The sequence below is a fragment of the Lapidilactobacillus mulanensis genome (genome assembly GCF_003946215.1).
GTDB classification, from domain to species: Bacteria; Bacillota; Bacilli; order Lactobacillales; family Lactobacillaceae; genus Lapidilactobacillus; species Lapidilactobacillus mulanensis.
Map to the genome: position 1 here is coordinate 1 of NZ_RHOW01000016.1, position 56077 is coordinate 56077.

55 protein-coding genes are annotated in these 56077 nt (G+C 43.6%); 16 read left to right on the forward strand and 39 right to left on the reverse strand.

From position 1 onward, the window contains the following. Window positions 1-378: 378 nt before the first annotated feature. The 4 genes from mvk to fni are packed head-to-tail and all read left to right on the forward strand — an operon-like array spanning window position 379 to window position 4520. Complete coding sequence (gene mvk / locus EKM67_RS05450; protein ID WP_125578017.1) at window positions 379-1365, forward strand: mevalonate kinase; 987 nt, start codon at window positions 379-381, stop codon at window positions 1363-1365. After that, on the forward strand, window positions 1358-2320 hold the full coding sequence (gene mvaD / locus EKM67_RS05455; protein WP_125578018.1) for a diphosphomevalonate decarboxylase: 963 nt from the start codon (window positions 1358-1360) through the stop codon (window positions 2318-2320). Before mvk ends, mvaD begins: the two co-directional genes overlap by 8 nt. Window positions 2321-2343: 23 nt before the next feature. Next, complete coding sequence (locus EKM67_RS05460) at window positions 2344-3426, forward strand: phosphomevalonate kinase (RefSeq protein ID WP_125578019.1); 1083 nt, start codon at window positions 2344-2346, stop codon at window positions 3424-3426. Continuing rightward, entirely contained in the window at window positions 3423-4520 is a 1098-nt protein-coding gene (gene fni / locus EKM67_RS05465) for a type 2 isopentenyl-diphosphate Delta-isomerase (protein WP_125578020.1), read from the forward strand. The genes EKM67_RS05460 and fni overlap by 4 nt, the downstream gene beginning before the upstream one ends. 59 nt (window positions 4521-4579) lie before the next feature. Here the strand turns inward: fni and EKM67_RS05470 are convergent, their stop codons facing one another. From EKM67_RS05470 to EKM67_RS05510, 9 genes are all read right to left on the reverse strand, one after another. Continuing rightward, window positions 4580-6748 (reverse strand): HAD-IC family P-type ATPase, encoded by a 2169-nt coding sequence (locus tag EKM67_RS05470; RefSeq protein WP_164506577.1) that lies wholly within the window; start codon window positions 6746-6748, stop codon window positions 4580-4582. A gap of 15 nt (window positions 6749-6763) precedes the next feature. Beyond that, complete coding sequence (locus EKM67_RS05475; protein WP_164506578.1) at window positions 6764-6928, reverse strand: cation-transporting P-type ATPase; 165 nt, start codon at window positions 6926-6928, stop codon at window positions 6764-6766. A gap of 124 nt (window positions 6929-7052) precedes the next feature. Further along, a complete protein-coding gene (eno, locus tag EKM67_RS05480; RefSeq protein ID WP_125578023.1) occupies window positions 7053-8336 on the reverse strand; it encodes a phosphopyruvate hydratase in 1284 nt (427 codons plus the stop codon). A gap of 405 nt (window positions 8337-8741) precedes the next feature. Then, window positions 8742-8954, reverse strand: coding sequence for a helix-turn-helix domain-containing protein (locus tag EKM67_RS05485; RefSeq protein ID WP_125578024.1), 213 nt, complete (start codon window positions 8952-8954; stop codon window positions 8742-8744). 11 nt (window positions 8955-8965) lie between these two features. Then, a complete protein-coding gene (locus EKM67_RS05490) occupies window positions 8966-9433 on the reverse strand; it encodes a DUF2975 domain-containing protein (RefSeq protein ID WP_125578025.1) in 468 nt (155 codons plus the stop codon). 151 nt (window positions 9434-9584) lie between these two features. After that, the gene (locus EKM67_RS05495) at window positions 9585-10991 is read right to left on the reverse strand and encodes an RsmF rRNA methyltransferase first C-terminal domain-containing protein (RefSeq protein WP_125578026.1); all 1407 of its coding nucleotides are present in this window, start codon (window positions 10989-10991) and stop codon (window positions 9585-9587) included. A gap of 10 nt (window positions 10992-11001) precedes the next feature. Further along, window positions 11002-12012, reverse strand: coding sequence for a hypothetical protein (locus tag EKM67_RS05500; protein ID WP_125578027.1), 1011 nt, complete (start codon window positions 12010-12012; stop codon window positions 11002-11004). Between the two features lie 21 nt (window positions 12013-12033). Beyond that, window positions 12034-12798 (reverse strand): SAM-dependent methyltransferase, encoded by a 765-nt coding sequence (locus tag EKM67_RS05505; protein WP_125578028.1) that lies wholly within the window; start codon window positions 12796-12798, stop codon window positions 12034-12036. A gap of 123 nt (window positions 12799-12921) precedes the next feature. Further along, on the reverse strand, window positions 12922-13368 hold the full coding sequence (locus EKM67_RS05510; protein WP_125578029.1) for a DUF305 domain-containing protein: 447 nt from the start codon (window positions 13366-13368) through the stop codon (window positions 12922-12924). A gap of 200 nt (window positions 13369-13568) precedes the next feature. Here EKM67_RS05510 and EKM67_RS05515 point away from each other — a divergent pair, with 200 nt between their 5' ends. Then, window positions 13569-14846, forward strand: a complete 1278-nt coding sequence (locus EKM67_RS05515; protein ID WP_125578030.1) for a hypothetical protein — start codon at window positions 13569-13571, stop codon at window positions 14844-14846. Here EKM67_RS05515 and EKM67_RS05520 read toward each other — a convergent pair. Then, the gene (locus tag EKM67_RS05520; RefSeq protein ID WP_125578031.1) at window positions 14843-15163 is read right to left on the reverse strand and encodes a hypothetical protein; all 321 of its coding nucleotides are present in this window, start codon (window positions 15161-15163) and stop codon (window positions 14843-14845) included. The genes EKM67_RS05515 and EKM67_RS05520 overlap by 4 nt on opposite strands. Before the next feature lie 77 nt (window positions 15164-15240). Here EKM67_RS05520 and EKM67_RS05525 point away from each other — a divergent pair, with 77 nt between their 5' ends. Then, window positions 15241-15426 carry an LBP_cg2779 family protein gene (locus tag EKM67_RS05525; RefSeq protein WP_125578032.1) on the forward strand — a complete coding sequence of 62 codons (186 nt, stop codon included), beginning with the start codon at window positions 15241-15243 and terminating at the stop codon, window positions 15424-15426. A 267-nt stretch (window positions 15427-15693) separates the two neighbouring features. Here the strand turns inward: EKM67_RS05525 and EKM67_RS05530 are convergent, their stop codons facing one another. Then, window positions 15694-16005, reverse strand: a complete 312-nt coding sequence (locus EKM67_RS05530; RefSeq protein ID WP_125578033.1) for a metal-sulfur cluster assembly factor — start codon at window positions 16003-16005, stop codon at window positions 15694-15696. 241 nt (window positions 16006-16246) lie between these two features. Between EKM67_RS05530 and EKM67_RS05535 the strand changes: the two genes are divergently transcribed. Then, the gene (locus EKM67_RS05535) at window positions 16247-17050 is read left to right on the forward strand and encodes a Cof-type HAD-IIB family hydrolase (RefSeq protein ID WP_125578034.1); all 804 of its coding nucleotides are present in this window, start codon (window positions 16247-16249) and stop codon (window positions 17048-17050) included. 116 nt (window positions 17051-17166) lie between these two features. Here the strand turns inward: EKM67_RS05535 and EKM67_RS05540 are convergent, their stop codons facing one another. After that, on the reverse strand, window positions 17167-17355 hold the full coding sequence (locus EKM67_RS05540; RefSeq protein WP_125578035.1) for a 2-hydroxymuconate tautomerase: 189 nt from the start codon (window positions 17353-17355) through the stop codon (window positions 17167-17169). A gap of 81 nt (window positions 17356-17436) precedes the next feature. On the opposite strand from EKM67_RS05540, the gene EKM67_RS05545 reads away from it, so the two are divergent. Then, window positions 17437-18858 (forward strand): C69 family dipeptidase, encoded by a 1422-nt coding sequence (locus EKM67_RS05545; protein WP_125578036.1) that lies wholly within the window; start codon window positions 17437-17439, stop codon window positions 18856-18858. On the opposite strand, the gene EKM67_RS05550 is transcribed toward EKM67_RS05545, so the two are convergent. From EKM67_RS05550 to EKM67_RS05605, 12 genes are all read right to left on the reverse strand, one after another. Continuing rightward, window positions 18848-19357: a shikimate kinase gene (locus EKM67_RS05550; protein ID WP_125578037.1), complete on the reverse strand. Its 510-nt coding sequence runs from the start codon at window positions 19355-19357 to the stop codon at window positions 18848-18850. The genes EKM67_RS05545 and EKM67_RS05550 overlap by 11 nt on opposite strands. A gap of 3 nt (window positions 19358-19360) precedes the next feature. Next, the gene (gene aroA / locus EKM67_RS05555) at window positions 19361-20710 is read right to left on the reverse strand and encodes a 3-phosphoshikimate 1-carboxyvinyltransferase (protein WP_125578038.1); all 1350 of its coding nucleotides are present in this window, start codon (window positions 20708-20710) and stop codon (window positions 19361-19363) included. Next, window positions 20703-21926: a chorismate synthase gene (gene aroC, locus EKM67_RS05560; RefSeq protein WP_125578039.1), complete on the reverse strand. Its 1224-nt coding sequence runs from the start codon at window positions 21924-21926 to the stop codon at window positions 20703-20705. The genes aroA and aroC overlap by 8 nt, the downstream gene beginning before the upstream one ends. Window position 21927: 1 nt before the next feature. Further along, complete coding sequence (gene aroB / locus EKM67_RS05565; RefSeq protein WP_125578040.1) at window positions 21928-23013, reverse strand: 3-dehydroquinate synthase; 1086 nt, start codon at window positions 23011-23013, stop codon at window positions 21928-21930. After that, window positions 23006-24064, reverse strand: coding sequence for a 3-deoxy-7-phosphoheptulonate synthase (gene aroF / locus EKM67_RS05570; protein WP_125578041.1), 1059 nt, complete (start codon window positions 24062-24064; stop codon window positions 23006-23008). Before aroF ends, aroB begins: the two co-directional genes overlap by 8 nt. An 11-nt stretch (window positions 24065-24075) precedes the next feature. Continuing rightward, entirely contained in the window at window positions 24076-24933 is an 858-nt protein-coding gene (locus tag EKM67_RS05575) for a shikimate dehydrogenase family protein (protein WP_125578042.1), read from the reverse strand. Next, window positions 24917-26158: a peptidase T gene (pepT, locus tag EKM67_RS05580; protein ID WP_125578043.1), complete on the reverse strand. Its 1242-nt coding sequence runs from the start codon at window positions 26156-26158 to the stop codon at window positions 24917-24919. The genes EKM67_RS05575 and pepT overlap by 17 nt, the downstream gene beginning before the upstream one ends. A 47-nt stretch (window positions 26159-26205) precedes the next feature. Next, window positions 26206-27018, reverse strand: coding sequence for a Nif3-like dinuclear metal center hexameric protein (locus tag EKM67_RS05585; protein WP_125578044.1), 813 nt, complete (start codon window positions 27016-27018; stop codon window positions 26206-26208). Next, window positions 26990-27718, reverse strand: coding sequence for a tRNA (adenine(22)-N(1))-methyltransferase (locus EKM67_RS05590; protein ID WP_125578045.1), 729 nt, complete (start codon window positions 27716-27718; stop codon window positions 26990-26992). Before EKM67_RS05590 ends, EKM67_RS05585 begins: the two co-directional genes overlap by 29 nt. A gap of 204 nt (window positions 27719-27922) precedes the next feature. Beyond that, a complete protein-coding gene (rpoD, locus tag EKM67_RS05595; RefSeq protein WP_125578046.1) occupies window positions 27923-29041 on the reverse strand; it encodes an RNA polymerase sigma factor RpoD in 1119 nt (372 codons plus the stop codon). Window positions 29042-29063: 22 nt separating this feature from the next. Continuing rightward, the gene (dnaG, locus tag EKM67_RS05600) at window positions 29064-30884 is read right to left on the reverse strand and encodes a DNA primase (protein WP_164506579.1); all 1821 of its coding nucleotides are present in this window, start codon (window positions 30882-30884) and stop codon (window positions 29064-29066) included. A 174-nt stretch (window positions 30885-31058) separates the two neighbouring features. Further along, entirely contained in the window at window positions 31059-32417 is a 1359-nt protein-coding gene (locus tag EKM67_RS05605) for an ATP-binding cassette domain-containing protein (RefSeq protein WP_125578048.1), read from the reverse strand. Between the two features lie 784 nt (window positions 32418-33201). On the opposite strand from EKM67_RS05605, the gene EKM67_RS05610 reads away from it, so the two are divergent. The 5 genes from EKM67_RS05610 to EKM67_RS05630 all read left to right on the forward strand — a co-directional run bounded on the left by EKM67_RS05610 (window position 33202) and on the right by EKM67_RS05630 (window position 37227). Further along, entirely contained in the window at window positions 33202-33615 is a 414-nt protein-coding gene (locus EKM67_RS05610) for a GNAT family N-acetyltransferase (protein ID WP_125578049.1), read from the forward strand. 81 nt (window positions 33616-33696) lie between these two features. After that, window positions 33697-34083, forward strand: a complete 387-nt coding sequence (locus tag EKM67_RS05615) for a GNAT family N-acetyltransferase (RefSeq protein ID WP_164506580.1) — start codon at window positions 33697-33699, stop codon at window positions 34081-34083. 474 nt (window positions 34084-34557) lie between these two features. Then, window positions 34558-35559, forward strand: a complete 1002-nt coding sequence (gene trpX, locus EKM67_RS05620) for a tryptophan ABC transporter substrate-binding protein (protein ID WP_164506581.1) — start codon at window positions 34558-34560, stop codon at window positions 35557-35559. After that, window positions 35556-36455 carry an ABC transporter permease gene (locus EKM67_RS05625; RefSeq protein ID WP_125578051.1) on the forward strand — a complete coding sequence of 300 codons (900 nt, stop codon included), beginning with the start codon at window positions 35556-35558 and terminating at the stop codon, window positions 36453-36455. The genes trpX and EKM67_RS05625 overlap by 4 nt, the downstream gene beginning before the upstream one ends. After that, window positions 36448-37227: an ABC transporter ATP-binding protein gene (locus EKM67_RS05630; RefSeq protein WP_125578052.1), complete on the forward strand. Its 780-nt coding sequence runs from the start codon at window positions 36448-36450 to the stop codon at window positions 37225-37227. The genes EKM67_RS05625 and EKM67_RS05630 overlap by 8 nt, the downstream gene beginning before the upstream one ends. 72 nt (window positions 37228-37299) lie before the next feature. Here EKM67_RS05630 and glyS read toward each other — a convergent pair whose 3' ends face one another. The 10 genes from glyS to rpsU form a co-directional block, all read right to left on the reverse strand. Then, window positions 37300-39378, reverse strand: a complete 2079-nt coding sequence (gene glyS, locus EKM67_RS05635; protein WP_125578053.1) for a glycine--tRNA ligase subunit beta — start codon at window positions 39376-39378, stop codon at window positions 37300-37302. After that, window positions 39378-40286: a glycine--tRNA ligase subunit alpha gene (gene glyQ / locus EKM67_RS05640; protein ID WP_125578054.1), complete on the reverse strand. Its 909-nt coding sequence runs from the start codon at window positions 40284-40286 to the stop codon at window positions 39378-39380. The genes glyS and glyQ overlap by 1 nt, the downstream gene beginning before the upstream one ends. Window positions 40287-40731: 445 nt before the next feature. Continuing rightward, entirely contained in the window at window positions 40732-41526 is a 795-nt protein-coding gene (gene recO, locus EKM67_RS05645; protein ID WP_125578055.1) for a DNA repair protein RecO, read from the reverse strand. Then, window positions 41526-42428 (reverse strand): GTPase Era, encoded by a 903-nt coding sequence (gene era, locus EKM67_RS05650; protein WP_125578056.1) that lies wholly within the window; start codon window positions 42426-42428, stop codon window positions 41526-41528. The genes recO and era overlap by 1 nt, the downstream gene beginning before the upstream one ends. Continuing rightward, window positions 42425-42835, reverse strand: coding sequence for a cytidine deaminase (locus EKM67_RS05655; RefSeq protein ID WP_125578057.1), 411 nt, complete (start codon window positions 42833-42835; stop codon window positions 42425-42427). The genes era and EKM67_RS05655 overlap by 4 nt, the downstream gene beginning before the upstream one ends. Continuing rightward, on the reverse strand, window positions 42835-43239 hold the full coding sequence (locus EKM67_RS05660; protein ID WP_125578058.1) for a diacylglycerol kinase family protein: 405 nt from the start codon (window positions 43237-43239) through the stop codon (window positions 42835-42837). Before EKM67_RS05660 ends, EKM67_RS05655 begins: the two co-directional genes overlap by 1 nt. Continuing rightward, complete coding sequence (gene ybeY / locus EKM67_RS05665) at window positions 43217-43696, reverse strand: rRNA maturation RNase YbeY (protein WP_125578059.1); 480 nt, start codon at window positions 43694-43696, stop codon at window positions 43217-43219. Before ybeY ends, EKM67_RS05660 begins: the two co-directional genes overlap by 23 nt. Beyond that, the gene (locus EKM67_RS05670; protein WP_379895027.1) at window positions 43677-44675 is read right to left on the reverse strand and encodes a PhoH family protein; all 999 of its coding nucleotides are present in this window, start codon (window positions 44673-44675) and stop codon (window positions 43677-43679) included. The genes ybeY and EKM67_RS05670 overlap by 20 nt, the downstream gene beginning before the upstream one ends. Window positions 44676-45598: 923 nt before the next feature. Continuing rightward, window positions 45599-46042: a GatB/YqeY domain-containing protein gene (locus EKM67_RS05675; RefSeq protein ID WP_125578060.1), complete on the reverse strand. Its 444-nt coding sequence runs from the start codon at window positions 46040-46042 to the stop codon at window positions 45599-45601. An 80-nt stretch (window positions 46043-46122) separates the two neighbouring features. Continuing rightward, window positions 46123-46302: a 30S ribosomal protein S21 gene (rpsU, locus tag EKM67_RS05680; protein WP_125578061.1), complete on the reverse strand. Its 180-nt coding sequence runs from the start codon at window positions 46300-46302 to the stop codon at window positions 46123-46125. A 186-nt stretch (window positions 46303-46488) separates the two neighbouring features. On the opposite strand from rpsU, the gene EKM67_RS05685 reads away from it, so the two are divergent. Together EKM67_RS05685 and EKM67_RS10770 are read left to right on the forward strand one after the other, a co-directional pair. Then, a complete protein-coding gene (locus EKM67_RS05685; protein WP_125578062.1) occupies window positions 46489-47307 on the forward strand; it encodes a pyruvate, water dikinase regulatory protein in 819 nt (272 codons plus the stop codon). 16 nt (window positions 47308-47323) lie between these two features. After that, window positions 47324-47614, forward strand: a complete 291-nt coding sequence (locus EKM67_RS10770; protein ID WP_164506582.1) for a hypothetical protein — start codon at window positions 47324-47326, stop codon at window positions 47612-47614. Between the two features lie 516 nt (window positions 47615-48130). Here EKM67_RS10770 and EKM67_RS05690 read toward each other — a convergent pair. The 5 genes from EKM67_RS05690 to hisS form a co-directional block, all read right to left on the reverse strand. Further along, window positions 48131-49042 carry a deoxyribonuclease IV gene (locus tag EKM67_RS05690; RefSeq protein WP_125578063.1) on the reverse strand — a complete coding sequence of 304 codons (912 nt, stop codon included), beginning with the start codon at window positions 49040-49042 and terminating at the stop codon, window positions 48131-48133. Window positions 49043-49054: 12 nt separating this feature from the next. Then, window positions 49055-49933, reverse strand: coding sequence for a YitT family protein (locus tag EKM67_RS05695; protein WP_125578064.1), 879 nt, complete (start codon window positions 49931-49933; stop codon window positions 49055-49057). Window positions 49934-50057: 124 nt separating this feature from the next. After that, window positions 50058-50579, reverse strand: a complete 522-nt coding sequence (gene msrA / locus EKM67_RS05700; protein ID WP_125578065.1) for a peptide-methionine (S)-S-oxide reductase MsrA — start codon at window positions 50577-50579, stop codon at window positions 50058-50060. Between the two features lie 125 nt (window positions 50580-50704). Next, window positions 50705-52477 carry an aspartate--tRNA ligase gene (aspS, locus tag EKM67_RS05705; protein ID WP_125578066.1) on the reverse strand — a complete coding sequence of 591 codons (1773 nt, stop codon included), beginning with the start codon at window positions 52475-52477 and terminating at the stop codon, window positions 50705-50707. Window positions 52478-52507: 30 nt separating this feature from the next. Beyond that, complete coding sequence (gene hisS, locus EKM67_RS05710) at window positions 52508-53791, reverse strand: histidine--tRNA ligase (RefSeq protein WP_125578067.1); 1284 nt, start codon at window positions 53789-53791, stop codon at window positions 52508-52510. A gap of 861 nt (window positions 53792-54652) precedes the next feature. Here hisS and EKM67_RS05715 point away from each other — a divergent pair. Next, the gene (locus tag EKM67_RS05715) at window positions 54653-55993 is read left to right on the forward strand and encodes an N-acetylmuramoyl-L-alanine amidase (RefSeq protein WP_125578068.1); all 1341 of its coding nucleotides are present in this window, start codon (window positions 54653-54655) and stop codon (window positions 55991-55993) included. Window positions 55994-56077: the final 84 nt, after the last annotated feature.

Below are 56077 nucleotides of genomic sequence, written 5' to 3' on the forward strand. Positions count from 1 at the left end.
AATGAAAAGGAAGAATTAGTCGCTTAAATTATACATAAACGTGTCCGGATTCTTGACTCAGATCCAGGAAATACAGTTGTAGCTGATAAGATTGCAACGGCAATCAATAAACTAAACTTTTTCATTTCTTAACTCCTCCATCCTATTGACATGAGTAAATTTTCGACATATTGTAACGGATTACACAAGCTCATCTTACCTTATTTAATTTTAAAAACAACTCTAACGTTAGAATGATGTAAACGCACGGAATGCAGACACGTTTTATTGCAGATTCATTAATAATTTCTAATTTTCAAAGCGGTGTTCGTCGAAAATTACGACAACTCACCTGAGTTACGGTATGATATGACTAGAACAATTCGAGGAATGAGATAAATGGAAAAAGTTGGTTATGGAAATAGCCATGCAAAATTAATTCTAGTTGGTGAGCACGCGGTTGTTTATGGGGTGCCCGCCATCGCGATTCCCTTAAAGGATATCGAAGTGAATGTCACGACGCGTGGGACAGGATCGAGCAATTACGACTTGCCTACTGTGCAAATAGAATCTGAATTATTTACCGGTTCGCTACAAACCGCGCCAGAAAACTTGCAAAATATCGAAGCACTGGTCGCAAAATTCATGGCAGATTTTGCGGCAGATTTTAACTGGCCACAAGAGTTGCAGCTGACCATTGATAGCCAGATCCCGTTTGAACGCGGCATGGGTTCATCAGCCGCTATTGCCACGGCGGTTTTAAAAAGCTTGCTTGATTTTACTAGCATGCGATTGACTGACGACCAATTCAATCAATTGATCACCTTAGAAGAAACCATTCAGCATGGCAATCCCAGTGGCTTGGATGCGTTGGTCGTGAACGCGGATCAGGGTTATTTTTTCCAGCGCGGGCATGCATTTCTCCCCTTGCAATTAAATTTACCAGGCTATTTATTGATCGTCGACAGTGGCATCACCGGCCGCACCAGCGAAGCTATTCAGAAGGTCGCGGCATTGCATCGTGATCAGCCACAACTCTGGCAAGCACAAATGGATCGAATTGCCCAGCTAGCGCCTCAAGTCAAAACATTACTGGCCACTGACACCACCATAGCTCAGCAACAACTAGGCCAGCTCCTGACCGAAAATCAAGCGGCACTCGAGTCCTTGCAGGTCAGCACTCCTGAACTCGACACGTTGATCCACCGATTAATTATCGCAGGCGCGTCAGGTGCGAAATTAACCGGAGGTGGCCTTGGTGGTTGTGTCTTCGGTTATTTTACCGACCAAGCCACCGCAAAAAAAGCACAAGAACAGTTTACCGAAAAAACATGGTTAACCGAATTGGCGGCCGATCATCACGAGTTGGAGAAAAATCATGAGTAAAGCACGTGCCTATACAAATATCGCGCTGATCAAATACTGGGGCAAACGCGATGTTGCGGAAATGTTACCCTACAATAGTTCATTATCATTGACGTTAGATCAGTTTTATACTGAAACTAGCGTCGATTTTGTTGATCAAAAAGAAGACCAGTTCTTTTTCGGCAGTGAAGCACAACCTGTCTCACCAAAAGTCAAACGCGTGCTTGATCGGGTGCGTTCGCTGAGTGGTCGCGACCAAGCCGCCGTTGTTAAGACCGTCAATCATGTGCCGACCTCTGCTGGCCTCGCCTCGTCTGCCTCGGCTTTCGCAGCCTTAGCAGTCGCTGCCAGTGCGGCAGCAGATTTGCAGCTGTCGCAACGAGAGCTCTCGATCTTGGCGCGTCACGGTTCCGGTTCAGCGAGCCGTTCTATTTTTGGCGGCTTCGTCGTTTGGCATGCCGGTGTGGATGATCAGTCTTCATTTGCGGAGCCGATCACAGAAACCGTCGATTTTCCCATTGCGGTCTTGGCAATTCTAGTCGATCAAGGTCGCAAGAAAGTTTTGTCGGGTGCAGGGATGCAAGCCAGTGTGGAGACGTCCCCGTTTTTCTCAGCTTGGGCACAAACCGCCGAGCAAGCCATTCCCAAGATGGAAAAAGCCATTGCCAACCAAGATATCGCGGAAATCGGCGCGCTCGCCGAAACCAACGCCATGCAGATGCACGCCACCACATTGAGCGCGGATCCACCGTTCACTTATTTTGCCCCTGAAACTTTAAAAATCTGGGAAATTGTACGTGAAATTCGTACGAAAGGTTTAAATTGTTACCTAACGCTTGACGCTGGACCCAATCCTAAATTAATATGTCAACTGCAGGATATCGAAACAATCACCAATTATTTACAAAACCGCATACCTGATTTAACATATACACTCTGTCGACCGGGGTCGGGTGCCCAATTGGTCGCTAAATAAATTTGAAGGGTCGAATCGATTAAATGATTACTGTCAAAGCTCCTGGTAAATTGTATATTGCCGGCGAATATGCCGTACTGGAGCCAGGACATCCAGCAATTTTAGTTGCATTGGATCGTTTTATTACCGTGACTGTTTCTGAGGCGGAAGTTCAAGGTACGATCAATTCACAACAATACGCGGAAACGGATTTTCATTGGCGTCGTCAAGGCGACCAAATGGTTTTCGATAATCGCGATAATCCCTTTCACTATATTCTTGAAGGCATTCGCGTTGTCGAAACATTAGCGTTAGAGCTGGGCAAACCATTGCGGATCTACGACCTGAATATCAATAGTCAGTTAGAAGATAATGGTGGCCGTAAATTTGGTCTGGGCAGTTCAGCGGCCGTGACGGTTGCAACCGTCAAAGCCCTAAGTGAATTCTATCAATTGAATCTTTCACGCTTGGATATTTTCAAGTTGGCCGCAATTGCCCACTTTAATATTCAAGGCAACGGTTCATTGGGCGATATTGCCGCGAGCGTCTTCGGTGGTTGGCTGGCTTTTAGCACCTTTGATAAAGATTGGCTACGTACAGTGCTCAAGAACGATACGCTCGGTGAAGTTTTAGCCAGCGATTGGCCAGGATTGAAGATCGAGATCTTACATGTGCCCGATGAATTGGAATTATTGATCGGTTGGACCGGTTCCCCCGCTTCAACGAGTCGTTTAGTCGATAAAATTACAATCGCGAAATTTGCTAAGAAAAATCAGTACCAAGAATTCCTCCTTCAAAGTCAAAAATGTGTTCAGAGTATTATCGCCGGAATTCGTGCTCAAAATTTGGCCGTTGTTAAAAGTGGCATTCGTGAAAATCGTGTGATCTTGCGACAACTTGGCGCTTTTTCTGGGGTCAACATTGAAACACCCGCGCTCAAAGAATTGTGTCAAATCGCCGAAAATTGTGGCGGTGCGGCCAAGTTTTCCGGTGCTGGTGGCGGCGATTGCGGTATCGTGATCACCGACCGCTATGTCGATCAAGCCCGGCTAATTTCGGAATGGGGTCAACATCAAATCACGACATTGCCACTATCCGTCTATGATCTTTCCGAGGCAATCGTATGACACCACGATCACAACAAGAACAACGCAAAAAAGAACATCTCGCCATTGCAGAGCGTTTATATCGACAGCCAGAATTTGACCGTGATCAATTCGCACAGGTTCGGCTGATGCACCCTGTCTTGCCAGAAACAAATATGGCAGCTGTTCATCTTGAACAGCTGCTCTTTCATAAACCAATAAACTATCCAATATACATTAACGCCATGACTGGCGGCACAGCAGAAGCCATGCCGATCAATGAAAAACTTGCTGAATTGGCCGCGCATTTCAAAATTCCGATGGCCGTTGGTTCCATGAGTATTCTCAAGAGCCAACCTGAACTAGCAGACAGTTTTATTGCTGCGCGTCGGTTGAATCCCGAATGTGTGGTTTTCGCCAATTTAGGTGCAGACAAGTCACCTCAGTTTGCCCAGGAAATGATCGATTTATTGCAGGCGGATGCCCTCCAGATCCATCTCAATGCCGCCCAAGAATTTGCGATGCCCGAAGGTGACCAAGATTTCCATTGGACGGATTCATTAAATGAATTGCAAAAAACGATCGGCACGCAAACCCCGATCATCGCCAAAGAAGTCGGATTTGGCATGAGTGCTGCTAGTCAAGATTCACTACTGAAACTAGGCCTTGAAAATCTTGATCTCTCCGGAATTAGCCGAACGAATTTCATCACCATTGAAAATAGACGGCGGTCACAGGCGCTAGTGTCTGATTACAGCGACTTTGGACTGACCCTAGTAGAAAGTCTCCTATCACGGTTAGCATTGCAACAAGCGACTAGCAGGACGTCAAAAATCACTTTCGCCAGCGGTGGCATTTCCACACCTTGGCAAGCCATCAAGGCCTTCGCATTAGGCGCCGATTTCGTCGGCATGTCCGCCTATTTCTTGCACCTGGCTCTACACCACCCGCTCACCGAAATGATCGCTATTTTCGGAGCGTGGTTAACTGAATTCGAGCAGATGTTGCCGGTATTAGGCTGTCAAACGATTAAAGACTTGCAACACATAGAATTGATCTTGAGTCCCGAATTGATAAGCTTTACAGAACAAATTGGTTTAGATCCGCATCAAATTCGGTTCAATCGCGAAACATAAAATAATAGCGTCTCGACAATTAGAAAAATCAATTGTTGAGACGCTGTTTTTTTATGAGGTTATTTTTGACGGCGATAATATTGAATCTTAACCCCATCAAGTACCAGTGTGGCAATCGCAACGCTGGCGATGATCAGCAGAATCCATGACCAAGAAATCATCGTGGTCAATATCCCGGTTGCAACTAATAAGGTGGCCAGGACCACATTCAAGCCGACCATGAATGAGACCCATCGACTTGGTCTTGAACGCCAGAAAGCCCCTTCTGTTCGCGTCATGAGAATGGTCGTCATCGCTGAATAAATCAGATAAAGAAACATTGCCGAACTGATTTCACCCTGCGACAGTGTCGTTTGGGTCACAAAAAACCAGAGTAACCCTAAACCGAGTGCTAACCAACCAATCGTGAAAATCGCGGCGATTTTGCTTAATTTCGGCAAATCCCAATGCACCGGTTGCTGCGCCGGAACCGCATGATCGGTTCCTAAAACCAATGTCACCAAATCATTCATGACCACAATAAACACAATCAAACTTAATGACACCGGAAAGAAACCGGTGAAAATAAACCCGAAAGTTAATAATGCTGCTAATTCGGCAGTTCTAGCCAATTTCGTGATCGTCCAGGTCATCATCCGTCGATACACACGATGACCACTGTCGATTACTTGCATCATGTCCAATAAACGATCATGCGTCAGCACAACTTTGGCTGCACGTTTAGCCACATCCGTTGCAGTTGAAACGGCAATCCCTACATCGGCCTGCTTCAATGCCGGCGCGTCATTGATACCATCACCAGTCATACCAACGACTTGCCCACGATCCTGTAAAGACTTGACGATATCATATTTATCTTTCGGAAAGACGTTAGCGAAACCATCGTAAGCAAGTGGATCTTGGCCAGCAGCGTTGACATCGGCAATGTGATCACCAATACCGACTGATTTAGCAATCACACGTGCTGTTTCCGGCGTATCACCCGTCAGCATCATGACTTTGATCCCACGCCGTTGCAATTTTTGAACGGCCGTTTTGGCATCTTGTTTCGGCTGATCCGTTAACGCCATCAAACCGATCAGTTGAAAATCCTCAGCCGGACCATTTTGCAAACCAATTGCTAAGATTCGCGCGCCGATTGCACTCAGATCATGGAGATCGTGATCCATATTTGCTGGAGCAGTTCCCATTGTCTGCAAGGTCGTCGGTGAACCCATGATGACGGTTTGTTTCTGCTTGTTGAGGATAATTGTCGCAGTCGAATACTTCACCGCGGGATCAAACGTTTTGAAATCAACGCGGTTTAGTCGCTCAAGTTGCCGATGAGAAAATTCCTTCAAAAGCGCCCTGTTGATGGTATCGTGAGATGATTCATCGGCAGCTGCCGCGGCAAACTGGAGCAAATTATTCTCAGTATATTGACGGTCATAGCTAATCATTTTCGCAATTTGTGACCTGTTTTTAGTCAAGGTGCCAGTTTTATCGATCAATAACACATCTAAACTGGCCGCTTCTTGAATACCAGTCAATCCCGTCACTAATATTTGTTGCTGAGCTAATTTTTTGGCTTCTAGCGAATTGGCAACGGTAAAACTGGATGGCATTGAAATCGGAATGGTCGCAATAAATAAAATAACCAAGAATGGTAACAGTTCTTGCCATGAGTTGCCTTTGACCAGCGCGCTGATCACTAGGATAATGGCCAAAATAATATCCAAATAAGCAAGATAACGAACAATATTGAAAAGTAAGGTTTGTAGTCGACCAGGCGCTTCGGAGTTTTGCGAAAGTTCAACCGTTTGCCCATAACTACTTTGTGAGCCGATCGCACTCACTTCAGCGATAACTTCACCATGAGTCACGGTTGAACCAGACTTTATTTGTTCCCCATTCTGCAATGTCACATCCGCAGATTCACCGGTCAAAGCCGCTTGATCCACGCTGATCACACCACGCAGAATTTTCAGATCGGCAGCGACGATATCGCCGGCTTTCAAATGAACAATATCACCAGGCACTAATTCTTTGGCGACGACGCTTTGCCAAATGCCATCACGCAGAATACGAGTGGAAGCCTGCAACTTCTGATGCAAGAATCCGATTGCTTTTTTGGCACGCTGTTCTTGAATTTCGCCATCGATTGCTGAAAAGAGTAATAACAGAATGACGACGGCTGCCTGGAATTGTTTGCCTAGAATAAATTCGAAAATAATTGCCGCCTCAAGCAACCACGAAATTGGATTTCATAGGCGTTTAAGCGTCCCCATCAATGGATTATCTTCATGAACGGGTATTTCGTTGACACCAAACTGTGCTCTTTTTTGTTGAACCTGTTCTTGGGTTAACCCAGATTTTTCAGCGAATTGTGCTTCGAAGTTTGAACGACCACTGATTTTTTCACTCACCATCAGATCATGCCCCTTACTCACTGTTTTTCCCAAACGATTAAAAACGTCCACTGAAACTTCAACCAAATGAATTCTCAGTGGACGCATCAATCATTCGCAGACAAACATCTTTATATTTGAGCTTTTAATCAAAATCAATATTGTTTGGGAAACGAGCTAAACGCGCATTGTCACCCAATTCTTCTTCGATCCGCAATAATTGATTGTATTTCTCAACTCGTTCAGAACGTGCAGGCGCACCAGATTTCAACTGTGCCGCATTCGTTGCAACCGTAAAGTCGGCGATAAAGGTATCCCCAGTTTCGCCTGAACGATGTGACATCATTGTCGTATAACCATTTTTACGCGCAAGACGAATGGCTTCAAGTGTTTCGGTGACTGTGCCAATTTGGTTCAACTTGATCAAAATTGAGTTAGCCATTCCATTCTTGATTGCCTTAGTGATTAATTCAGGATTGGTGCAGACCGGATCATCAGCCACAATTTGGACTTTATCACCCATCTTGGCAGTAACCTTCTCGAAGTTATCCCAGTCATCTTCACTGAATGGATCTTCAATCGAGATAATCTCAGGGAATTGATTCAGTAAATCTTCGTAATATTGACTCATTTCATCCGCGGATTTATGAGTGCCTTCAAAATCGTATTGTTTTGTTTCTGTGTTATAGAAATACGAAGCAGCCGCATCAAAGGCAATAGCAATTTCTTTGCCAGGTGTGTAGCCGGCTTTTTCAATGGCTTCGTGTAACATTTGCAAGGCTTCTTCAGAAGACTTCAAATCTGGTGCGAAACCACCCTCATCACCGAGTCCAGATTGATAACCGGCCGCTTCGATGACTTTTTTCAAGGTATGATAAGTATTGGCAATTTTTTCAAAACCATCGCGGAAGCTAGTACGTTCAACCGGAGTGATCATAAATTCTTGCATGTCGATCCCATTATCCGCATGCTCGCCGCCATTGATGACATTATGAAAAGTCTGTGGTAACTCCAAGTCAGTACCACCAAGATAACGATACAGCGGCACTTTCTGATAATTGGCAGCAGCACGTGCCGTCGCCATCGAGACGCCGAGAATGGCGTTGGCACCTAGACGAGCTTTATTTTTAGTACCATCTAAATCGATCATAATTTGATCAACATTGCCTTGGTTAAAAGGTGAAACACCTTTCAGTGCATCGTTAATCTCTGTATTCACATTGTTAACAGCTTTGCTGACACCCTTACCTTGCAAACGCGAACCACCATCACGCAATTCAACGGCTTCTAACTCACCAGTCGAAGCACCAGATGGCACTTCAGCGCGACCCAAAGTCCCATCAGACAAAATAACATCCGCCTCGACCGTAGGATTACCACGAGAATCAAAAATCTCACGAGCCTTAACCTGTTCAATATAAACTGACATACAAAAACCTCCTTAAAGTTTTGAGAGTGCGAAAAGCTACGGGTTGAAATGGAGGATTAATGCAACTCATTCATAAAATCTGCTTTTAGATTTTTTGAATGAGTTCATTAACCGGAAATTTCAGTAGCTTTGAGCACGTTTAGAGTGCTTAAAGTCATGGGTTGAAACTGAGGATTAACTTCGAGCAATGCTTAAAACCGGTCTTAGATTTAAACATTGCTCAAGTTAACCGGAAGTTTCAATGACTTTAAGCACGTTTGAAAACAAAAAAGACGCCTGCCAGCATAAATAAGCTGGCAGACGTCATCAATTATTTAAAATAAATAATAGTCCCGCGAACGTCATCGCGTTTTAGTTTTCATGATGAGTATAGGTCAGGACCAAAAAAATTGCAACACGTTTGATCTAACTCTCCTCGTCTTGAAAGGCTAGCAGATCGCCAGGCTGACAATCGAGCACGCGACATAATTTCTCAAGCGTTGAAAAACGGATTGCCTTAGCTTTGCCGTTTTTTAAAATCGATAAATTCGCCATCGTAATGCCGACCCGTTCCGAAAGTTCGGTGACGCTCATTTTGCGTTGTGCTAACAAAACATCCAGATTCACAATAATTGCCATGAGCTCACCTTTCAGACCGTTAAGTCGTTTTCTTTTTTGATTGTGATAGCGTTGATCAACAGTTGTTCCAAGACCGTCGCGAAAACACCTACTGCAAACGGAATGAACACCAATCCTGCGCCCATTAACACTAAGCCGGGTGCATCGTCAGCATCTGCCGCAAAGAAGACAAAAGGCATGATTCCGATCGCATCGATACCGATCGCGAATATCGAGGCGGTTATTTTCCTGACCACTGGCAATGAAGCCGTTGAAAAAGTCCGATCATGATCGATCAAGTTCAATAACTGATTAAGTAAATAAGCAATATAAATCATGAGCGCGATCGCAATCAATACGACTGCAACGAACAGCCACGCGCTAACTGGCTGTTGATGCTCACTAGTGAAGAATTGCGTAGTCACGAGCACCCCAAACATGAGCACAACTAGCACCGCAAGAACCAGAACTGCTTTTAAAAAGAGAATCCGTTTTTTCATTCGTTCAACCTCGTTCTTTATTTAATCTAACGAAATAATACCACGAGAATTAATCTTTATCAATAAAAATATATCGATAAGCGATAATAATTGGTTGCCCAAATAAAAAAGCTCAATCGCCAACACTAGCCGGCAATTGAGACAAGGTAATTTAAAAACGTAAATTTTTCGGATAAAAGTTTTTCAACGTCTGACCAACCAGATAACCCCAGCTAAAGATTTGTTTCTGGTAAACGACTGGATACCAGCCTTTAGCTAACTGCTGGCTCATGTTGATCGTTTCGCCATGTAAATAATGTGGTAATTGCTCATCAGTCAATTCAATGATGTCGTTGAACTGATCTGAAGCTGTGGCCATGACCAAGGCGTGATTGGGAACGAAGCGATTCTTGCGGAACTCCCCTAACCACAGACCACGGCGCACAAATTTCAAAGCTGTAATCGACGCTAATTCGGTGGGAACCGCAAATAATTGGTCGCCTTTTAACTGCAACGTCTGCGTCAACCATGATGGTGTTTGAACGAAGGTGGCCGCCATGAATTGATCGAACAATGCTTGCTGGTTTTTGTCGAGTTTGGCAGAAGCAACTGGTTGTCGACGTGCTTTCTTTTTTGCTGGTTTTTGAGAAACAGCAATGTTTGAATCAGTCACGAATAAATCATGTGCCTGCAACTTGACCATGAAGTGGCCCTCGCCCTGCAATTGTTGCGGCCAGAAACGGCGCGCGTTCAATAATTGTGAGTTTTGCGCGCCCCATTCTGGTCGTCCACTGGCAACGCCAGGCCAAGTTTGTGTCGGTACTACCGTTGATAATGCCGGGTAATTAGCTAACAGCCAAGCGATATTTTCTTCGTCTTCTTCGGGTGAAAAAGTGCACGTCGAATAAACTAACTGTCCATTCGGCTTCAACATTTTTAAGGCCGCCGCTAAAATTGCCCGTTGCCGATCTTGGCATTGTTGAACGTATTCAGGTGACCAATATTGCATAGCGTCAGGATCCTTACGAAACATGCCTTCCCCTGAACATGGTGCATCGATCACGATTTGATCAAAAAAATTGGGTAAGAGTTCCGCCAATCGATCTGGATCGTGATTAGTAACCACCACATTGCTATAGCCGAAACGCTCGACATTTTCTGACAAGGCTTTGACACGTTGCCCGTCGATTTCATTGGCGACTAATAAGCCCGTTTCGTTCAACAGAGTGGCTAACTGCGTGGTTTTACCACCGGGTGCGGCACAAAGGTCGAGTACGCGCCAATTAGCTTGTGGATCAGCTAAAGTGGCAACTGCTTGGGCACTGGGTTCTTGGCTGTAAACGGAACCGGAAATCTGCGCCATCGAATGCCCCGAACTTTTACCATAGAATCCATTTGAACTCCAAGGGATAGATTGAAATTCTTGACGGATATTTTCGAGCTTGGTCGTCGAAACCTTTTTAGGATTCAAACGAAATCCTGTTACCGCTTGCTCCGCAAAGCTTGCCAAAAACGCGGTCGCTTCAGACTCGCCTAATAATTGTTGGTATTTTTCAATAAATGCAACGGGTAATTCCATCTAATTCAACTCACGCTTTCTTTTTGATTGCCGCCCGCAAATGCGCGTAAGGCTGTGAATGACTGAGGTAAATTGAAGTCACGATAATCATGACCAGATCGAACGCGGCAATGATTCCCAAGATAATCGCTGGTTGTTCGATCGGTTGTAAACGCCAGCCAGCCACGAATCCGATCCCTGTGGCAATCACCAAGTGACCCGCAAGTCGCCCGATCATATTCAACGCTAACTGATTCTTTAAAAAACCACCGAGCTGAAAATTCTTAGTCGCAAAAATAATCAGGTAAACCAATATCCAGGTCATAATGATCATTAAAGCCACAATCAAAATCGTCTGAGTCAGGATCATCCCTGAACGCTCAAACCAACCTTGACGTTCACGTTTAACGGTTGAATTATCGACCAAACGAGTCGTATTTTTCGCACCAAAAATAGCCAGGATTTTTTTCGTATCAGTGGGTTTAGTAGTCGTTGGATCGTAGATGATCCGGAAATTAGAAGTTCGAACGGTGTTGGCGAGATCTTGATTGGGTGATAAAGACAAAAAAGTATGCCGATTAATGGCAGAATTTGTTTTCTCACCGGCAACGCCGATCACTGCCAGATAACGTTCACCTAAATGATAATACATTTGTGATTGGGGTTGATAAGCGTCTTTGGTGAGATCGGTGCCGAGAATCACGAACGGCACCTCAGAAAGATAATCATTCTTACTAAAACTACGACCAGAAATCATCGGTAAGCTGTCGTTGCTGTTTCCTTTGGCATAGACGTAGGACAGATTGGGGTCTTTGCGGCTGATCATTTGTAACTGGAAATTGGTGACGGAACTCTTGGCCATTTTTTGTACGGTCGATAAAACCGTCTGATTTTTGGCGTCAGTCAAGATCAAACTTTCGACGGACATCCCGTTACGATTCAACCGACTTTCGTTATTGCGCTGTTCGCTTTGACGAAAGCTGACAAATATTAAGAAGGTCAAAATAACCAAGATCAGGTCGATAAAAAGTTTTTTTTTCATTAAAATTACGCTCCAATGGATTTACCGAAACAAGAATAATTGTTCAGCGACTAAATCACGACGCGGTAGATAACGATTCGTTAATTGAATCTGCGCCGAAAAGTTCGTTGGCTGCGTGCGCCAAAATAATTCGCTATTGGTCACGCCGAATTTCTCACCGATCACTAACAGATCCGGGTGATTGGGTAGCTGACGAATTCGTTGTAACAAGCACCAGTCTAACGGATCGCGGTCTGGACTCCAACTTAGAATAATAGTATCGACTTGCTCGCCAAACTTAGTAATGGCCGCAGTGGCCGAATAATTTTGAACAGGGAAAAATAATTGTCGGCCCGTTTGATTCTCGCCTTGCCAGGCAAAACTATCGGTGGCGATCACAGATTGTCCTCGGCCCTGCAAAGCTTTCGCTAATAACCCATTGCCGGCCATTAATTCTAAATAACGGCGGAAGGGCCAAAATTTCGTCCACATTGCCACAGCTTGTTGGTTGATCAACGTCCACTGGCCAAAATGGTATTGCAAAAACTTGCGAAAATTATGCAGCAGTTGATCGATCACCCGATAATCTGAATTGACTCGAAGTTGTAAGTGCGGTTGCGCGCTGGCGATTTCTAGGAACGTCAGCCAATCATCATCATTGAGACCTAGTAAGGGAAATGGTCGTGAAAGTAATTGACCGGCTTGAATTTCCGCCACGCACCGATCGACTTCTGTTAATTGTAATTGTAAGTTGAGCGCTTCAGTATATGGCTGGCACAACTGATGTAATCGCGATAAATAATCCATAATATTTATTTTAGCGAACCAGACCCTAAATAGCAAAAAAACGACAAGATTTAACAAAATAGCAAAATATTTGCCGTAAAAAATCGATTCAATGTTGGATCAAATCGTCGTCGTCAAATGAGTTTATTTTTTTAGTTGTTCCAGTAAGGCTGCCATTTGTTCGATTTCTTGACGTTGGGTGATCGCAATTTTTTCGGCCAACGCTTTGACTTCAGGATCACTCAAGTGTGCGCGTTTGCTCGTTAATATGGCCATCGAATGATGGGGAATCATCCCACGTAGCCAGGCAGCATCATTGACCGTTGTTTGGCTGCGCACCAGAAATAATGAACCTCCAAAAATCAGCACACTCACCAGAATGATCAGCCGATTAAGTCGTTTATTTTTGTACATTGGCCACATGAATAGCAACATCACAATTGCCATCGTCGCACCCATCAACAACGCCATCCAGAACATTGTTTGACTGAAAAAATAATCACCAAACTGGTAAATATTAAAAAACATCAATCCATACATGATTACGGTTGAAACAACGATCATCATCAAAAATTTAATATATGGCTTCATCTTTGCGCCCACTTTCTCAAGCTTTATTATTACTATAGCAAAGCCCGCGAGGATAAAGCTATCTTAAGACTCTAGTGCGTTTTTCAGAAGGTTTTTACGAAAGAGTGCGACATTTTTAACCGCTGACCTGTAATTTTGTAATCGGTTACGCTACAATGAAGTTGAGTATTAAACAATATTTTCGATTAGGATGCGATTTTATGACAATTTATGTAAATAGCCAAGATAATCAAAAAGAAATTCCTGCTACCACCGCTTTATGGCAAACTGGAGCCGATTCAATTGCTTTGCCGACACAATTAAGTGCGGCTAAATTTGCCGATCAAGAACCCGCGACTATTCTGCAGACGATCGTGCAAACATTCATGTCTGACCAAACCGCCGCTGAAATCGCAAAGACCGTTGAAACCGCCCTCGCCCAGACTTTCAAGAAAAAGAAGCTGGCGACGTTGGTCGATCTGAATGACGATTTAGCATTCGGCGAAACCTTCCACGGCGCCACGATGACCCAAGCGGATTTAGCGGTGTTATTATTGTCCGCATTTTCTGAACCAAATCAAATTTTTGCATGCGCCGATCCAGACTTAATTGTGGCCTTGGCCGCTAATTTGTTACCCACGCAAAAACTTGTCGGCTTTTATGATCCGACTGAGGTGGGACAATTTGTTCAAGATGAGTTGGCGTCCATTCAAGCTGACGAAAATATTCAAATCGCCACCAGTTCAACTCCAGAAGCAGCAATCGCCGAATTACAGGCGGCCGCTGCCAATGTGCAACTTGTGAGTGCTGACCAACTATTGACGCTCGTTCCTCAAATCGCCGCGCTTTTTAATTTAGCTGCTCAAAATACAGCGCCGACACCGCTGGAATTTGTAATTGGTCAAGAGCAGTTGCCATTAGTTTTAGCGGCTGCCTATGCTCAAAAACTCGGCCTCAACATCGACCACGTCACCGTTGCGGTGGATGTCAATTCAACGTTGGCGAAGTTTTTGGGCGGTGATGATGCCCAATTAACGCCGTCTGACAAAACTATTTTAATCCGCTTAATCAGCGTCCTAACTGATTCAACGAAAATTGCCAGTCAACCCAATGACTTACGCGCAATTTTAACCGATAATCAGCTGATTTCATTAACAATGACCGGCGCGCAACAAATTCAACCGACGATCAAACATTATCAAATTGCAGACAACTACACGATCGGCGCCTCAACTGCGCTAGCGGCGGCTGGAATTGCACAAAAAAAGAGCAACCACAAAATCATCGTGATTGCACCAGTGGACCCCTATTTAACACCAGAAATTGTCTTACAAAGCATAACTGGGCGTGACGACGGCAAACGCGATTTCGAATCAGTTCAGATCCTGCGCCAAATCATCAACACCAAAACGCCGCGGTTGCTCACTCATTTAAAAGCGAGCGAATCTGCAACAATTCCTGAATATCAACTCGCAAATATAACCGCGTGGTTGGCTTAGTGAATGCCCATGCCTGATTCATCGATGATCGGATCGTTGAAGTTATGACGGTAATAGTCAACGTCGATCACTTTATATTTATTATTGACAAACTTAGCAATGATTTTACCCTTTTGAACCGGCGACCAGCCTTCACTGCCTAGAACAACTAATTGATCATTGATAATATCGGCTTTTTTACCGAAGTCAGCGCCGAAGAAATCTTTGATCGTTTCCTGAGTCGTTTTGACTGTGTATGGTAAGAAATAACTCATCTTTGCGGTTGAAAAAGCGGTAAATTCTGTCGTTGGAAAATTTGCTAATTGATTAACATCCATATTTTCACCTACATTTACTTTCTCTATTTTTTGAATTAATGGTAAAATTAACTTGTGTTACTCAAGGAGGTATTTTTATGTCATTGCCAAAAATTGCGGAAGAATTAATTGATTTACAGAAACGTAAGGAACTCACAGATACGCAGATTGCGTTTGAGAGCCATTTCAGCGTTGAAAAGTTGCACCAAATCAAGGCTGGGGAATTCGATCCTAGCGATGAAGACATCAAACATTTGTCAGCGTATCTTGCTAGCAAGAAATAAGCTCTGTTAATGTCTAGGACGACCAGTGAAAATGGTTGTCCTTTTTTTGTAGCTTGTTAGTTAGCTTGGTGAAGAACTGGAATCAACGTCTCATTCGTTTTGTATCATTAGTTCTGCTTGCTTGAAGCCCTGGGGAGAACTGGGGTTAACATCTTCATTTGCTTAGTAGCAGTGTGTTCAAAGACCCTTTTTTAAACAAGCTGCAATAAAGGCCACTACCTAAAAAAACTCACCGTAATCTCAGCGAGTTCTTGGTCAGATATCAAATTAGCCGATGCCTAGTGAGATGCGCGCATAGCGGCTCATTAATTCAGGCGTCCATTGCGGATACCAAACAAGCTCGATATCGACATCAGTGACTTCAGGCAAGGCTTCAAGGACGCTGTTGATTTGATCCGATAAATAATCGGTCAGTGGGCACCCCATCGTCGTCAAAGTCATGTTGACGGTCGCTAAACCATCTTCATCGAGATCAACATCATAAATTAGTCCCAAGTTAACAATATCGATACCGAGCTCAGGATCGATCACTGCCTCAAGGGCGGTTAACATTTTTTCTTTCTGCTCATCAGTTGCCATAAACTCACTCCCTGCCCCCGATTATACCGAGAAATTTCTTAAAGCGCAATCGAAATAAATCGACCGTTTCTTGCGAGCTTCAACAATTACCGTAAAAAATCAGCAACCATCGCTTTTAAAAAACAGCATGTCTTTATAAAGACGCCAATTTTTGTTAAAATGGATGAATGCAACAAATAAAAGTTAGCTGAAAAAAGTCGTTCCAACAACTATTTGAACAGCTTCGCAAAGGATCCTAATCATGACAAAAAAATTAATCGCACTCGATCTAGATGGCACCACCTTAAATAACCAATCAAAAATTAGTCCCCGCACCGCTGAAATCCTCAAGAAAGCCGAAGATGCCGGCAACATCGTGACTATTGCCACTGGCCGCCCCAATCGGATCAGCGAGAACTTCTATCACGATTTACACCTGCAAAGCCCCATGGTCAACTTCAACGGTGGCTTGATCCACGTTCCCGACCAACAATGGGTTGGTGAAAAAGGCTCAACCATTCCTCGTGATTTAGTTTTTGACGTTTTAAAATTGAAAAAAGATTTACCGATCCGAATGGTTGCAGCCGAAGGGAAAAACTTTCTGTTCGCGGATCAAATTGCCGATTTAAACATCGAATTTTTCCCGACTGTTTTAAAAAGCAACCAAATTTTAAACGAGCAGTCTTTAAAAACAAATCCAACTTCATTAACGATTTTTGTGGATAATCAAGATCAAGATTACATCAAAACGGTTTTGAAACAAAAATATCCGCACATCGAATTGAATAGTTGGGGCGGCCAAGTGAACGCGCTTGAAATTGTTCACGAAGGCATCAACAAATTCGAAGGCGTTCAATACGTCGCCGACTATTTCAACATTCCGGTTGCGGATATTATTGCTTTTGGAGACGAACAGAATGACCGCGAGATGCTCACTAATGTTGGTTGGGGCGTGGCAATGGCCAATGGTGCCCCTGCAATCAAAAGTCTCGCCAAAGATGTAACGACACTCACCAATGATCAGGATGGCTTAGCGGACTACCTAGCCCACTATTTAGCCATTTAGATACACTAGTCAATAACGCGTTTCTCAGTTCACCCTACGTCTTTGATCCAGTGGCATTAATGCCACCAAACGAATGAGCCGTTAATTAAGCCATCCGCTAGCCAAACAACAAGCGACTACTTTTCGTCACTTTTTAAGACGCCACCAACTGCATAACGATTTGTCTGCATTTCATTCAAGATCACGTGAACGTGTTCTGCGGGTGCGCCGGTATTCTTGACGACAGCATCGGTCACGTCCTTGACGAGAGATTTGAGTTGTTCTTGCGTGCGTCCGGCAACTAATTCAACATGTACTAAAGGCATTTTTTTGCCCTCCTATTTTTTAAAATGATATTTTATTTCAATTTATTTTAGCACAATTCACGCGAGCAAGGGAGTCTAGTAATGACGAAACAAATTTCAAGATCTTCATGTACCTCAATTTTAATTGGTAAACAAGCAAGTAACGATGGGTCTGTGATTATCGGTCGCAATGAAGATAGCAAGACAGCTTGGCCGAAATATTTGCAATTTAATGCGCATCAACAACAAATTCACGCCCAATTCACATCTAAAGCCAATAAATTTACGTTAGATTTACCAGAAGTTGCCTATCAATATTCCGCAACCCCTGAATGGACTGACCGTTACGGCATTTTTGCCGAGGATGGTATCAACGAATATCACGTCGCCGTCAGTGCCACCGAAAGTGCCTACGCGAATGAACGAGTCTTGGCGATCGATCCTTTCGAGGAAGAAACAGGCATTCTCGAAGAGGCAATCGTAACCGTCGTCCTCCCTTATGTCAAAACCGCCCGTGAAGGCATTTGTCGTCTGGGAAAAATTATCGATGAGCATGGCAGTGCCGAGGCTAACGGTATTTTATTTGCCGATCAAAACGAGGCCTGGTATTTCGAAGTTGGTTCTGGACACCAGTGGGTTGCCCAGCGTATTCCCGATGACAGTTACGCGGTTGTCGCTAATCAATTGGCCATTCAGATCGTTAATTTCGATGATCCAGACCAATTTATTTATTCCCCTAACCTGAAAAGCTTTGTGGCTAGTCATCAGTTATGGCCAGAAAATCAGCCGTTTAATTTCCGCCGGATCTTTGGCACAACAGATGATTCTGATTACGTCTACAACACGCCGCGAGTTTGGAGTGGTCAACGGTTATTAACACCGTCAGTGCGCCAACAACCTGAATCTTATGAACTACCCTTCATTCAACAACCTGATTATCCGATCACGATAGCTCAGGCCCAACGCGTGCTATCAGACCATTATCAAGGAACCGAATACGATTTAGTCGTCGATCCGAACGCATCCAAACGCTATCGACCAATTAGTGTTGCCACAACGCAGGAATCTCATCTGCTACAACTACGTTCCAATGTTGATACCAGTCTCGTCGGGATTCATTGGCTGGCGATGGGTGTCAGTGCTCAAAGTGTCTACGTTCCCTTCTACAGCGCTGGTGCCAAAGTGCCGCCGATGTATACACGTGGCAAGGAAAACTTCACGAACAATTCTGCTTACTGGATTTTCAAACAGGCCAGTGTTCTGCTCGACCGTAATTGGAGCCGTTATGCTCGCCAATTGACTTCAACTCAAGATCAAGCGACTCAAAAAATGTGGCAAAATCTGTTCCAAACTGATCAAAAGATTAGCACGATCACTTCTGACGACAAACAAAAAACCATTGATGAGGCCAATCAACAAGTAGCTGATATTGCCATCAAGGCTTATCAAAATTTGATCGGCCAGCTGATCACTGAACAAACAGCTGCCTCACCCTTAAATTTCAAAGTTGATCCTAATCTCTAATATTTGTTAAACGCCAAATCTCCTGAGCAAGTTGCTGAGGAGATTTTTTTGTGGCTGAAATTTCCAGATCGGCAACTTGTCGATAATATTTCTGTCGTACCTTGAAACGTTCCTGCAATTCTGACGACGACAATTTTGTGGCTAATGGGCGCGTTTGGTCGCCGGCAATGCGTGACCAACAGGTTTGATAGTCCACATTTAGCCAGATCACCTTTTTTTCTTGTTGCAACAAAACACGACTCGCGGGCGATTCGATGATCCCACCACCGGTTGCAATAATTGGCGTCGCATCCGCCAACATCTGCTGCATCACCTGATATTCATATTCTCGAAACTGGTCTTCACCGACTCGCCGAAGCAAGTCACCTGCAGGCTGCGCAAATTGCCGGCCCAATTGAAGATCAGTGTCGGCAAAATCCAAACTGTAAGTTTTAGCAAGTGTTTGGGCAACAGTCGTTTTACCCGCGCCCATAAAGCCAATAAGAACTATTGACATCATCGATCAGTCCTTTAACAGCGAAATAAGATCATCCATGAAAGTGGGATTAGAAATGGCAATGCTATTCAGACCCTTGATGGGAAAACGGTCACCAATTATCACGGCAGCAATCACCAACATCATGGCGATTCGATGATCCTTATGTGAATCAGCAGTGGTCACTGATGCGTGCAATTTGGTTGGCCCGATGATTTGTAAGCCATCTGGTTGCTCGGTAATATTGGCGCCAAGTTGAGTCAATTCAGTTGCGATCACACTTAAGCGGTCGGTTTCTTTGTAGCGCAATTCAGTCGCATCGCGAATAACGGTCGTCCCCGCGCATTGCGTTGCCAATAAACTCAAAATAGGAATCTCATCGATCAGACTACCTAAATTATGAGCATCGATTCTAAATGCGGCCAAACGATTGGTCACACTATGAATGCAGATATCGCCAGCAGGCTCACCCTGATTTTGGGCAGATTGCGAACCAATCGTCACTGCCGTGGGTGCGAGTTGGTGGATAATTTGTAAAAATCCGGTTCGCGTTTCATTTAAGCTTTGATTTTTCACAACCAATCGACTTTGTGGCAATAATAAGGCTGCGGTGATCAGAAACGCGGCGCTGGATGGGTCACCAGGAACAACGACGTGTTGGGCTTGTAACGGATGTTGCAAAGGCGACACCAACAACTTCAACCCGTGAACTTGCAAACTGTCACCTCCACCAAATTGCCGCAACATTCGTTCGGTATGATCACGACTGACTGCAGGTTGCTCAATTTCTGTAGGCGAATCTGCTTGCAAGGCGGCTAAGATCAACGCTGATTTCAGTTGTGCACTGGCCATCGGCATTTGATAGTGGATCCCGTGAATCGTTGAGGATGGTAAAATCGACAGCGGTAAATAACCAGACTTAGCCAAATAACGCGATTGCATTCCCATCGTCGTTAATGGTAGCACCACGCGTGCCATTGGGCGTTGGCTCAGACTCGCGTCTCCTTGAATCTGGATCGAAAAGGATTGTCGCGCCAATAACCCGAGGAAAAGTCGCGCAGTTGTGCCTGAGTTGCCGAAATCTAAAGCCGATTGCGGTTTGGCAAACTTACAACCGGCTTGCCCTTGAACAGTGGTCGTTTTTCCTGCAGTGGTAATGTTAACGCCGAGTTGTTGTAGGGCCAGTTGTGTCGTCTGGACATCTTGGGAATCAAGGATATTTTCGATGACCGTTGGACCAGAAGCAATCGCGCCGAAAATTAACGCACGGTGAGAGATACTTTTGTCACTTGGTGTTTGATAATCGCCCTGCAGAAATTGACCAGTGTGAAGTTGTAAATCATGCTCATAACGGTTTTGTAAAGTCGGATCAGTCATTTTGATCAAGGCCACCTTTTTTGAGATAGTCTAGATAATGATCGAAATTCTGTTTAATCCGCTGATTTTCATCGTGGCCAAACATCTCACAAAAAGCCTGCATGATCGTGATGGCAGTCATCGCTTCGGCAATTACCGAAGCTGCCGGCACAGCTGTTATGTCTGAACGCTCTACGGTTGACACGACAGACTCATGTGTTTGCATATCTACGCTAGGTGCGCCAGTTGTCTGGGTGGGAATTGGCTTCATCACCAAATCAATCACCAGGGGCATGCCATTGGTCATACCACCTTCAAGACCACCTTGATGATTGGCTGCACGCTGGAAACTGTGATTACACCAAATAATTGGATCTAGCGCAGCACGTCCGGTTTCACGACCAAAATTAAAACCATCACCGAAACTGACGCCTTTGATTGCATTAATGCTCATCAAGGCTGCACTCAATCTGCTATCAAGTTTTTGATCAGCACTGACATAACTGCCCAGGCCAATTGGTAATCCTTGGACGACCACTCGAATTTTACCGCCTAAAGTTGTCTGCTCCTGATAAGCTTGATCAATGGCAGCTTGCATCCGCTGTGCGGTATCAGGATCGATTGTCCGCACGGGACTCGCATAAATTGGCGTGATAATTTCTCGTTTAAAGTTTGCCGCTGAACTGGGCTGAGAAATCTTTTCAAGTTGTTCTTTTGACAGTGCAACTTGACCAATTTGAGTCACAGCACCAACGATTGCAATCCCAAACTGACTTAAAAATTGCTTACACAAACTACCCACCGCAACCCGCATCGCCGTTTCCCGGGCGCTAGCTCGTTCTAAGACGTTGCGTAAATCCTGCTGTTGATCATATTTCAGGCCACCCACTAAATCGGCGTGACCCGGACGTGGTTTAGTAATGATTCGTTTCGTCACCGTGGCACTTTTTTCCGCGCCGGTTGGCCAAACGGACATGACTTCGTGCCAATTCTGATAATCACGATTGGCTAGCATCAACGCAATCGGCGAGCCTAATGTTTTACCATAGCGAACGCCACCGACAATTTGAACTTGATCAGTTTCAATTTTCATCCGTTCGCCACGACCATAACCAATCTGTCGCTGGCGCAAATCAGCCAATAGTTGTTGCTGATCGAGTTGAACATTGGCTGGAAATCCAGAAATAATTGCCGTTAAATAAGGGCCATGAGATTCTCCTGCAGTAACATATTCCATTTTACGACCATCCTAACCAATCTTGAAAATCTGTTAATGCCACTCGCTTTAAAGCTGGTTGACCAATATCATGCAACAATACCAGCTCAATACCTTGATCATTTGCTTTTTTATCCAATTTCGTTTTTGCTAAAATAGCTTGATGACTGAACGTGGAAGGAATTTCAGTTGGCACTTCTAACTGTTTTAAAATTGAGCGCGTCAAATCTAACACTGATTGCGACAATTCATGATGGGCGACTAAGGCAGTCATCATCGCAACCATCCCAATACTAACGGCTTCTCCGTGGCGCAACTGCCCGTCTGCGAGTGCCTCCACCGCGTGACCGATCGTATGGCCGAAATTCAAATAGCGGCGCTCCTTAAAGTCATAGAAGTCTTGCGTGACTAGATTCGACTTGATTTGTAATCCGCGCGTCACTAGCACTGATAAGAGCGATAATGGCAATTGCGAATGAGCCTTCAATTCCGTCTCTAATTCATGTAACAAATTTGCATCTTCAGGCTGGTGGGCGCTGATCAGCAAAGATTTGATCACTTCAACCAAACCTGCAGCCAATTCGTGCTGAGGCAATGTTTGCAGAAATTTAGGATCAACAATCACTTTCTGTGCCGGATAAAAAGTGCCGATCAAATTTTTCAGCCGAGAAAAATCAACGGCAGTTTTGCCACCGATGCTACTGTCCGACTGAGCGACGACCGTGGTGGGAAGTTGGATCAATGAAATGCCGCGCATATAGGTGCTCGCCACTAAGGCCCCCAGATCACCGATCACGCCGCCGCCTAACGCGACTAAATAATCGGTCCGATTAAACTGGTTGTCGACGAGAATTTGGTAAAGTTTTTCAACTTCATTGAGATTTTTTGTGGCTTCCCCTGCTGAAACAATTACTGGCGTTACGGCAGCCAACGTTTCAAGCTGTTGTTTTACGCGCGCCAGATGTAACGGTGCCACGTGATCATCCGTCAATAAAAGGACTCGATGTCCACTGAGTTCTGGTAAAATATCAGCGAGTTTTTCACTCAGAGCCATTCCCACTGTGATCAGCGTTTGTTGATCAGCGAGCTTAAGTTGCCAACTAGCCATTATTATTTGCCGAATCGGAATCTTGTTGATAGACTGATTTTTCGGCGGCCTCTAGTTCATCTTCATGATCGATGGCACGAATTTTATTAACATGATCCACTAATTTCGTGAATTGTGCGGGTGTTAATTGTTGCGCCGCGTCTGAAAGTGCACGTGCAGGGTCTTGATGAACTTCAATTAATAGGCCTTGAGCACCAGCTGCCACCCCTGCATATGCGAGCGGTGCAACTAGATCGGCATGACCAGCCGCATGACTAGGATCGATGATTACTGGAAAGTGCGTCAGTTTGTGTAAGACAGGCACTGCGCCCACGTCTAAGACATTGCGCGTGTATGTGCCATCAAACGACCGAATTCCCCGCTCAACAAGCATGATATTAAAGTTACCTTCACTAGCAATATATTCGGCAGCGTTCAATAATTCGTCGATAGTAGCAGAAAGACCGCGCTTCAAGGCAACTGGCTTGTGCGTCCGACCAACGGCTTTGAGGAGTTCGTAATTTTGCATGTTACGCGCACCGATTTGGAAAATATCCGTATACTGACCAACAGATTCGATTTCAGCAACTGACATGACTTCTGTGATCACATCTAAGCCATTCTCGTCGGCAGCTTCACGCAAATATTTCAAACCATTGACGCCTAATCCTTGAAAATCATAAGGTGAAGTCCGTGGTTTAAATGCACCCCCACGTAAAACTGTTGCCCCAGCGGCTTTAACTTCTGCAGCCAGACGATGGATCATTTCTTCATTTTCAACAGAACAAGGACCAGCCATAACCGTAAAATTATTTCCGCCAATTTCATTATGTGCGGTCTTGATGATCGTATCGTCAGATTTGAATGCACGACTACTCAACACATACCGTGGCTGATGTTGCTCGATCCGATCAATGACAGATTTTTGTCGTTCATTGAAATCAAAAGAGTCAATATCGAAAACAACTAGGTGATTGTCGACTAAAATACCATGATGATGTTCCTGTTTCATTGTATTTAAAATATCTTTTAGAATTTCCTGATTTAATGGCTTTTTAAATTGAATAATCATTGATAATTTCCTCATTTCAAAAAAGTTTCGATTGCTTTAATTGGTAATGTTTTCGCTGTCCAAATTTTGAACGAACCGGCTGCTTGCTGAACTAACATTCCGAGACCATTGTGAGTTTCCAATCCCAGTTGCTGGCTCAGTTGCAGTAATGGCGTTTGTCTGGGTTCGTAAATGACATCCCAAACTTTTGTCGTTGATGGCAATTTTTTTAATTGATCACGCTGCAACGGTGTGGCGTTTTTATTTTGTCCAAAACCAATACTGGTAGCATTGATCACCACATCAACGTTTGTGAAGTCTAGCGTGGTTAACGCTGACCAATCCAGCTCGTGTAGATTTGGATCGGCTAGTTGCATCATGATCTGTTGAATTTGTTGATAATGTGGATAACCGGCGCGTTGCGCAACGGTCACCTGCAAAGTTCCAGCATGAGATAAAGCCACCAAAATTGCGCGAGCGGTGGCACCACCACCTAATAATAAAACGCGAGCACGAGGTAAGTCCACCCCTTGGGCTTGCAGATCCGACACGAAACCGGTGCCATCGGTATTATCACCGAATAAATGGCCAGCGGAATTCTTAACCGTATTAACGGCGCCAATTAATTGCGCAGTAGGACTGATCTGATCTAGATAAGGCAGCAATGTTTCTTTTAGAGGCAACGAAAGATTACAACCTGCCAGGGGTAAATCTAAAATTTGTTGGCGAATCTCTGCCCCACTTGCTTGACTGTCAATAACAAAATAAACCGCACTAATGCGGTTTACTTCAAAGCCATAATTATGGATCTGGGGTGAAAGACTATGCTGAACTGGGTGTGCAAATAATGCAAATTGCTGTTTAGAGTTGTTTTTAATTTTCGGAGACATTTAATTCACTGATCTTCAAGAGAACGTCCACTGCTTGTTCCATGACTTGAGTTGAAACATATTCGTAGCGGCCGTGCATATTTTCCCCACCGGCAAAAATATTTGGTGTGGGTAAGCCCATGAATGAAATCTTTGAGCCGTCAGTACCTCCGCGAACTGGTTCTTCATCTGGTTTGATGTCTAGAGCTTCCATCGCACGTTCGGCCAATTGAACCACATCCATGTGATCCTTCATGACGTCGATCATATTTTGATATTGATCCCACATTTTCAGCGTGAGTCTAGGTTCCTTGTAGGCAGCATTCATCCGATCAACGAGATCGACGACAAATTGTTTGCGGGCCTCCAAACCTGTTTGATCGAAGTCACGGATAATATAATCCAGATCCACTTCTTCAACCGTTCCGTTGAAACTTAACACGTGATAATAGCCTTCACGTCCATCGGTCGTCTCTGGCGTTTCATCTTTAGGAAAGGCAGCCTGAAAATCAACGCCCAATTGAATGGCATTAACCATAATCCCTTTGGCACCACTAGGATGAACGTTTTTACCTTGGATATGCAGTTTGAAAGCCGCAGCACTGAATGTTTCGTATTCGAGTTGACCCAAGGGACCACCATCAACCGTATAGGCAAAATCGGCATGGAACCCAGGCACGTCAAACTTATCAGCGCCGGTACCAATCTCCTCGTCTGGACCAAAGCCAACTTTTAAATCACCGTGTTTAATTTCTGGATTTGCTAATAGATAGGACAACATCGTCATAATTTCGGCGACACCTGATTTATCATCCGCACCGAGTAATGTGCTGCCATCGGTTGTGATCAGCGTATGACCGGCATATTTTTTTAGACTAGGAAACTCAGCTGGATCTAGCACAAACTCACCTTTATCATCGAGCTGAATGACAGATTTACCATCGTAATTTTCAACAAATTGTGGATTGACGCCGACTGCATTGAAATCCGCAGTATCGATGTGCGCCAAAAAGCCGATCGTGGGGACTTTTTTATCGAGATTACTAGGCAACAAAGCTGTCACATAAGCATTATCTTGATTGTAGTTCACCTCAGACAAGCCGAGCTCATTCAATTCCTGCTCTAATTCGTGCAGAAAAGTAACCTCATTAGGTGCAGATGGAATCGTGGTGGAATCTTCATTGGAACGTGTTTCTGTTTTAACATATTTCAAAAAACGGGGGATTAAATTTTCGTATTTTGTCATGGAATGACCTCCAAATAATAAGTTATGAGTATGAACTAGTTGCAAAACTAAATGAATTCAAATGGATCTGTGTTTAATTGAGAGCTCATCATATCGACTTGCCAATGCTGTTGTTCAAATTTTGCTTGTAAAATCGGTGGCAGTTTTTCTTTAATAATGCTTTCGATATGATGACCTGGATCGATCACGCTCAATCCATTCGCCAACATGTCGTGAGCCGTATGATAATAAACGTCGCCCGTGATCAAAACCTCAGCGCCTGCTTGGATGGCCTCCGGATAGAATTTACCACCATCACCGCCGATGACTGCTACACGTTGAATGAGTTTGTTTGGTTCATGCGTTGTCAATCGCAACCCGTTGACGCCGAATAACTGCTGACACTTTTCTGCAAAATCACGAACGGATTGTGGCTGAGGCAAGTTGCCGATCACCCCTAAATAAATAAGCGGACTCGCAAATCCTTTAGGCCGTGGATTAAAAGGCTGGCATTTTTGGAGGCCAACTTGATCGGCTAGCCAATCATTCATGCCACCAGTTGTTTCGTCTAAATTTGTATGGGCGGCAAAAACAGAAATATTATTTTTGATCAAATCCATATACATGCGTTGCTGAGGATCGGCTGCATCCAAATGTGGTGCCGGCCGAAACATCAAGGGATGGTGTGCGATAATTAAATCGATTTTTGCCTTAATTGCTTCGGCGACAACTTCTGGACGAACATCTAGCGTCACTAAAATTCTATGAACGATTTGTTGGCGATCGCCGATCTGTAGACCAATTGGATCATGAGGCTCGGCATTTTGTGGTGGTGCAATTTCAGCCATCACATCAATAATTTGTTGAACTGTTGGTTGCATCTAATCCCTCCTTGATCAACTTTATTTCAGCGCGCACGTGCTCAATTTTTTCAGCAGGTGGCTGTGTTGCTTGCTGCAAATGTGCTAGGACTAATTGCTTTTGTTGCAGTTGAAACTGCCAATACTTTTCAAAATCAGAGGCAGCTTCGACGTTACCCAACATCTTCGGTCCCATTAATAATTCGACTGGTTGATAATGCAGTGGCTGTGAGACTGGCACGGCAGCAATTAGCTGATAATAATGTCCCTCATCATAAACCAAATCTTCGGCATTGATTTGCCAACTGTGCTCAGCCAACCAGTTGCGAACCACATCCACATTTTGATTCGGTTGTAAAACTAAGGCCTGCAGTGACCGCAATTGGTCAACACCACGCTCGAGAATTTCGGTGATCAGCATGCCGCCCATTCCGGCAATCACCGCACACTCAACTCGATCTTCAGGTTGAATTGCTTGCAAGCCATCAGCTAGGCGCACTTGTAAATCTGTTGCAAATCCACTTTTTTGTACATGGTCGCGTGCAATCTCATAGGGACCTTCGATAACCTCGCCACAAACCGCAAAATCGATTTGTTCCGTAGACCGTAAATAGATCGGTAAATGGGCATGATCTGAACCAATATCGGCAATTCGCCGCCATGGATGAGTCAGGTTTGCAACTGCTTGCAAACGTTTAGATAATTTAACGATCGATTCCACCCCGCAATGTCAATTTCATTAAGTCAATTATACCAAAGAAATGCGTGATAAACTTTGAAAAATCATCAAATTGATTGAATAGTTAATGATGAAAAATCGACAAAAATTACCAACCAACTTTCTCGTGAACACTGTAAAAAAATAACCGTAGCATCAGTTCACTACGGTTAATCAAAAATTTATATTTTTAAACCTATTTGACGGTTATTCCAAGAAATCCTTCAATTGATTGGAACGAGAAGGATGACGCAACTTGCGCAATGCCTTAGCTTCGATTTGACGAATACGTTCTCGCGTGACGCCAAAGACTTTACCAACTTCTTCAAGTGTGCGCGTCCGACCATCATCGAGTCCGAAACGTAAACGTAAGACGTTCTCTTCACGATCGGTCAATGTGTCGAGGACACTTTCCAATTGTTCCTTGAGCAGCTCGTAAGAAGCATGATCTTCTGGACTCGTCGCATCATGATCTTCAATGAAGTCACCCAAATGCGAATCGTCCTCTTCACCAATTGGCGTTTCCAAGGAAACAGGTTCTTGAGCAATCTTCAAAATTTCGCGAACTTTTTCAGTTGGCATATCCATTTCGGCGCCAATTTCTTCTGGTGTTGGTTCGCGACCCAGATCTTGTAATAATTGACGTTGGATCCGGATCAACTTGTTAATGGTTTCGACCATATGAACAGGAATCCGAATTGTCCGTGCCTGATCAGCAATGGCACGGGTTATTGCTTGCCGGATCCACCAAGTGGCATAAGTGGAAAACTTGAATCCCTTGCGGTAATCAAACTTCTCAACGGCCTTCATCAAGCCCATGTTACCTTCTTGAATCAGATCCAAGAACTGCATCCCACGACCAACATAACGTTTGGCAATTGAAACGACTAAACGTAAGTTAGCTTCAGCCAAGGCTTGTTTAGCAACTTGGTCGCCTTGTTCGATCTTTAAAGCTAATTCAACTTCTTGTTCAGCTTTCAACAGTGGTACCCGACCAATTTCCTTGAGGTACATCCGCACAGGGTCATTGATTTTGACACCAGTTGGCGCCGAGAGATTAGCCAAGTCTTTCTTGGTTACTTTTTTGACTTTTTTGAGGGAGCGGACAGTTGGATCGCCATTTTCATCGACGACGGAATAACCTTGATCCTCGATCTGTTGAAATAATTCATCAACGGCTTCGTCTTCTAATGCAAATGGCTGCACAATTGTCGAAACTAGCTCTTCATTGGTAATTTCTTTGTCAGCTTTATGTGCTTTGATCAAGGCTTTGACTGCTGTATCTAATTTTTTCTCTTTTTGTTTCTTTGTTTCTTTTGCTGCCATATTTATGCCCCCTGTGTTGTGCTTATTGACTTAACTGCCGTTTCAATTGTAACAGTTCATTCAACCATTTCGTTTGCGCATCCTCGTCACCTTGAGCTGCTGCTTGCCGGATTTGTTGCTGCGCTTGCTGCATCCGCGAATCGATTCGTGCTGCTTGGATGTTTTGAATGTAATCATTGATTTCATCGTCACTGATTTGATCCGGAATGTCTGACATTTCAATTTCTAACAACAGCTTCTGCATCTCTGGTTCTAAGTGATCTGTAAAGCCGGCAACTTGATGTTCGCCAGGCGTCTTCAGATATTCCTGCCATTGTAAAAATAAATTCTGAATATGCGGATTACTAAAAGTGAAAGACTCGTCACTCAGTAATTGCTGACATAAGCGCTCATCCGTGATCGCTAAATTTAACAGACGGCGTTCCGAAATTTCCGTTCGATTCAACACCACGTTGAAAACTGGCGGCGGTGTCGGATCTGTTGGTTGCGTTAACCGGGTTTGCCGTTTCTCTGCGCGTTGTTTGCGTTGATACTGACGTGAAGCATTTTCAAATTCAGTTTTGAGTGCCGTCAGATCAACGTTCGCTTGATCAGCAATTTGCCGCAAATACAAATCCTGCTCAACCGTTGATTCAATTGTGACCAACTGCTGTAAAGCAGCCTGCACATATCCTAACCGTTCACTATCAATAGAGAAATTATATTGGGCGGCCAAACGCTGCAGTTGAAAAGCAATCGGTGTTAACACATGATCGGCCAATTGTTTCTTAAACGCCTCAGAACCGTGTGCCTTGATGTATTCATCTGGATCTTGACCATCTGGCAACATTACGACGCCGACTTCAAACGGTTTGTTTTTGACTAATTCTAGCGCATCCGCAATTGCATTCTGTCCGGGTTCATCACCATCGTAAGAAATAATCAACTTGCGCGTGATCCGCGACAATAAATATAACTGCTGAGTGGTCAAACTAGTGCCCATCGAAGCCACACCGTTCTGAACGCCAGCACGAAACGCACTGATCACATCCATGAAGCCTTCAAATAAATAAGCAGTTGAAGTTTGGCGAATCGTCTGTTTGGCCTGTGAAAAATGATAGAGCACTTCTCGTTTCTGAAATATTTCGGTCTCCGGTGAATTCAGATATTTCGGTTCTTTCTCCGATTTAACTAAGATCCGACCGGAAAAAGCGATCACGTGACCACCTTGATCAAGAATCGGAAACATCACCCGATTGCGAAAACGATCCATCAATTGACCGTCTTGTCGTTGAACGAACAAGCCAGAGCGAACGAGTAATTCGCGGGAAACTTTGCGATTCTGTAAGAACTTAAGCAACAGATCTGTTTCGTTGGGTGCAAAACCGAGCCCAAATTCATTGATTGCCGCTTCATCTAAGTCGCGTTTTTGAAGATAATCTAAAGCCGGCTCCCCTACTTTCGTCTTCAATAAAACATGAGTATATAATTGTTGCACACTCTCGTAAACCTGCCGTAACTGCTGAGCTTGCGAATGTTCGACATCCACCTTTTGCTCAGACAGTTGTTGTGGTAATTGAATATCGCTGAAATCGGCGACTTTAAGCACCGCTTCTGGAAACGAAATATCTTCGATCTCCATCAGAAATTTAAAAACATTCCCGCCACGATGACAACTAAAACAATTAAAAATCTGTTTATCCTCGGCCACTGAGAAAGATGGTGTTTTTTCTTCATGGAAAGGACACAAGCCGAACAGGTTCTTACCTTGCTTCTTCAGCTGCACGTATTGACTGACCACATCAACAATATTGGTCTTCTCGCGCACCTCATCAATAAACTCTGCCGGAATTCTTCCTGCCACATTCTCACTTCCCTCAGTATAAGCAAGAAATAGGCTGACAAGTTGGTATCCAAAGTCAGCCCCATCATACATATTTATGCAAGATATAATATACCATATCTGGGCTTGAAAGACAATGAAAAAGCATTGTGATAACCGGTAAAAATAACCGGCACCACAATGCTTTTAATATTATTAAATTTGAAGAACTTGATGCAGTTGTGCAGCGATTGTTTCATGCAGATGATGCGTCACGATCACTAGCGTTAATTGCGGATCATCAAGCAGATTCTGTTCGATGTCGTCGGAAGCTCTCTGGTCTAGGGAAGTTGTTGCTTCATCGAGCAACATAATTTCTGCACCATTGACAAGCCCACGCACCAATGAAATCCGCTGCTTCTGACCGCCCGAAAGATCCTGACCATTGTGGGTGAGGATCGAATCAAGTCCTTGAGGAAGTTTGGCAATCAATTGGTTGAGACCGGCGCGTTCAATGATGGCCCTCAATTGTGATTCGGTGATCTCACGTCCGAGAAGAATATTCTCCCGCAAAGACGCGTTGAAGACATGCGGTGATTGTTCTAAGAAGCTAATTTGCCGCCGTAAGGATTGTAGATCAAGTCGTTGATAATCTTGGCCGTCATATCGGATCTGACCAGAATAATGAGTAAGTTGTCCGACTAATAAATTTAAAATCGTACTCTTCCCACTGCCAGAATCGCCGACGAGCGCATATTTTTTATTTTTTTGAATACGCCAGGAAAAGTTCTGTAGAACAGGTTGCTGTTGATCATAAGCAAAATTCAAATTCTGAATGGCAATTTGATTTTCTAGTGGCGTAACTGACTGGCACTTCTGATCATCAGTGTTGATCGGTAATTGTTCGTATTTATCGAAAATCGGCTGTACCGCCGACATTTCGGCAATATTTGCCGTCGCACCAGTGAGACTCGTAAAAATCGTACTGGCAAAATATGAGGCATTGCTCACGGCGCCGGCTGGAATGAGATGAGCCATAAATAAGAGCGCGGCGTGAACCAAGACGGCGATTTGACTCAACAAGCTGACAATATTGACCGTCGCTGACATACTACCCGCAGTTTTAGCGTAATCAATTCTAGCGTCCGCTAATTTTTGTGAAGACGCTAAAGTTTTGGTTTGAATGGTTTTGGGTAGTCCCAGTGTGAATAGTGAATTGAATCCTTCGAGAACATCGGTGACTTGTTTGGTCAGCTCTTCGTTCATCTTGGTTTGCGCGACTGACCGCTGATTAAGTCGGCGCGTAAACAGTTTCGGTGCCAGCAACATGATGCCAGTTAAGACCGCAACTGTGATCAATAGCGAATAATGAAAAGTTAGTAATGAAAAAATACTCAGCACAATATTGGCGATTTGATTGGTGACGAAAAAGAACATGCTGAAACCATAATCATTAATTGTATTGACGTCATTAGTTAACCAAGACGTGTAAGTTGCCTCGGGAAAATGATGAAAGTTTTCGTAATTTGTTTCGGAAATACGCGTCATCAGATCACGGCGCACTTTAATATCCATTGCTTGAATCGACTTTTCTTCGGCGATTCATTCTTGGCGGATTTGTAATCCCCAGACCAGATCTAAGCTGACTAATGCAGCACACCAAGTCAAAAAAAGTTTTTAAATCCAGTGCAATGATCGCAGTTAGTGCTTGCGTGCTGATCAAGCCGTGACCGGAGACACAAATAGCGCCTATCAAGATCCAGAAAAATGTCCGGATGTTTTTAGACTTACAAATTAAAAAATATTTTTTTAAGTTAATAAAGATCACGCTTCCTCAAATCAAATGCATTTCAAGCGCAATACAAATAAAGTCATTGCAAATAAATACATTCGCTCAATTTTAGATTGATTAAATTTAGCGACAACAAAAAATTCTCACTAGATTTATTTCAAATTGATTGGTTGATTAGCGCGAACAAAAGACGCAGCCGATATGGTGAAACGATACCGAAATTGTCAACAAAACACAGTCAGATCCATTGTCATCCGCAAGTCGATGCCAGGGTACACCCTCTGAATTGCTGCGCGGATCATTGCTGCTATTTATAAGGTCGTAAACTAGTTTAGCCAATTTAAAACTTGGTTGGCGTAATTGAATTGATTTATCATGGCTCCAATATACACCGACACAAAGTCTAAAACAAATTATCATTTCACAAGAAATAGCTAAATGAAATATACTTATTCACAATGATTTTCTCCACTACTCATGCTTACTGGCTAATTTTCATAGATTGCTTGTTGCGGGTAGTCTTTAATGCTACGATAATAAAAATAACGTTTTCTCAAGGAGCCTCTAATGACCAGCCTAATTTCGACAACCACCCTCACCCCTGAACAAAAAACCGCTGCTGAACAGCTAATTGCAACCGTCCAGCAATTTGATCACACTTACCGCTCTCCTTATTTAAGCAATCAGTTCAACGTCTTTCCGGAAATGAAGAGCTTCTTTTTAGCATACGATCACGAAAAGCTGGTCGGTATCGTCACCTTATACGCCGATGAACCAGTCGATGGCACAGTTGACGTCACAGCCAATGTCTTGCCAACCTACCGCCGCCGAAAAATTGCGACCACACTCTGGCAGGAAGCCTTGAACGAATTGCATCAATTTGGCTATCACGATTATGAATTCACTACGGAGCGCACGTTTTTGAAAGCCAATCCAGATTTCCTAATGCACAGCCAATTAGTTGAAGCCGATGAGAATTAATTTCAGCTGAGACATCCAATTGAGTCTGTGATTCTCACTCATCAGCCTGCCCGCGCGCCACATTTGCTGAAGGAATCTGATGTGCCAGAATTAGTAACTCAGTTCGTTGCCGCGTTTCCTCGGAATGATGAAGCAGGAGCAACTCAGTATTTACAACAGAGCCTGACGGATCCCATGACTGACGGTTATGTTTTTACGGATGCAGATCAAATTGTTGGGGCTTGCTTAGTCGATAAAAGCGATGGCTATTATTTCTTCAGCCTCTTTATTAAGCCTAGTAAGCAGAATCAAGGTTTAGGAACCTATTTCGTTAAATTATTGTCACAACATTTGATTGAAACTGCGCCACAACAACTCGTTATCGGCGTAGAAGCGGATAATTTACCAGCTTTACACGTCTATCAAAAAGCTGGGTTTGAGATCGAAACTGAAGTTCTTTATCTAGTGCCAAAGAAAATTGGGGAATAGATATATTCCCCTTCGTTTGCGGGAATATAACTATATTCACATAGTTATAACTAATATTGTGAAACTTAGTTCTTTGTTAACCTGCTGTTATACAACAGCCATCATCGAAAAAGTTTTCCAAAAAAGATTGACAGCATTCCATTCTTTGCTTATACTAATGTCAATTTCTAAAATCAATTAAAGGAGTTTGAATGAAATGCAAAAGTTAACTGTCATCTCTATCAGCATTGATCGTTCATGGCAAAGCCGACACAGTCGATTGTAACCCGTCAATACACGGATACAATCTGGCAAACAGTTTGTATCTGTGTCGACTTAACTTTTGTGTCCCCTCAACAAAGAAGTCTGCATGGATTCATTTCTACAGCAGACTTCTGGAGACCTTTTTTAGGCAAACCAGATTATGCTGGTTTGCCTTTTTTTATTGCTCGAACATCTTTGCCACTATATTAAAAAATAATAATCGAGGTTTTTATGATGAAAAGAATGATCGCATTTATTTCCGCACTAATTGTATTTTTAGGTTTTGCTTTTTTCTATTCAAATCAGCCCAAACAGGCCACAGCCAAACATATTCCGACAATTGGTCTACTACAATTGCAATCGCACCCTGCCCTCGATGAAATTCACCAAGGATTCGTCGCTGGACTTAAATCCGAGGGTTATACCCCAGGCAAAAATATCAAGATCGATTTTCAAAATGCGCAAGCTGATCAGAGTAACTTGAAAACGATGAGTAGCAAGTTCGTCAATGAAAAAGTCGACTTGATGGCAGCCATTGCCACACCTGCAGCGCAAGCCGAAGCAAATGCGGCCAACGGTAAAACACCGATCATTCTTGCGGGGATCACCGATCCAGTCGGAGGCAAATTAATTAAGTCTGATAAGCGTCCTGGCAATAATATCACGGGAACTTCCGGTGAATCCCCACTGCCCCAATTATTGAAGTTGATGCAAGAATTAGTCCCCACTGCCAAAACCGTCGGCATTATTTATTCATCTAGCGATCACGGTGGCGAGTACAACGCGACTAAGTTTGAAAAACTGGCAAAAGCGGCCGGCCTCACTTGCAAGATGTACACCATTAGCAACACCAATGATATGCAACAAGTCGCTCAGAAAATGGTCAGTGAAGTCGATGTTGTTTATGCCCCCCAAGATAACGGTGTCGCCTCAGCCATGAAGACACTCACAAATGTAGCTAATAAAGAGAAGAAACCGATCATTGCCTCTGCAGACACGATGGTCAAAGATGGCGGGTTGGCTTCATATGCTATCAAACAATTTGATCTCGGAAAAGTCGCCGGTCAAATGGCTGCGCGCGTTTTAAATGGTCGTTCCACTAAGACTTATCCGATTGCCTATGTCCTCAAAGGCAATTACGTAATCAATGAAAAAGAAGCGAAGTTATTAGGTATCGAAATTCCCGCACATATTATGCAAGGTGCAAAAGATAAAGGAGAGATTTTCAAATGAATATGATCGTATCAAGTATCGGCCAAGGCTTATTATGGGCAATTTTAGGCGTCGCCCTCTTTCTCACATTTCGTATTCTAGATTTCCCCGACATGACGGTTGAGGGCACCTTCCCCTTAGGTGCCGCGGTGGCGGTGATCAGCTTAACGCATAACTTGTCGCCCGCTATCTCGATCACACTGGCCTTTCTCGCAGGTGCAGTTGCAGGTTTAATTACCGGTTTACTTTATACGAAAGGTAAAATCCCGATTTTATTAGCAGGTATTCTAGTCATGACCGCCTGCTTATCGATCAACTTGCGAATTATGGGCAGTTCAAATGTGTCGCTACTCGGTCAAAAAACAATTTTCAGTTCTAAATTTTTAGCAGGGTTGCCTCGCTACTTTGACAGTATCTTCGTCGGCTTGGTCACGATCGCAATTATCACGGCACTCCTCATTTATTTCTTACAAACAGATCTGGGACAGGCTTTCATCGTGACTGGCGATAATCCGACGATGGCCCGTTCGATCGGAATTAACACGGATAAAATGACGATCGTGGGCTTGATGATCTCCAATGGTCTGATTGGTCTCAGTGGCGCCTTGATCGCCCAGAGCAATGGTTACGCCGATATTAATATGGGCATTGGCATTATCGTCATCGCCCTCGCATCGATCATTATCGGCGAAGTTGTCTTTGGCGAACTCACTTTGAATCAACGTTTGATTGCCGTGACCCTGGGTAGTATTATTTATCGCTTCGTCATCCTGATCGTCTTAAACTTGGGCTTCAGCACCAACGACTTGAATCTGATCTCCGCAATTATTCTGGCCATTTGCCTGATGTTACCGCAGTTTAGTAAATCGTTAAAATTGGATCATGTCATCAAGAAAGGTCTGGCGAAAAATGAGTAAAACATCCGCAGAAATTTTAAAATTAGAAAACGTGGTGACTTATGTTAATCGCCATACCCCCAATGAAAATATGATCTTAAGACATCTCGATCTGACGATCCACCGAGGCGATTTCATCACTGTGTTGGGAACGAACGGCGCAGGCAAATCAACGTTGTTTAACGTGATTGCTGGAACGTTACCGCTTGATGAAGGCCGCATCCAACATTTAGGTCACGACTTAAATAAAGTTAGTCCTGAACGTCGTGCTAATTTCATTGCGCGCGTTTTCCAGGATCCTAAGTTAGGCACCGCCCCACGTATGACCGTCAGTGAAAATTTATTGCTGGCTTCGAAACGTGGCCAGCGCCGAACGTTACGCCCTCGCGAATTGAAGCAACATCAAGCGGCGTTTCGAGAAACGTTAGCAACCATGGGTGATGGCCTAGAAGATCATTTGGACACGGCTACTGAGAATTTATCGGGCGGCCAACGTCAGGCGCTAAGCTTCCTCATGGCGACACAACAACGTCCTGATCTGCTGCTGCTCGATGAACACACGGCTGCGCTGGATCCGAAGACAAGTGAACAATTGATGAAACAAACTAACGAAACGATCACAAAACAACAATTAACTTGTTTAATGATCACTCATCATCTGGATGATGCCTTGAAATACGGCAATCGCCTGATCGTATTGAATGCTGGCGTGATCACACTCGATGTCAGTGGCGCTGAAAAGCAAGCACTCACTAAAACGAAACTCTTAGAATTCTTCGGCAATATTGAATAGTAAGGCTATCAAAAAAGGCATCCTCAATCAGCTGACAAAAGCTGGTTGAGGATGTCTTTTTACGTACTTATTTTACTTAACGATCAGTTCATTCAGGTCACCAAAGATTGTAATTAATCTTTGGAGAATTAAAAGCTGAGTCAACCGATTTTGCCGAACTTTAGGATCGTCGGCCATGATCATGTTCTCTTCGAAATAGGCTTCGATAATTGGACGTAGGTCATGTAATTCTTGATAATTTTGTTCCACGGTATTTTTAAGCGAACTCTTGCGAATTGAATTCACCGCATCGAACAGTTTCTGCTCAGACGGATTCTCAAAGAGACTTGGCTCAACTTGCAACTCTTGAATGGGCACGTCAGATTGCTCGGCAAGTCTGAGGACTCGGGTCAACGCTTCGATCGTCGCCTTGAAATCTTGATCATCGCTATGCGCGCTCAAAGTCTTGGCAACATCATTGATGGTCGATGGATCCGCCGTCTTAGACGCGAGAATCGCGTCGATCATATCGTGACGGACATTTTTTTCATTGAACAGTTGACGCAAGCGGTCTAAGAAGAAGTGGCGCACATTGTCCTCATTTTGCAGCCAGTCGATGTCATAAGTCAGCCCGTTTTTAGTCAATGCTTCAGCAACTTTCGGCTGTAAAGTGTCGATCGACAGATGCCAACGATTGGCAACGAGAATACGGACAATTCCGTAAGATTGACGACGTAAGGCATAAGGATCATTCGACCCACTTGGAATCATGTTGACGCTGAAGAAGGCCAAGATCGTATCGATCTTATCCGCAATCGCTAGCGTGGCACCTACACGTGATTCAGGTAAGTCGCCATCCGCAGAGATCGGCAAATAATGTTCGCGAATCGCTTGAGCAACCTGTGCATTTTCGCCAAAAATCTGCGCATAGATTTCGCCCATGATACCTTGTAATTCGGGGAACTCACCAACCATCCCCGTCACTAAGTCGAACTTATAAATTTGGCTGGCACGCTTCAAATCAGTCAACTCAGTCGCGTCCAAACCAAAAACAGTACCTAAGTCTTGAGCTAACAACGTCACCCGTTGCATTTTTTCATACATCGTGCCAATTTTATCGTGGAAACTAACGGTCTTCAGTTTCTCCACGTAATTATTGAGAGAATGTTTCTGATCTTCTTCGAAAAAGAATTGGGCATCCTCTAAACGGGCAACTAAAACTTTCTCATTGCCAGAAATGACATTCTGCAAATATTCACTGTTACCATTGCGAACCGCAATGAAATTAGGAGCTAACTTGCCAGACTGATCACGGACGTAGAAATAGCGTTGATTATCTTTCATTGAAGTGATCAAAACGGGCTCAGGTACTGCCAGGTACTTCTGATCAAAGTGACCCGCAAATGCCGTTGGATATTCGACTAGGTTCAAAACTTCCTCAAGCAGATCAGGATCAAGATCGACTTGCCAGTTATTTTGATCAGCGATCGTTTGAATCTGTTGTTCGATTAATGCCTGGCGTTTATCTAGGTCAGCAATAACAAATTCTTTGGCTAAAGCATCTTCATAATCAGTCGCGGTCTTTAATTCAACCGGCTTGCCTAAGAAACGATGGCCTTGCGTGGTGCGCCCCGCTTTAACATCGAGAATCTGCATAGGCACAATTTCATCATCGAGCAGACTAACTAGCCAATGAATCGGGCGAATATATTCGAAGCTGTTGGTCGCCCACTTCATCCGTGTCGGAAAGGTCAATCCTTTCGCAATTGTTTCAATTCCTTTAAGCACTTCGGCAGCCGATTGGCCCACCGTTTTTTTCTCCACAAAGACGTATGGCTCACCTTTGAAATCCTTGAACGTGATGTCTTCAGGCGTGACACCTTGACCTCGGGCAAAACCAAGAGCGGCTTTGGTAAAGTTACCGTCCTGATCTTGGGCGATGCGTTGGGCAGGTCCTCTGACTTCTTCGACTTTATCTGGTTGATTGGCAGCAAGTCCACTGATCAACATGGCCAATCTTCTCGGAGTTGCATATGGTTTGATCGTATCGAAATCTAGTCGTTGTTCTTTTAAGTAAGCAGTTGTTTTAGCCACTAATTGTTCAACACTTGGGCGGACAACGTGGGCAGGGATTTCTTCGAGACCAATTTCAAATAAATAATTTGTTGACATTATTTTTCCTCCCCTGCTTGAGTTTGGGCATGTTGTAATAATGGGAAGCCCCGTTTTTCACGTTCAGCTACAAAGGCCTTGGCAATCTTATGTGCCATGCTGCGGATCCGTGATAAATAGCCGGCGCGTTCTGTGACCGACACCGCACCGCGCGCATCCAATAGATTAAAGGTATGGCTGCATTTCAAGACATAATCATACGCAGGATGAACCAAGCCTAACTTGATCAAACGCAACGCTTCTTTTTCGTAATCATTGAAGAAGTTCAGCAACATTTCTTGATTGCTTTCTTCAAAGGCATATTTAGAGTGCTCGTACTCAGGCTCTTGGAAAATATCACCGTAAAGCACACCATCGCCCCACTCGAGATCGAAGACGGAATCAACATCTTGAATATAAGAAGCCAGACGTTCAACCCCATAAGTGATCTCAGAAGTAACGGGCTCGACCGTCAAACCACCAACTTGCTGGAAATAAGTGAATTGGCTGACTTCCATGCCATCAAGCCAGACTTCCCAACCAACACCGGCACAACCCATCGACGGATTTTCCCAGTTGTCTTCAACGAAACGAATATCATGTTCGAGGGGTTCAATACCGAGTTCGCGCAAACTATCTAAATAAAATTCTTGGATATTTTTAGGAGATGGTTTCATCACCACTTGGAATTGGTGATGCTGGAATAAACGGTTCGGGTTTTCACCATAACGACCATCCGCTGGACGCCGAGAAGGTTCCACGTAGGCCGCATTCCAAGGCTCAGGCCCAATTGCGCGCAAGAACGTGTAAGGTGACATCGTACCAGCCCCCTTCTCCGTATCGTACGCCTCCATCAACATACAACCCTTAGCCGACCAAAACTTCTGCAGCGTCAGGATCATTTCTTGCACATTTAATTTCTTGACCATTAAACAAACACACCTTTCGTAAGTCATTAATTTAAAATCAAACACAACACCCACACAACACGAATCGAGCAGTCATGAAGACCGCGACTCAAACCCATCACGCTTAAAACAGAAGGGGTCTATCCGCACGCAGAACTAATTCTACCCAACGAATGAGCCGTTAACTACAGTCCTCCACCACCATACCTAACAAGATACAAAAAATCCCTATACTACACAAATAATGTAGTATAGGGACGATTGATTTCGCGGTTCCACCCTAATTCAGATGCAAGCATCTGCGCTTAATTGCGTTCTACTTGAGGTGCCCGATCTTCACGTGCGCTTTCACTATCCGCACTCGCTGAACGAAGATTTTTAATTCCTCAATGACGTAGAATTAACTATTAAATTCAATTTGTAGTTTAGACGTTTTCATTGAACTTGTCAAATTTTGCCAAGGGATTTAATCTGCTGGCTCATTGGCATTTCGTGGCTTCATTTCTGGTAGTCGCGTCATTTCATCGAGATATTTTTTACTTTTAAGCTGCAACCCAACTTGATCTTGATAAATGTTGTCCAAGATCCGCTGCAATTCTTTCTTCGTTCTAGATTGCAGGTCGATTTTCCCCAGCTGTTCTGGCATGATCTTCGCCAGTCCTTGCATCAAAGCCACCGACTTCGGTTGGGCGTGCAGGCGGTGGCTATCCATCGACCAGTGATCCTTGCACAACAAACCACCGTACGTTTCAGAATAATCTAGCGGCAAATCACTGCGATGACAAACAACACAATCTTGTAGATGAGGTTCAACACCAAAAAGACCGAGCAATTTGATCTCAACTAAATTCGTTAATAATTGCGCATCGGTTCCTTGATCCATCTTGGTCAACGCCGACCACAATAAATCAAAATAACGACCCAGCGGCTTATTTTCTTCAAACGCAGACGAAATCAACGTCAATAAATAAGAGGCATAAGCTTGTAACACAATATCTTGAGTCAGATTCTGAAAAATCGCCGTGCTCTTCGTCGTCGTGATGTAAGAAAGTCCGTGAAGATTGATCTGACCCACATAATTAGCAAAAGTAAAAGGCAAAATCGCCGTTTGTAACTTGAAATTGGCTTTTTTTGCCCCACGCACCATAAACATCTTGGCGGCATACTTATCTGTTAAAATTTGGACCAACAAATCGCGTTCCTTGTAATCACGGCGATACATCACTAACCCACGAAATTCCGCATCGCGAATCAGTGCCATTAATTCAAGTCCTTTGAATTATAGCCTGCTCTCGCCAAGAACAGTGGATTATCACGCCAATTGCGTTGCACACTAACTTGTAATTTCAAATTCACTTTTTCGCCAAGCAAGGCTTCAATTTCACGGCGGGCGCCGATCCCAATTTTCTTGAGCATCGAAGCCCCTTTACCGATCACGATCCCCTTTTGACTATCACGATCCACATAAATAATCGCGTTGATCACAAGTTTACCTTGTTGACGCGTATTCATATCTTCAACGACAACCGCAGTTGAATGTGGGACTTCATCGCGGGTAAACTCGAGAATCTTTTCGCGGATCAGTTCACTAACAATGAAATATTCAGGATGGTCAGTCAATTGATCATCTGGATAATATTTCGGACCCGCTGGTAAATATTTCTTAATTTCAGTCATTAATTCATCGACATTGTTGCCTTGTGTCGCCGATAAGGGAATCACTTCTGCAAAATTAGCTTCATCCTGGAAAGCTGTGATCTGTGTAAGCAAGTCGTCTGGATGAACCAAATCGATTTTATTGATCACTAAAAATAATGGCGTCTTCAAACTTGCCAATTCATTTAAAATATAGCGGTCGCCAGGGCCAATTTTATCATCTGCACTGGTCATATAAATGGCAATGTCGACTTCATTCAATGCTGAAAAAGCGGCCTTGTCCATATATTGATCGAGATCATTCTTAGGCTTATGGATGCCAGGTGTATCTAAGAAGACAACCTGTGCGTCGTCGTCTGTGATCACACCTTGAATTTTATTGCGGGTCGTCTGCGCTTTGGGAGACATGATGGCAACTTTCTCGCCGATCATGCGATTCATCAATGTCGATTTACCAACATTGGGGCGACCTAATAATGCTACGAAACCTGATTTAAATTCTGTCATTTTACGGGATCATCCTTTAATGAAAACGAGTATGGAAGTACACCGGCAACCGTTGTATCGATCTTGTCGCCGTTTAAATTAGTCAAAATCACTTGATCGTCGGCATTCATGAATTCCGTCATGACTTGTCGACAGGCGCCACAAGGTGAAACCGCCCGCTTCGTATCTGCGACAATTGCAATGGTCTTGAAATGGCGGTAGCCAGCTGCAACTGCACTAAACATCGCACACCGTTCTGCACAAATCGTCATACTAAACGAGCCGTTTTCAATATTACAGCCTTGAAAAACATGCCCATCATCCGTCAAAACGGCGGCACCGACCGCAAATTTTGAATAAGGTACATAGGCTTGTTCACGCGCCTGCCGTGCTTTTTCGATCAATTCATCCAACTTAATGACCTCCATTAGTGAAATAAATTACCTAAATGTGGTACAAAAACAATTAAACCAACAACAACTGCTAAGAGTGCAGCCACTAACACAATTGCCGCCGAAACGTCTTTGATTTTTTTAGCCAGTGGATCGTAATGCTTCTGCACAAGTAGATCAACAATATATTCGACCGCTGTGTTCCACAATTCGGCGATCAAAACGAGAAAAATCACGACGATCAGCCAGAGCCAGTCCAATTTGCTCACTTGGAACAACAAACCGAACAGCAAAACCAGCACCGCAATACTCAAATGCCGCTTGAAATTAGCTTCGTCTTGGAACGTCCATTTCAACCCTTCGAGGGCATGACTGCACGATTGCAAGAAGGTGTGATTTTTCTTTGTTTGGTGAGAATTATCGTTTAAGCCCATAGCCATCCAAAATTTCCTCTTGAAGTTTGATCATGACTTTTTCATCTTCCGGCTCAATGTGATCATAGCCGTTTAAATGTAAGAAGCCATGCACGACAGTATAACCAAACTCACGATCGAAACTGTGCTCATATTCCTTAGCTTGTTCGCGCACATGATTGGGTGCAATGAACAAGTCGCCAATATTACGGGGAATTTCCAATTCTGCCGCCAACTCATCGAAGTTCGGCAAGTCAGAATCTTCATCATCTTCAATTGCGAAACTGATCACGTCGGTCACGCGGTCCTTATCGCGATACTCACGATTGATCTCACGAATTTTTTCATCCGTAATCAAACTGATCGACATTTCTGTGTCGGCGGGTAAATCGAGCCTGTTAGCCGCATACGCCACCAAATCTGTGATCCATTGTTCCCGTTCTGCTGGTAAAACTTGGTCGTCATTAATTATTTCGAGATTCATGTTTTTTTAATTGCTCCTGATCAAATTTTTCGTAAGCGTCGATGATGCTAGAAACGACGGGATGACGCACGACGTCTGCAGATGATAATTCCACAAAACCGATGTGGTTAATATTCTTCAATACTCTGGACGCTTGGATCAACCCACTGCGCTGATTACGCGGCAGATCGATCTGAGTGACATCACCATTGACGATCATCTTCGAACCGATTCCTAAACGCGTTAAAAACATCTTCATTTGCGCCTGTGTGGTGTTTTGGGCCTCGTCCAAGATAACGAATGCTTCTTCCAGCGTTCGCCCTCTCATGTACGCTAACGGGGCAATTTCGATAATGCCACGCTCCATTAAACGATTCGCTTGCTCAGTCCCCATGATCGTATAAAGCGCATCATAAATGGGGCGCAAATAAGGATCGATTTTTTCTTTCAAGTCACCAGGTAAAAAGCCTAAATTCTCGCCAGCTTCAACCGCCGGACGCGTTAAAACAATCCGCGAAACTTGATTCGCCTTTAACGCCGCAACTGCCAAGGCCACAGCTAAATAGGTTTTACCCGTTCCGGCTGGTCCGATCCCAAATGTGATTTCATTGCGTTTGACTGACTGAACATACTGACGCTGACCTAAGTTTTTGACGCGAACACTGCGTCCCTTGGAATCACGGACGATTTCTTCAGTATATAAGTCGCTGAAGTATTCGAGTGTTCCTCTATCGGCCATTTTCATGGCGCTAAGAATATCCGCACTACCGATCGAAACACCTTGGGTCAATAAGCTAGATAATTGCGTGAAGATGTTGATCACGCGGTCGACGAGTACGGCAGTCCCTTTGACAAAAATTTTGTCTCCAAACGCACGAATATTGACAGACATGCCTTCTTCGATCAATTTCAAATATTCATCATTAACACCCAACAAACTTAAGGCTTGTTCTGGATTTGGCAAGAGATAAGATTTTTCGATTTCTGGTTGATCTATCAAATAATTCGCTCCATTCAAAAAAGCATCTGTTAATTGAATTTTAGCACAAATAGAGGGTGAAAAACATGCATGGGGTTTAGTCTGGTATATCTAACTTGTGTGATTCTTAAAAGCTGATCTACCTTCGGCAGAAGTTGCTCCAGAAAATAGTGGGATTGCTGTGGGGACGGCTGCAGGATTTCCAAAGTACGGAAATTCTTCCGCCTAAAATGTGAGCTCTTCCAAAACCGGGAAGATCTCACATTTTCCCATTTTGTAAATTCGCCAAAACCGCTCATTAACAAAATTACCACTGCAATCCCACTATTTTCTTCCGCAACTTCTGCATAAACCTATTTCGTTTAGATTAGGATCTGAATAACAGGGTTCTTCAAATATGATTAACATTGTTACCTTTACTCAGAATAGTTCAACTTAAAAATCTGAGTAATCATCAAGTCCGCCTTTCGTCTTCTAGAAATTAACGTTGCGGTACAAACCAGTCGCACAGGGCTAGACGTTGGCTAGAGTCAGCATTATAAAGCCGCCGAGATGAGTCAGAACGCGGAAGAAAAAATTACTGATCACTGTGAAATCGTTCTTGTGGGACTTAATTTGGTTCCAAACGCAGTCGGAAAAGTTCATCAAAAAATAGTTATCTATCAAACTCAAGTCCCACTAGAACGAGGGTGATCTTCTAGAATTTTGTGCTTTTCAAAAGGCTTGAAGTCATCCCCAGAGTGAGCAGTGATTTTTTCTGGAGCGTTCTGACGGAACCAAACTAAATCCGACAGCACGCAAACAAAGCCTTCACGAATCAGTTGGAAACTTTAAAAGTCATCCCCACAGCGAGGCGCAACATTTTTCTGGAGCGTTCTGACGGAACCAAACAAAATCCTACAACACGCAAACAAAGCCTTCAAGTCAAACTAGAGCCCTGAAATCTAGCTCAACAATTTCTTAACAAGCTGGTTAACTTGTCCGCCATCTGCGCGGCCTTTGATTTTTGGCATTAATTTAGACATGACATTACCCATATCCTTCATTGAAGTGGCGCCATTTTCGTCGATTGTTTCTTGAATGATTGCTGATAATTCTTCATCGGTCAATTGTGCAGGTAAGTAATTCTGAACGATCGCCATTTCTGCTTTAACTTCGGCACTCAAATCTTCGCGACCAGCTTTTTCGAATTCAGCGAGTGAATCTTTACGCTGCTTCATTTCTGTCGTGACCACTTGTAATTCTTCTTCATCTGTCAAATCAGCGGCCTTCTTGATTTTTGCATTCGTTAACGATGCTTTGATCATTCTGACGACGCTTAATTTTGTTTTATCTTTTGCTTTCATTGCGGCTTTTAAGTCGGCAGTTAGTTGTTCATTTAATGACATGTTCAGATTCCTCCCGAAAAAATACCCCCTTGCTCAGATAGACTGCATTGCAATCAAAAAGCAAGAGGGATATTTATTTATTATTTAAATTTCTTGCGTTTGCGAGCTGCTTCAGACTTTAATTTCTTCTTAACGCTTGGTTTCTCGTAGAATTCGCGTTTGCGGTATTCTTGGAGTTGACCACTTTTAGAAACTGAACGTTTGAAACGTCGAAGAGCATCATCAAGAGACTCGTTGTCGCGGACAATTGTCTTAGCCATGTGATTTCCCTCCTTCCAGTTTCCATGTAACTACTCTGTGCAAACTTTTTCGACTACATCACAGTGGTTCTATATTATTATAGCGAACCTTGAAAATAGGGTCAATATATTTCGCAATTTATTTAAAGAAAATAGTTATCATTTTGCAAATATGCTATGATAAAAGGAAAAACAGAGGTAAAAAAGATGGCCGAACCGAAAAAATTATACCTGTGCCTGATTTCTGATTCCGTTGGTGAGACGGCGTTTAAATTGACTCAAGCTGCCATGGCTCAGTTTCCAGAAGTGAAACCGATCTACGAACGCTTCCCCTTTGTTCACACGAAAGAAAAAATTGATGAATTAATTAAAATTGCACTCGAAAAGGATGCCATCATCACCCAAACTTTGGTTACCGAGGGTTTGAGTGAATATTTACAGATTCAAGCCGCCAATTCTGGTGTTATTTCGATTGACTTGATCACACCAGTCATCCGCAGTGTCAGCAAGCGGTTTAATTTACAGCCCACTCACGAAGCAGGTGCCCTCCACCATTTAACTGAAAAATACTTTGATCGCATTTCTGCAATGGAATTCGCGGTCCTCTATGATGATGGTAAGGATCCCCGTGGTTTCTTAGACGCAGATGTCATTTTATTAGGCATTTCGCGAACTTCGAAAACACCGATCTCTTTATTTTTAGCAAACCGTAATATCAAGGTCGCAAATTTACCGATCGTTCCTCAAGCGCACATTCCCGAAGAATTATATCAAGTCGATCCGAAAAAAATTATCGGTTTGACGAATGATCCCCAAGTTCTGAATAATATTCGGCGACAACGGATGATTGCCTACGGACTCAACCCAGACACTGCTTATTCGGATATGAATTCGATCAAGGCAGAATTGGCGTTTGCACAAGCGTTATATGATAAGCTGGGCTGCCACGTGATCAATGTGGCGAATCGCTCGATCGAAGAAACAGCAACCTTGATTTTGGAACATTTAGGATTGGATCATTATTAATGGAAAATGATTAGTAATGTTTGAACGGCGGATTAATGATCCGGCGTTTTTTTGTGCGGTTCCGGCGAAATTTGTGGTGGGAACTGGGAAACTGCTGTGGGGACGGCTCCAAGCTTTTGGAAATTCGCCAAAAGTTTTCCGCCTGAAATGTGAGCTCTTCCAAAATCGGGAAGATCTCACATTTTCCCATTTTGTAAATTCGCCAAAACCGCTCATTAACAAAATTGCCACTGCAGTCCCAGTTCCCACCACAAATTTCGCCTATTCTATTCGGACGAGCTCAGTATATTTAGTGCTGGATATTTAATTTACGTTTCTATTCCAATCAATATTTTTTAACGCGTAAAATGAAAATTGGTAATTTAGGTACACGACCATTTTAAAAATAGGCACAATCTGTTGTCTAAAGCGCCTTGTTATCGGTTTTTAAGACTAATCTGCACCTATTTTTAAATTGGTCGTGTCTTATTTTGCTCAGATTTGAAATTCATCACATTTTTTATTTTGTTCTTCGGAGTCAAGGCAACATTGAGAATCAATTTCCAGGAACCCTGTTATTCATTTTCTACACTAAATAAAATTAAGTTTAGGTCGAAAGTGCTGGGGCAGGCAGTCGTGGCAGTGACAACCATGTTGGCGGGATGTTTTTCCCCGCCTTACATGGTGGATCGATTCGAGATTTTGCGGTCTGTGCAAAAGCTCAAATCGAAGCTCGGAGCTTTTCCCGCACTTGGAAAAGCGGAGAGCGATCCCACAAGCCAACGTACTGCCTGCCCCAGCACTTTCGACCGAAGGTAGATCAGTATACTTATTTTTAATAAAACTATACCCGCCGCAATTTCTCTTTCATTTCAGGATCAAACTTTTGTGCTCGCAACATTGCAATTTCACTGCCATATGGCGATAACGTCCCTTTTGCATCATCCGTCACACCAACATAAGGTGTTTCCAGAATTTTAGGAACGTTAGTCAATTGTGGATGATGCGCAACATAGTCTAACGCGTCAAACCCGATCGTGCCAAAACCAATATTTGTATGGCGATCTTTGTGGGCACCTTGCACGTTTTTCGAATCGTTTAGATGAACGACACTCAATCGATCAAGGCCAATGATATGATCGAACTCATTGAGCACGCCGTCGAAATCATTTTTGATATCATAACCCGCATCACTGGTATGACAGGTGTCGAAAGTCACGGAAAGTTGATCGTTATTTTGCGTTTGATCGATGATCGAGGCTATTTCTTCAAACGTGCGCCCAATTTCAGTCCCTTTGCCCGCCATAGTTTCGATGGCAATACTGACGTGTTGGTCAGCCGCAATAATCTGATCCAAGGAATGAGCGACTTGCGTGATGGCGGCACTAGCACCAGCGCCAACGTGCGCGCCAGGATGAAAACTCATCGCGTATGCGCCAATAGCATCCGCTCGCTGTACCTCACCTTGCATAAATTCAATCGCAAACGGCAACGATTCGGGTTTGATCGTGTTGCCTAAATTGATGATGTAGGGTGCGTGAACCACAATTTTTTCAATGCCGGCCTTTTCAGCCAACGCCAAACCTTCTGGTATTTTCATCTCATCGGTTGATTTACGCCGCGTATTTTGTGGCGCGCCGGTAAAAATCATCATGGTGTTGGCATGATAGGATTGCGCTTCTTCGACGGCACCAACTAACATCTTTTTGCCGCTCATGCTGACATGCGATCCGATCAATAAATCTGTTGTAGACATTTAATAGCGCCCCTATTCAACTTTGGGTTCGTAAAAGTGACCCAATAATTTAAAGACTTCGGTAATACTGACAAAGGCATATGGATCTGATTGACGCATTGCCTCTTCGAAATCATGCATTTCATAACGGGAAATAATCGTAAACAGAATGGTCTTTTCTTCGTGTTTAAACGCGCCCTCGGCATCATGAACGATGGTAATTCCGCGGCGCAAAGATTTCTGAACGCAGCTGATCACTTCTTTAGGATGATTGGTGACGATCATGACCTGCAAACGCTGATGGCTCGTGTAGATGGCATCGATCACGGCACCATTAATAAAAATCCCCATGGCACTATATAACGCGTGGACCCATCCGAAAACAAAACCGGCGCCAAAAATAATCAACAAGTTAAAGGCAATATTAATACTACCGACACTTTTACCGGTCTTCTTACGGAGAACGATGCCGATAATATCTAAGCCACCTGTAGAAATATTATTCTTCAACGCCATCCCGGTACCCATCCCGTTGATCAATCCACCAAAAATTGCACCGATGATTGGGTCAAAACCGACTTTCACAGGCGGGATCAAATGCATCAAGATCGTTGAAAAAACAACCGCGAAGAAAGTGAAGATCGTGAACCGATGGCCAATTTTAGCCCAAGCAACGACAAATAAGGGCATGTTAAACACAAAGTACAAAATCGGCGTCGTGATCGGTAGACCGGTTTTTTCAAGTAAACTGGCGACTAATTGTGCCGCGCCCGTGATTCCTGATGAATAAATATGCCCTGGTTGCCAGAAGAAATTCATCGCGATCGACACACAAATTGCATAAAAAAACGCCATTGATAACTTCGTAAAGTTAGAATGTCGTCTGATGATTCGTTCAATATCTGTAAACATGTAAATAACTACCTTCTCATCCCAACATTTGTCAATATTGTAACACAAGGAGTTAGTTTATGGACGGAAAAATGAAAAGCAATTGAGAAAATAATGAAAAGTTTTCATTATTTCAGAGCCGTCATTATTTTTGCCAATGCTTCGCAATAAATTGTTCGCGTCCGCCCTGTTCTTCCATGGCGAAACGTTCGGGATTTTTACGATAGAAATCTTGGTGATAATCTTCTGCAACGTAGAATGGTTGCACATCTTCAATTTTAGTGACGATCGGTTCCTTGAAGACGCCAGAATCAACTAGTTTTTCTTTCGACGCTTCAGCAATGGTCCGTTGTTCGGGAGAATTGACGAAAATCACAGGGCGATAATTATCGCCGCGATCCTGGAACTGGCCCATGGCATCGGTTGGATCGGTCACTTGCCAATAAATGTCAACTAAATTTCCATAACTGATCACGTCGGCATCGAAGGCAATTTCAACGGCCTCTGTATGACCAGTCGTGTGCGCGCTAACTTGTTCATAAGTGGGATTCGCAACGTGGCCGCCGGTATAACCGGAAACAACTTCAATGATTCCTGGTTGTTCATCGAATGGTTTGACCATACACCAGAAACAACCACCTGCAAAAATTGCGGTTTCTTTTTTCATGAGATTTCTCCAATCTTGTTCAGAATTCGTGAGAATAAAAAACACCAACTGAGTGAAATTCAGCGTTGATGTTCTTTACCAATTATTATGAGGGTTTTTTCAAAAAAGTCCAAAAATAAATCTGCTTACTTTTCAGGAGCATCCTCGACGTTCAAACCTAATTCATCCAACTGTGCCGACGCGACTCGTGATGGCGCCGTTGTCATTGGCTCAGTTGCCTTGGAATTCTTAGGGAACGCGATTACGTCACGAATATTATCACGTCCGGACAATAACATGGCAAAACGATCGAGACCAATTGCCAGACCGCCAAGTGGTGGAAAACCATAGTCCATGGCATCTAATAAGAATCCAAATTGTTCTTGTGCCTGTTCAAGCGTGAAATCTAATGCTTTTAACATCTTTTCTTGAATTTCACGCGTATGAATACGAATAGAACCGCCACCTAATTCGTAACCATTCAAAACGATATCATAACTCTGTGCGTGTGCGGCATGAGGATCGGTATCGAGCAAATGAATGTCTTCTTCATTAGGCATCGTAAATGGATGGTGAGCAGCGATCCAATGTTGATCACCTTCGTCATATTCGAATAATGGCCAATCAACGACCCACGTATAAGCATATTGGTTTGCGGGGATCAAATCTAATTCTTTGGCCAAGAAATTCCGCAAGTAGCCTAAGCTATCGGCCACCACTTTTTTACTGTCGGCCACAAATAAGAGTAAATCACCATCCTGTGCACCTAACTTGGCAATTAATTCTGCTTGTTGGTCTTTAACGAATTTAGCGACTGGCCCAGTAACTTCACCATTGTCTACTTTCAACCAAGCTAATCCTTTAGCACCGAAACGTTTGATGTATTCTTGAATGGCTTCGATCTGTTTGCGCGAATATTTGGCGGCTGCTTGTGGTGCGACGATGGCTTTCACTTGACCACCGTTCGCAACGGCCCCGCTAAAGACTTTAAAGGCACTGTCCTTGAAGAATTCGCTCAGGTCTTGTAATTCCATCCCGAAACGTAAATCGGGCTTATCGGAGCCGTAACGGGCCATAGCGTCATTCCAAGTGATTCGTGGAAATGGCAATTTAACGTCGATCCCTTTTTCATCGTGCATGACCTGTGCAATCACACCTTCGGTCAGGGATTGGATTTCTTCAGCAGATAAGAAGCTGGTTTCCAAATCGATCTGCGTGAATTCTGGTTGACGATCTCCACGTAAGTCCTCATCACGGAAACAACGAGCAAGTTGATAATAGCGGTCGAAACCTGCCGTCATTAATAACTCTTTAAATAATTGCGGTGATTGTGGCAGCGCGTAAAAACTACCCGGATAAACTCGAGAAGGCACCAAATAATCACGGGCACCCTCTGGCGTTGATTTCGTTAAGTCTGGGGTTTCAATTTCGATAAAACCATGATCATCGAGATAATGATGTGCCGATTTAACAATTTGAGCACGAGTGCGGATGGCAGCCATCATTTCTGGACGACGTAAATCTAAGTAACGATATTTCAATTTAGTATCTTCAGATGCCGTCACATTATCCGCAATATCAAATGGTGGTGTCTTAGATTTATTCAGGACAGTCAATTCGGTTACTTCGACTTCAATTTTACCTGTTTTCATGCGATCATTCACAGCGCTCTCGGCACGTGCAGCGACCTTGCCGTGTACGCTGATCACATATTCACTCCGTAACGTTTCGGCAACGGCCAGCGCTTCAGCATTGATTTCCTGACTGAAAACTAATTGGACGATGCCTTCGCGATCTCGTAGATCGATAAACACTAAATTACCTAAACTACGACGCTTCTGCACCCATCCTGCTAAATCAATTTCTTGATTCAAATATTTTTCGTCAACTAAGCCACAATAAGTTGTTCGTTTTACCATGATCATTCCTCCAGATTTTATACCTGCAATTTAATTTAATTTCGCAATGACACTCTTGAAATCATTCTCGATCTCAGTCAAAGGCATGTCGACTTGGACGCCAGTAGCCATATTCTTGATAGGCACAGAATTCTGCGCTAACTCGCTATCACCAACGGTAATGACGAAACGAGCTTGCAAACGATCTGCATTCTTGAATTGTCCTTTAACTTTACGGTCTAAATAATCTTGATCGGCAGAAAAACCTGCTTGCCGGATCGACTGTAAAATTTTGAATGCAGGGACTGCGACGGCATCACTTGTTTTCACCACGTAGCAATCTAGTGGTTGTTCTTGCGTGGCTTCGTTATCCTGATCAAGTAATAAGATGAGACGCTCAACTCCGATCCCGAAACCAATACCGGCTTCGTCTGGCCCACCGAACTCTTTAACCAAGCCGTCATAGCGGCCACCAGCAATCACGGTCATCTCACTATTATTAAAGGCAGGTGAAGTCACCATAATTTCAAAAATCGTATCGGTATAATAATCGAGACCACGAACCATTGTATGATCGATTTCAAAATCAATGCCCAACGCCTTTAGACCAGATTGAACAGCTTCAAAATGAGCGGCAGATTCAGGCGTTAGAAAATTTAAAATTGTTGGTGCATTTTTGACAATTTCTTGATCGTGTTTATCTTTGCTGTCCAAAATACGCAATGGATTCGTGACCAAACGACGTTGAGAATCTTCACTGAGTTCATCGTTGAACGGCGTCAAATAATCAACTAACGCCTGGTGATAATCGGTCCGCGTCTGAACATCACCCAAACTATTGATGACCAAGTGCATGCCTTTAATAGCTAGTTTAGATAATAATTGCTCAGCCATTGCCATCACTTCGACATCTAATTGTGGTGAAGTGGAACCAAATGCCTCGACCCCAATTTGATGAAATTGGCGTTGGCGTCCAGATTGTGGCCGCTCATAACGGAACATTGGCCCGTGATAATAAACTTTGTAAGGTTTAACTTGCTCGGGACCGAAGAGTTTGTTCTCAACATAGGCACGAACCACGCCGGCAGTTCCTTCAGGACGCAAGGCAATGTGGCGCTCGCCCTTATCATAGAAGTCATACATCTCTTTAGAAACGACATCAGATGACTCCCCTGATGACCGTTCGAAAACGTCGTACGATTCGAAAATTGGGGTTCTAATTTCATGAAATTGATAAGACTCGAAAACTTGCTGAGCAGTCGCTTCTACATACTGCCACTTCTTCGATTCCTTCGGTAAAATATCAGCAGTTCCTTTAGGTTTTTGATAACGCATTACATTTCCTCCTAATTTATGTTGTGAGAAGGAACGGGTGAAATCAGTGACTAAGTCGACAATAACTAAAATCTTGATCTTAAGATTTAAGTTATTGTCACTTAGACACTGATTTCAGTTCCTTCGAACACGATTATGTTGTGAAAGCTGACGGGTTGGCTGCGTAGAATAAGTTCAGAAACAACTTAATTCGGTTTATGAATTCAGTTGTTTCTAACTTATTCATAGCAGACAGTCAGCTTGAACACGTTTATGTTGTGAAAGCTGACGGTTGGCTGCGAGCACGTTTATGTTGCAAGCACAGCCCCAAACACCATTAGCCAGTTTCCCGACAACATTCAATTATTCCAGTAAACAAAAAGCACCCTTAATCGCGAAAACGATTAAGGGTGCTTTTGGGCACGGTACCACCTTATGATAACTCATTGGATAACGTCTTACAGACGAGGCTTGCGCCTAACCTCAAAATGGTCGTTTCGTTTCGCCTGTCTTCTCAGCTACCGACAGTCTCTGTGGATGAAACTACTTCTCGTTTGTCACTGGTTAACTATTAACATTAATATAAGCGTCGTTTGTACGAAAGTCAAGCGAGTTTCTGCCTAAAAACCGATGTGTTGTTTGATTTCGACGATTAAAAAAAGCGAAACAAGTTATGATTCACGAAAAATATGTCAGTTTAAATATAACCAACGTTATTCATGACAGCGCTATGATCTGCTTGTCAATAGGTTTTTTCATCACAATCCTTAGTATTTATTTAAGATTTCCTTTTTTTTATCATGAGTGACCAACAGACTATTATAATTGGGGTGATACATTACGGAGATTCAATACTATCAACAGCTGCAAGGGGCAATTACTGTGATAAAAACCTACTTAAAAAAATTATGGCGTTGGCGTATCCTGATCGTTATCGCCTTAGCAATTATGACTTCAATTGGGACGACGGTGGCTCTGGCCAATAGTCAGCAAGTCGTCGTACAGGCCAATGTTTTAAACATTCGCAAGGGACCTGGACTGGCTTATGATGTCAGTGCCCAAGTGAAACAAGGTCAGCGCCTGACTGTGATCAGTAAGCGCAACGAATGGTTACAAGTTCGGATCAGTAACAATCAAGTGGGTTGGGTAGCCAGTTGGTTGGTTAAAAACACAGAAGTTAGCGCGACTAGCAATCAAATTGCCACGGTCGATAATAACAACACCCCTATTTATTTAACGAATAGCGAAACCTCAACGAAAATGGGATTATTGCAGGCGACTAAGACCGTCACAATTTTATACACAAACGGCGAATGGTACCAGATCAAGCACAACGATTCTGTCGCCTGGGTCAAGCGTAATGCGGTTCATGTGACTGGTACAGTCGATAGTAGTGCACAAACCGAACCAACCAGCACCACACAGACCACCAGTGTCGCTAGTACCACTCAGAACGTTTTGGTCAAGACTAATAATACTCACTTGCGTTCTGAACCCAATTCAAAGGCGTCGATTGTGACGAGTCTTTCTGCGAACACAACCTTAAGTTATATCAAAACCGTCAATCAATGGTATGAAGTTAAAACCAGTGGTGGACAAACGGGCTATGTTGCCAGTTGGATCGTGACCCTCCAGAATAAAACAGCTTCAAGTGGTACAACGACGGCACCTAAAGTGGCCTCAAATTTGGCCGAATCAACAATTGTGATCGATCCAGGTCATGGTGGCACAGATTCAGGTGCGCTTTCTCAGGGAAATAAATATGAAAAAACCTACACCTTGCAAATGGCCAACGTAATTGCCAGTCGGTTGCGTGCAGCTGGTGCCAATGTGATCCTCACTCGCAACGGCGATTCCTATGTCAGCTTGTCTGGTCGTGCCAGTGTCTCGAATAAGAATTCTGCGGATGCGTTCATCAGTTTGCATTTCGATTCATCTGAGAATGAAGGTAGTGCGAGTGGTGTGACCACCTATTACTACAATAAAAATCGTGATTCAAAACTGGCAAGTAGCCTTAACACGCAATTATCCAGCTTGCCAATTAACAACCGCGGGACAGACTTCGGCGATTTTGAAGTCTTACGTGATAATTCCCGCCCTTCTGTTTTACTAGAACTCGGCTTCATTAATAACAAAAATGATTTCAGTTACATTCAATCAACCACTTATCAAACAGAAGTTGCCAGCGCTATTGTCAATGGCCTGACTGCTTACTTCAAATAAAATCAAAAAAGTTATGACCGGCTCGGCTCCTGTCAAGAGGACAATCAAATAATTAAAGTGTTTATGCACATTCTTGAACGGCAT

Coding starts and splice junctions, on each gene's coding strand:
- mvk (WP_125578017.1), top strand. CDS start 379: ATGGAAAAAGTTGGTTATGGAAATAGCCATGCAAAATTAATTCTAGTT.
- mvaD (WP_125578018.1), top strand. CDS start 1,358: ATGAGTAAAGCACGTGCCTATACAAATATCGCGCTGATCAAATACTGG.
- EKM67_RS05460 (WP_125578019.1), top strand. CDS start 2,344: ATGATTACTGTCAAAGCTCCTGGTAAATTGTATATTGCCGGCGAATAT.
- fni (WP_125578020.1), top strand. CDS start 3,423: ATGACACCACGATCACAACAAGAACAACGCAAAAAAGAACATCTCGCC.
- EKM67_RS05475 (WP_164506578.1), bottom strand. CDS start 6,928: ATGGTGAGTGAAAAAATCAGTGGTCGTTCAAACTTCGAAGCACAATTC.
- eno (WP_125578023.1), bottom strand. CDS start 8,336: ATGTCAGTTTATATTGAACAGGTTAAGGCTCGTGAGATTTTTGATTCT.
- EKM67_RS05485 (WP_125578024.1), bottom strand. CDS start 8,954: ATGGCAATTATTGTGAATCTGGATGTTTTGTTAGCACAACGCAAAATG.
- EKM67_RS05490 (WP_125578025.1), bottom strand. CDS start 9,433: ATGAAAAAACGGATTCTCTTTTTAAAAGCAGTTCTGGTTCTTGCGGTG.
- EKM67_RS05495 (WP_125578026.1), bottom strand. CDS start 10,991: ATGGAATTACCCGTTGCATTTATTGAAAAATACCAACAATTATTAGGC.
- EKM67_RS05500 (WP_125578027.1), bottom strand. CDS start 12,012: ATGAAAAAAAAACTTTTTATCGACCTGATCTTGGTTATTTTGACCTTC.
- EKM67_RS05505 (WP_125578028.1), bottom strand. CDS start 12,798: ATGGATTATTTATCGCGATTACATCAGTTGTGCCAGCCATATACTGAA.
- EKM67_RS05510 (WP_125578029.1), bottom strand. CDS start 13,368: ATGAAGCCATATATTAAATTTTTGATGATGATCGTTGTTTCAACCGTA.
- EKM67_RS05515 (WP_125578030.1), top strand. CDS start 13,569: ATGACAATTTATGTAAATAGCCAAGATAATCAAAAAGAAATTCCTGCT.
- EKM67_RS05520 (WP_125578031.1), bottom strand. CDS start 15,163: ATGGATGTTAATCAATTAGCAAATTTTCCAACGACAGAATTTACCGCT.
- EKM67_RS05525 (WP_125578032.1), top strand. CDS start 15,241: ATGTCATTGCCAAAAATTGCGGAAGAATTAATTGATTTACAGAAACGT.
- EKM67_RS05530 (WP_125578033.1), bottom strand. CDS start 16,005: ATGGCAACTGATGAGCAGAAAGAAAAAATGTTAACCGCCCTTGAGGCA.
- EKM67_RS05535 (WP_125578034.1), top strand. CDS start 16,247: ATGACAAAAAAATTAATCGCACTCGATCTAGATGGCACCACCTTAAAT.
- EKM67_RS05540 (WP_125578035.1), bottom strand. CDS start 17,355: ATGCCTTTAGTACATGTTGAATTAGTTGCCGGACGCACGCAAGAACAA.
- EKM67_RS05545 (WP_125578036.1), top strand. CDS start 17,437: ATGACGAAACAAATTTCAAGATCTTCATGTACCTCAATTTTAATTGGT.
- EKM67_RS05550 (WP_125578037.1), bottom strand. CDS start 19,357: ATGATGTCAATAGTTCTTATTGGCTTTATGGGCGCGGGTAAAACGACT.
- aroA (WP_125578038.1), bottom strand. CDS start 20,710: ATGACTGATCCGACTTTACAAAACCGTTATGAGCATGATTTACAACTT.
- aroC (WP_125578039.1), bottom strand. CDS start 21,926: ATGGAATATGTTACTGCAGGAGAATCTCATGGCCCTTATTTAACGGCA.
- aroB (WP_125578040.1), bottom strand. CDS start 23,013: ATGGCTAGTTGGCAACTTAAGCTCGCTGATCAACAAACGCTGATCACA.
- aroF (WP_125578041.1), bottom strand. CDS start 24,064: ATGATTATTCAATTTAAAAAGCCATTAAATCAGGAAATTCTAAAAGAT.
- EKM67_RS05575 (WP_125578042.1), bottom strand. CDS start 24,933: ATGTCTCCGAAAATTAAAAACAACTCTAAACAGCAATTTGCATTATTT.
- pepT (WP_125578043.1), bottom strand. CDS start 26,158: ATGACAAAATACGAAAATTTAATCCCCCGTTTTTTGAAATATGTTAAA.
- EKM67_RS05585 (WP_125578044.1), bottom strand. CDS start 27,018: ATGCAACCAACAGTTCAACAAATTATTGATGTGATGGCTGAAATTGCA.
- rpoD (WP_125578046.1), bottom strand. CDS start 29,041: ATGGCAGCAAAAGAAACAAAGAAACAAAAAGAGAAAAAATTAGATACA.
- EKM67_RS05605 (WP_125578048.1), bottom strand. CDS start 32,417: ATGGATATTAAAGTGCGCCGTGATCTGATGACGCGTATTTCCGAAACA.
- EKM67_RS05610 (WP_125578049.1), top strand. CDS start 33,202: ATGACCAGCCTAATTTCGACAACCACCCTCACCCCTGAACAAAAAACC.
- trpX (WP_164506581.1), top strand. CDS start 34,558: ATGATGAAAAGAATGATCGCATTTATTTCCGCACTAATTGTATTTTTA.
- EKM67_RS05625 (WP_125578051.1), top strand. CDS start 35,556: ATGAATATGATCGTATCAAGTATCGGCCAAGGCTTATTATGGGCAATT.
- EKM67_RS05630 (WP_125578052.1), top strand. CDS start 36,448: ATGAGTAAAACATCCGCAGAAATTTTAAAATTAGAAAACGTGGTGACT.
- glyS (WP_125578053.1), bottom strand. CDS start 39,378: ATGTCAACAAATTATTTATTTGAAATTGGTCTCGAAGAAATCCCTGCC.
- glyQ (WP_125578054.1), bottom strand. CDS start 40,286: ATGGTCAAGAAATTAAATGTGCAAGAAATGATCCTGACGCTGCAGAAG.
- recO (WP_125578055.1), bottom strand. CDS start 41,526: ATGGCACTGATTCGCGATGCGGAATTTCGTGGGTTAGTGATGTATCGC.
- era (WP_125578056.1), bottom strand. CDS start 42,428: ATGACAGAATTTAAATCAGGTTTCGTAGCATTATTAGGTCGCCCCAAT.
- EKM67_RS05655 (WP_125578057.1), bottom strand. CDS start 42,835: ATGGAGGTCATTAAGTTGGATGAATTGATCGAAAAAGCACGGCAGGCG.
- EKM67_RS05660 (WP_125578058.1), bottom strand. CDS start 43,239: ATGGCTATGGGCTTAAACGATAATTCTCACCAAACAAAGAAAAATCAC.
- ybeY (WP_125578059.1), bottom strand. CDS start 43,696: ATGAATCTCGAAATAATTAATGACGACCAAGTTTTACCAGCAGAACGG.
- EKM67_RS05675 (WP_125578060.1), bottom strand. CDS start 46,042: ATGTCATTAAATGAACAACTAACTGCCGACTTAAAAGCCGCAATGAAA.
- rpsU (WP_125578061.1), bottom strand. CDS start 46,302: ATGGCTAAGACAATTGTCCGCGACAACGAGTCTCTTGATGATGCTCTT.
- EKM67_RS05685 (WP_125578062.1), top strand. CDS start 46,489: ATGGCCGAACCGAAAAAATTATACCTGTGCCTGATTTCTGATTCCGTT.
- EKM67_RS10770 (WP_164506582.1), top strand. CDS start 47,324: ATGTTTGAACGGCGGATTAATGATCCGGCGTTTTTTTGTGCGGTTCCG.
- EKM67_RS05690 (WP_125578063.1), bottom strand. CDS start 49,042: ATGTCTACAACAGATTTATTGATCGGATCGCATGTCAGCATGAGCGGC.
- EKM67_RS05695 (WP_125578064.1), bottom strand. CDS start 49,933: ATGTTTACAGATATTGAACGAATCATCAGACGACATTCTAACTTTACG.
- msrA (WP_125578065.1), bottom strand. CDS start 50,579: ATGAAAAAAGAAACCGCAATTTTTGCAGGTGGTTGTTTCTGGTGTATG.
- aspS (WP_125578066.1), bottom strand. CDS start 52,477: ATGGTAAAACGAACAACTTATTGTGGCTTAGTTGACGAAAAATATTTG.
- hisS (WP_125578067.1), bottom strand. CDS start 53,791: ATGCGTTATCAAAAACCTAAAGGAACTGCTGATATTTTACCGAAGGAA.